The sequence below is a fragment of the Halomonas sp. 25-S5 genome (assembly GCF_029889845.1).
Classification (GTDB): domain Bacteria; phylum Pseudomonadota; class Gammaproteobacteria; order Pseudomonadales; family Halomonadaceae; genus Halomonas.
The window spans coordinates 57,495-113,604 of sequence record NZ_JARANV010000010.1 but is presented as its reverse complement, the minus strand read 5'-3'; the positions used below and the strand labels follow the sequence as shown (position 1 = coordinate 113,604).

Sequence of the window (56,110 nt, the reverse complement as noted above, 5' to 3'; positions counted from 1 at the left end):
GTGGTCTTCGAGGTGCCCCTCGAGCCGGGCCACCAGGGCCCGCTGGACATCACCCTGACCTTCCAGGGCTGTGCCGATGCCGGCCTCTGCTATCCACCGGAACGCGTCGAGCTGACCGCCCCCGAGGGCGAGGCACCGGCCACCTTCGCCGGCTGGACGCCGTCCGATGACGCGGGTGCCTCCGGCAACGACGCGCCCGGCAGCACGACGCCTGCCGCCGACGAGGCGTCCGGACGCGACGTCGCCCCGGCCATCGGTGGTGCCCCCCAGAGCGAGGATGGCCGCTTCCGCACCCTGATGGCCGAGGCCAGCCTGCCGCTGGTCCTCGGGCTCTTCTTCCTCGCCGGCCTGGGGCTGACCTTTACGCCCTGCGTGCTGCCCATGGTGCCGATCCTCTCCTCGATCATCGTCGGCCAGCACCCGACCCGATCCCGAGCCTTCGTCCTCTCGGCCAGCTACGTGGCCGGGATGGCGCTCACCTATGCCGCCGTGGGGATGCTGATGGGACTGTTCGGTGCCGGCCTCAACCTCCAGGCCCGCCTGCAGTCGGCCCCGGTACTGATCCCCTTCGCCGTGCTCTTCACGCTCTTCGCCCTGGCCATGTTCGGCGCCTTCGACCTGCGCCTCTCGCCCAGGCTGGCCGGCCGCATCGATGGCTGGCAGGCCCGCGCCCAGCGCAGCGGCCCCGCCGGCCTGGCCCTGGCCGGGGCACTGTCGGTGCTGGTGGTCTCGCCCTGCGTCTCGGCGCCGCTGGCCGGCGCCCTGGTGTTCATCTCCACCACCGGCGATGCGCTGATGGGCGGGGTGGCGCTGTTCGCGCTGGCGCTGGGCATGGGGGTACCGCTGCTCTTGGTGGGTACCTTCGGTACCACCCTGCTGCCCCGCGCCGGCGCCTGGATGAACGGCATCAAGGCCGCCTTCGGCATCCTGCTGCTGGGCGTCGCCATCTGGCTGGTGGAGCGCCTGGTGCCGGGCAGCATTGCCCTACTGCTGTGGGCCGGGCTGGCCATCGGTAGCGCCTTGGCCCTGGGGGCGTTGACCGTCAACCAGGCCCAGGGCTGGCCGCGGGTCCGTCAGGCCGCAGGCCTGATGCTGCTGGTCTGGGGTATCGCCCTGGTGATCGGCGCCTCGCGCGGCGGGGATGACCCGCTGCGGCCCCTGGCACCCACCCGCCCGGTGGCCGACACCGCGGCCGGGGAGGCGGCCAGCGTCGCCCAAGAGATCACCACCGTGGAGGACCTCGACGCCCTGCGGGCCTCGCTGGCCGAGAGCGACGAACCGGCCTTCGTCAACTTCACCGCCGACTGGTGCATCTCCTGCAAGGTGATGGAACGCGAGGTCTACCCGTCGCCCGAGGTGGCGGGCCCGCTGGCCAACTTCCGGCGCATCAACGTCGACGTCACCAACAGCGGCGCCACTAGCCGCGAGGTGCTGGACCACTACCAGCTGTTCGGTCCGCCCAGCCTGCTATTCTTCGACGATGGCGAGGAACTGCGCGATGCCCGCGTGCAGGGTGAGGTGAACGCCCTCCAGCTGGCCAGCCACCTGGAGGGCGTGCTGGACTGGCTCAAGAACCGGCAAGGCTGACCCCGCGCTGCGCCGGCAAACCCATCTCGAACGGTGTTCCTGTACGGCTGGACATCCTTGCCGATTTTCGGCAGACTCCGGCCTAATTGCTCTTTTATGGTCAATAGATGCCTCAAGACACGCCATCTTGCTGCGATCTATTGCAAGTTGGCCGGGGTTGACAGCACCCCGGATCATCCCCAACCCCACCGGTCGAGACAACGTCATGGATATCCGCAAGGTCAAGAAGCTGATCGAGCTGCTCGAAGAGTCCGACATCAGCGAGATCGAGATCCAGGAAGGGGAGGAATCGGTTCGCATCAGCCGCCACCCCAACGGCACGAACTGGCAGGCACCCACGCCCCAGCCCCATGAGACACAGGCAGCGTCAGCCTCCCAGGCGCTGCCCCCGGCTGCCGAGCCCGCCGCCGATGCCGCGCCGGCCTACCAAGGCCATAGCGTCAACTCGCCGATGGTCGGCACCTTCTACCGCTCGCCAGCACCGGGTTCTAAGGCCTTCGTCGAGGTCGGCTCGAGCGTCAAGAAGGGCGAGACCATCTGCATCGTCGAAGCGATGAAGATGATGAACCAGATCGAAGCCGATCGCGACGGCGTGATCGAGGCCTTCCTGATCGAGGACGGCGAACCGGTCGAGTTCGACCAGCCGATGTTCGTCATCGCCTGACGTTTCCTCCTGTCCTCATCATTCACCAACTGGCGGACTCCTCATGCTGGACAAGGTCCTCATCGCCAATCGCGGCGAGATTGCCCTGCGCATCCTGCGCGCCTGCAAGGAACTGGGCATCAAGACGGTGGCGGTCCACTCGACGGCCGATCGCGAGCTGATGCACGTGCGCCTGGCAGACGAGGCCGTGTGCATCGGGCCGGCCTCCTCGGCGAACTCCTACCTGAACATCCCGTCGCTGATCAGCGCCGCGGAAGTCACCGACTCCAGTGCCATCCACCCCGGCTACGGCTTTCTCTCCGAGAATGCCAACTTCGCCGAGCAGGTCGAACGCTCCGGCTTCATCTTCATCGGCCCCCGCGCCGAGACCATCCGCCTGATGGGCGACAAGGTCAGCGCCATCGAGTCGATGAAGAAGGCCGGCGTGCCCACGGTGCCCGGTTCCGACGGCCCCCTGGGTGACGACGAGGGGGATATCCTCGCCGTGGCTCGGCGCATCGGTTACCCGGTTATCATCAAGGCCGCCGCCGGGGGCGGCGGACGCGGCATGCGCGTGGTGCACACCGAGGCGCACCTGCTCTCGGCGGTCAACGTCACCCGCACCGAGGCCTATTCCTCCTTCGGCGACGGCACCGTCTACATGGAGAAGTTCCTCGAGAACCCGCGCCACGTGGAGGTGCAGGTGCTGGCCGATGGCCAGGGCAATGCCATCCATCTCTATGATCGCGACTGCTCGCTGCAGCGTCGTCACCAGAAGGTGATCGAGGAGGCCCCCGCCCCGGGGATCGATGAGGCCGCCCGCGCCGAGGTACTGGATGCATGCCGGGAGGCGTGCATCACCATCGGCTACCGTGGCGCCGGCACCTTCGAGTTCCTGTACGAGGACGGCCACTTCTTCTTCATCGAGATGAACACCCGGGTCCAGGTGGAGCACCCGGTCACCGAGATGGTCACTGGCGTGGACATCGTCCGCGAGCAGCTGCGCATCGCCTCAGGCCTGCCGCTGTCGGTCCGCCAGGAGGACGTCAAGATCAGCGGTCACTCCTTCGAGTGCCGCATCAACGCCGAGGATGCCCGGACCTTCATGCCCTCGCCCGGCAAGGTGTCCCTCTACCACCCGCCCGGCGGGCTCGGCGTGCGCATGGACTCCCATGTCTACACGGGCTACACCGTGCCGCCCCACTACGACTCCTTGATCGGCAAGCTGATCACCTGGGGCGTGGACCGGGAGACGGCACTGATCCGTATGCGCAACGCCTTGGACGAGCTGCTGGTGGAAGGCATCAAGACCAACACCGACCTGCACAAGGACCTGGTGCGCGACGGCTACTTCCAGCAGGGCGGCGTCAATATCCACTACCTGGAGAAGAAGCTGGGGCTGTAACTCTCCCGCTTCATACCCAAGTGATTCAGCCCCGTGCGCGGAAGTGCTCGGGGCTGATCCGTCGACAGGCCTTCGAGGGGGCGCTGTGAACCCGTCCTTGGGCGCTACCGATGCCATCCCTGGCATAGGACCCCCTCTTCGGCCTGTCCCCGGCGCCCCTCGCTGCCAGCCCAAGCGACGACATCAGCCCGGCACTGGTTTCAACTCTCCTAGCGACCACGGAACGTCCCATGCCCTGGATGCAACTCAAGGCCCGAATAGCCCCCGAGCACGCCGAGCTCCTCGAGGAGCTGCTGCTCGCCGAGGGCGCCACCGCCATCACCCTCCAGGACGCCTTCGATGACCCGGTCTTCGAGCCACAGCGGGGCACCACCCCGCTGTGGGACGAGACGGTGCTCACCGGCCTCTACGACGACCTCGAGGGCATTGATGCAATGCTCGACCGGGTGCGCCAGGCCTGGGCCGCCGAGTGCCCCGAGGAACCCTGCCCCGAGGTCGAGGTCGAGCTGCTGGCCGACCGCGACTGGGAGCGCGAGTGGATGGACGACTTCCACCCCCTGCGGATGGGCGAGAAGCTGTGGATCGTGCCCAGCTGGCACACTCCGCCGGAGCCCGACGCCGTCAACCTGCACCTGGACCCGGGGCTGGCCTTCGGCACCGGCACCCACCCCACCACGGCGCTGTGCCTGGCCTGGCTCGACGGCCTGGCGGTGGCCGGCGAACTGCAGGGCCTGGCGGTGCTCGACGTGGGCTGCGGCTCGGGCATCCTGGCCATCGCTGCCCTCAAGCTCGGGGCCCGGCGGGCCACCGGCACCGATATCGACCCCCAGGCGCTGCAGGCCAGCCGCGACAATGCCCAGCGCAACGGCGTAACCGAGGCCGACTTCCGGCTCTGCTATCCCGAGCAGCTCGAGCCGGGCGACGTCCCGCTGGTGGTCGCCAACATCCTCGCCGGGCCCCTGGTGGAGCTGGCTGACGAGATCGCCGGCCGCGTGGCACCGGGGGGGCGCCTGGCCCTCTCGGGCATCCTCGAGGGCCAGGCCGAGGCGGTCCTCGAGGCCTACCGCGGACAGGGCCTGGTCATGGACGAGCCGGAGGTCCGCGAGGGCTGGGTGCGACTCTCCGGGCGGCGATCCGCCGGGCGCCGCCCCTGACAGGCCTTCGCCTTGAGTAGCGGTTCACCAACGTCGACCGGGGGCGTATGATATGCAGCCCCTGACGCCAGCGACCCCGACCATGCCCGACTCTCGTCCCCTGCCCCGCATCGGCCACCACTCACTGCCAAACCGGGTGGTCCTGGCGCCCATGGCCGGGGTCACCGACCGCCCGTTCCGGACGCTGTGTCGCCGCCTCGGGGCCGGCCTGGTGGTGGGCGAAATGGTCACCTCGGACCCCGGCCTGTGGCATACCCGCAAGTCCCGGCTGCGCATGGACCACCGTGGCGAGCCGGGCCCGCGCAGCGTGCAGATCGCCGGCGGCGACGCCGAGATGCTCGCCGAGGCGGCGCGCCTCAATGCCGAGATGGGCGCCGAGATCATCGACATCAACATGGGCTGCCCGGCCAAGAAGGTCTGCAACAAGGCGGCCGGCTCCGCCCTGCTGCGCGACGAGGCCCTGGTGGCCGAGATTCTCGAGGCGGTGGTCGCCACGGTGGACGTGCCGGTGACCCTGAAGATCCGTACCGGCTGGTGCGCCGACAGCAACAACGGCGTGCAGGTCGCGCGCATCGCCGAGGACGCCGGCATCCAGGCCCTGGCCGTGCATGGCCGCCATCGCCAGCAGCGCTACGCCGGCGAGGCGGAGTATGACACCATCGCCGCCATCAAGGCCGCCGTGGGCCTCCCGGTGTTCGCCAACGGCGACATCGATTCTCCCGACAAGGCGCGCCGGATCCTCGACTATACTGGTGCGGATGCGGTGATGGTCGGTCGCGCGGCCCAGGGCAATCCCTGGATCTTCCGCGAGATCGACCACTACCTGCGCCATGGCCAGCGACTTGCCCCGCCGGGGGACGAGGAGCGCGCCGAGGTACTTCGCGACCACCTCGCGGCCCTGCATGACTTCTACGGCAGGCATCTGGGGGTGCGCATCGCGCGCAAGCATCTTGGCTGGTACCTGGCCGGAGATGAACGTTTCGACGACGCAGGGCGGCGTGCCCTGCGGGCCACCTTTAATGGCCTGGAGCGTCGCCAAGCCCAGCGTCGCTTCATCGATGAACTCTTTCGTCACGACCCCGCCGCGACGCCAGGTCGCGTTGCCCGGGCCGTGGCACCGGATGGAATCTGTGCCGCATGACCAGCAGCCACTCCTTTGACCAGAAAGTCGCGCTGCCCGAGCTGGATGCCCGGGCCTCCCGTGATGTCGCCATGCTGACTGAAGGCGTCCGCCCGGCCCCACAGGACGACCGGCCCCTGCGCGAGGCCGTGGAAGCCTCGCTGACCCGCTACTTCGACCACCTCGACGGCAGCAGCGTCACCGATCTCTACGCCATGGTGATGGCCGAGGTCGAGGCCCCGCTGCTGTCCTCGGTCCTCGACCATACCCAGGGCAACCAGACCCGCGCCGCCGAGATGCTCGGCCTCAACCGCGGGACCCTGCGCAAGAAGCTCAAGCACTATGGCCTGATCTGACCGGTCCACCGAGGGAGCCTGTGGGCTCCCTTCGCTTTTCCGCCGCCCCGTTCACCCCCACCGACAGAAGAGTGACTCCCATGGCCCAAGCCTCCTCCGCCGCGGTTCGCCGCGCCCTGATCAGCGTTTCCGACAAGACCGGCATCATCGACTTCGCCCGCGGCCTCGTCGAGCAGGGCGTCGCGTTGCTCTCCACCGGTGGCACCTTCCGCTTGCTCCAGGAGAATGGCATCGATGTGACCGAGGTCTCCGAGCACACCGGATTCCCCGAGATCATGGACGGCCGGGTCAAGACACTGCACCCGAAGATCCACGGCGGCATCCTGGGCCGCCGCGGCCAGGATGACGCGGTGATGGCGGAACACGGCATCGACCCCATCGACATGGTGGTGGTCAACCTCTACCCCTTCTCGGCCACCGTGGCGCGTCCGGACTGCACCCTCGAGGACGCCATCGAGAACATCGACATCGGTGGCCCGACCATGGTGCGTGCCTGTGCCAAGAACCATGCCCATACCACCATCGTGGTGGATGCCGGCGACTACGCCCGGGTGCTGGGCGAGATCGCCGCCGGGGATGGCGCGGTGAGTGATGCCACCCGCTTCGACCTGGCGGTCAAGGCCTTCGAGCATACCGCCGGCTACGATGCCGCCATCGCCGACTACCTGGGCCAGCGAGTGCCCGGCGGTGAGGACGGCTTCCCGCGCACCTACAACCTGCAGTTCGAGAAGAAGCAGGCCATGCGCTACGGCGAGAACCCTCACCAGAGTGCCGCCTTCTACGTGGAAGCCGACGCCAGCGAGGCCTGCGTGGCCACCGCCACCCAGCTGCAGGGCAAGGCGCTCTCCTTCAACAACGTCGCCGACACCGATGCTGCCTTCGAGTGCGTCAAGGCCTTCACCGACACCGCCTGCGTGATCGTCAAGCACGCCAACCCCTGCGGCGTGGCGGTGGGCGCGAGCCCGACAGAGGCCTATGAAAAGGCGTTTGCCACCGACCCGACCAGCGCCTTCGGCGGTATCATCGCCTTCAACGTGCCGCTTACCGCCGATACCGCCCGGGCCATCGTCGACCGCCAGTTCGTCGAGGTGATCATCGCCCCGGGGATCGAGGAGGCGGCACTCGCCATCGTCGCCGAGAAGAAGAACGTGCGCCTGCTCGATGTCGGCGCGACGTGGCCCGGCGAGCGCGAGCATGCCCATGACTTCAAGCGCGTCACCGGTGGCCTGCTGGTGCAGGACCGCGACCTGGGTATGGTCGGCCGCGACGAGCTGACCGTGGTCACCGAGCGGGTGCCCAGCGAGCAGGAGATGCGCGACCTGGCCTTCGCCTGGAAGGTGGCCAAGTACGTCAAGTCCAACGCCATCGTCTACGCCAAGGCCGGCCAGACCATCGGCGTGGGCGCCGGCCAGATGAGCCGGGTCTACTCGGCGAAGATCGCCGGCATCAAGGCCGCCGACGAGGGCCTCTCGGTCCCCGGCTCGGTGATGGCCAGTGACGCCTTCTTCCCCTTCCGCGACGGGATCGACGCCGCGGCCGCCGCCGGCATCGCCGCGGTGATCCAGCCCGGCGGCTCGATGCGCGACCAGGAAGTGATCGACGCCGCCAACGAGGCCGGCATCGCCATGGTCTTCACCGGCATGCGCCACTTCAGGCACTGACGCCTGCGGCTAGCTGGAAGCTGGAAGCTGGAAGCTGGAAGCTGGAAGCTGGAAGCTGGAAGACAGCTTGAATCAACTCAGATAGCAAACACCCCCCGCCGAGCGATCGGCGGGGGGTGTTCTTCTTCCAGCTTCCAGGCGCGAAGCGCCGCTCTTCAAGCTTCCAGCTCCGGGCGGAGCTCGGTCAGCCCAGGTCGATACAGAGGTACTTGGTCTCCAGGAACTCCTCCAGGCCCTGATGGCCGCCCTCGCGACCCAGGCCCGAGGCCTTGACCCCGCCGAAGGGGGCGGCGGCATTGGAGATCAGCCCGGTGTTGATGCCCACCATGCCGTACTCCAGGGCATCGGCGACGCGCCACACACGCCCCAGGTCCCGGGAATAGAAGTAGGAGGCCAGTCCGAACTCGGTATCGTTGGCCATGTGGACAGCATCTTCCTCGTCATCGAAGGGGAAGACCGCGGCCAGCGGACCGAACGTCTCCTCGTGGGCCACCTTCATCCGGGCATTGGCGAAGCTGATCAGCGTCGGTGAGAAGAAGTTGCCGCCCAGCGGGTGCGGATGCCCGCCCAGCAACAGCTCAGCGCCCTGGTCCACGGCATCATGGACATGCTCGCTGACCTTGGCCACCGCCTTGTCGTCGATCAGCGGGCCGATGTTGATGCCCTCCTGGGTGCCGTTACCGACCTTGAGTTCGCTGTTCATGGCGACCGCCAGCTTCTCGCAGAAGGCGTTGACCACGCTGGACTGGACCAGGAAGCGGTTGGTGCAGACGCAGGTCTGACCGGCGTTGCGGAACTTGGCGGCCATGGCCCCTTCCACCGCGGCGTCCAGGTCGGCATCCTCGAAGACGATGAAGGGCGCGTTACCGCCCAGCTCCAGGGAGATCTTCTGAATGTGCTGGGAGGCCTGGGCCATCAGCTGGCGACCCACCTCGGTGGAGCCGGTGAAGGTGATCTTGCGCACCAGCGGCGAGTCGGTCATCGCCGCGGCAATCTCGGAAGCGCGGCCCGGCACCACGTTGAACACCCCGCGCGGCACGCCGGCCCGCTCGGCGAGCTTGGCCAGGGCCGTGGCGGAGAACGGGGTCTGGCTGGCCGGCTTGACCACGATGGTGCAGCCGGCCGCCAGGGCCGCGCCCGCCTTGCGGGTGATCATCGCCGCGGGGAAGTTCCAGGGCGTGATGGCCCCCACCACGCCGATAGGCTGCTTGGTGACCACGATGCGCTGGTTGGGCTTGGCGGCGGGCACGGTCTCGCCGTAGATGCGCCGCGCCTCCTCGGCGAACCAGCGCAGGAAGCTCGCCGCATAGGCGATCTCGCCGGCGGCCTCCTTGAGCGGCTTGCCCTGCTCGAAGGTCATGATCATGGCCAGGTCGTCCTGATGCTCGAGCATCAGGTCGTGCCACTTCATCAGGATGTCGGCGCGCTCCTGAGCGGTCATCGCACGCCACGCCGGCAAGGCGGCATCGGCCGCGGCGATGGCCCGCTCGGTCTCGGCCCGCCCCAGGCGCGGCACGTCGCCAATGGTCTCCCCGGTGGCCGGATTGAGGACGTTGATCTGCTCGCCGCTGTCGGCGGCGACCCAACTGCCGTCGATGTAGGCGAAGGGACAGTAGAGCTGCGTTTCGTTGAGGGCTTGCATGATCATCTCCTGCCGCATGGGCGGCCTCTTGTCGGTTTGCCCCCATGCTAAGCGAAAGACCCCGGTGCACCAAGCACCAGGGCCCTTTATCGTCGACACGGGTCAACATCAGCGTGATCGGCGCGGCTCCCGGGAATCGGAGAGGGTAATGGAGACGGAATCGGCGAAGCGCAGCGCATGGGGCTTGTCGATCTCGACCTGGGCGGTCAGCACCTGATCGTGACTCATGATCAGGTCCAGCACCTCGCGGGTCATGCGCTCGAGCAGCAGGAAGCGATGGTCCTCCACCAGGACGATCACCTGCTTGGTGATGGTGCGGTAGTTCAGCGCCTGCTCGATATGATTGAACGCGACCGCCTTGTCGGCACGATAGCGGATCAACGCATTGATCACCACGTCCTGGCGGTTCTTGATCTCGTCTTCCTTGATGCCGATATGGGTGCGCAGCCGCAGGTTCTTGATGCGGATCGTGGCGAGATCATGGTCGAAGTGCTGGTCGTCCAGGGCATGCATCGGCATGGCGGGGCTCCTTGCGGGGGAATCAGCGGCCGTTGACCAGGGTGAGGAACTCCTGGCGCGTGCTCTGCTTCTCGCGGAAGGCGCCGAGCATCACCGAGGAGGTCATGCTGGAGTTCTGCTTCTCCACCCCGCGCATCATCATGCACAGGTGGCGCGCCTCGATCACCACCGCCACCCCGCGGGCCTCGGTGACCTGCAGCACCGCCTCGGCGATCTGGCGGGTCAGGTTCTCCTGGATCTGCATGCGCCGGGCGTACATGTCGACGATGCGCGCGAACTTGGAGAGCCCCAGCACCTTGCCGCTGGGCAGGTAGGCGATATGGCACTTGCCGATGAACGGCAGCAGGTGATGCTCGCACATGGAGTAAAGCTCGATGTCCTTGACCAGCACCATCTCGTCGGTCTCGGACTCGAACACCGCGCCGTTGACGATCTCTTCCAGTGACTGGGTATAGCCGCGGTTGAGGAACTGCATCGCCTTGGCGGCCCGCTTCGGGGTGTCGCGCAGCCCTTCACGGTCGGGGTCCTCCCCCAGCTCGTGGATGATCCGGCGATAGTGATTGGCGAGTTCTTCGGTCATGGTCAGGCCCCGTGGCAATGTCGGTGTCCGATGGGTCGTTGGTGGATGGCCTGGCCATCACATCATGTACAGAAAATATACAAGAATTTAATCTTGTACAAGATAAGTGTCTCGGGACACATTAGTTTAGCGCATGATGCTCGGCAACGCAGGCGGCGGTCGCCGCCGGACAGTGACATCGTGTCGCGTCTTTCGCCGCCCCGGGCCGGCTGCCGGTCCGCCCGCACTATGGTAAAGTAACGGCATGCTTCATGCTGTGCCCAAGCCACCCTCGAGAGCCCGACATGATCAAGACCCTTGCCTCTCTGCTGATGGCCGCCGTGCTGGCGATGCCGACCCTGGCCATGAGCGATACCCTCGAACTGCCGGCCGATGCGACCGTCGATGTCCAGGTCATCGACGTGCTGACGCTGTCCGCGCAGGCCCCGGAACGCAACGACCTGGTGATTCATCCGGTGGCCGATGGCGATGCCTCCCATGCGCTGCCGGAATACTGCGTGCTGATCGGCGACGCCCGCCTCAACGGTGAGCGCATCCGCCTGACCACCCAGTCGCTGACTTGCATCGAGACCGACGGCAGCGAGAGCGAGATCTACAGCGGAGAGATCTCCGCCGCCGCCTATGATACCGACGGCGACTTCGGACTCGCCGCGTGCCAGGACGGCAACTGCCGCCTGACCCCGGAACAGACCTTCCAGCTGCGCCTGGCCAGCGACCTGGCCATCGAGCAGCAGGACAACCCCGCCGCCAGGATCAACGAGCAGCGCCGCCAGGCCGAGGGAGCCGGGGTCGCCAACCCGATTCCCGCCGAGGCACCGGATCCCGACGACGACTGAACGTACCCCCGGTCACGACGCGACGCACCCCAAGGGGTGCGTCTTTTCATGCTGGTCATGCTGGCGGACAAGCCGTCGGCCGCCTCAGGCCAGCCAGCGAGGCCGGGCCTCCAGCGCCTGACGCTGCTGCTCCAGCATGCGCAGGTGTCCGTCCCAGTAGCCGGCATCGGCCAGCCAGGGAAACGCCAGAGGGAAGGCCGGATCCTCCCAGCGATCCACCAGCCAGGCGCTGTGGCGCAGCAGGCGCAGGGTGCGCAGCGGCTCCACCAGCGCAAGCTCGCGGCGGTCAAAGTCGCGGTGCTGCTCGTAGCCCTCGGCCACCTCGGAGAGCTGCATCTGGCGCTCCCCTTCCTCCTGCGCGGTGAACAGCATCCACAGGTCCTGGATCGCCGGGGCCATCAGACAGTCGTCGAAGTCGACCAGTGCAAAGTGCTCGTCACGCCCGAGGATGTTGCCGATATGGCAGTCGCCCTGCACGCGGATCGCCTGCTCCGTGCCCCAGGCATGGGGCGCCAGGCGGCGATGCAGGGTCGCGGTGATGCGCTCGTAAGCCTGACGCTGGCGACGATCCAGCCAGCGACTTGCCAGCACCTTGTCACGCGCCTCGAGCACCATGCCATCCAGGTCCAGCGGACGACGCTGCGCGAAGCGACCCCGTTCGCCCACCGCATGCACCGCGCCGATCAACTCGCCCAGGGCGAACAGGTGAGCCGGACTCTCCAGTTCAGGCGCCTGCCCCGGCAGGTGGGGGAAGAGCGTGAAGCGAAAACCCTCGGCGCGGTGCAGGCTCTCGCCCGCCTCGTCCCGCCAGGGGGCGGCCACGGCCACCTCGGCCGCGGCGAGTTCGGCCAGGAAATCATGCTCCTCGCGGATCTGGGCGTCCGTCCAGCGCTCGGGGCGGTAGAACTTCACCACCCAGCGACGGCGCTCCTCGTCGTGCACCAGGAAGACCCGATTCTCGTAGCTGTTGAGGGTAAAGGGCTCGCCGGGCAGCCAGAAGCCGAGCGACTCCACCGCCGCCACCACCCGGGCGGGCGAGAGCTGGGCAAAGGGATGAGGGGTGGTGTCCATGGGGGCTCCCGAGGCATCAAGGGCCTCATGTTAACAGGGAAGCGCCCCTCAGTGTCTCCCTGCCGGCGTCCGGGCCACCGCCCAGGCCTGCACCTCCTCGGCACCGGCCTGGCGACAGGCCACGGCCAGGGCGTCGAGGGTCGCGCCGGTGGTCATGACATCATCCACCAGCGCCACCCGCCCCGGCAGCCCTGACGGGAGGCGAAAGGCCCCGCGCAGGTTGCGACGCCGCTCGCCACGGTCCAGGCCGCGCTGGGTCCGGGTGTCGCGGGAGCGCTGCGCCAGCGCCAGGGGGCAGCCCAGCTGTCGCCCGAGACGAGCGGCCAGCCAGCGCGCCTGGTCGAAGCCCCGTTCACGGGCCCGCCGCGGATGCAGGGGAACCGGCACCAGCGCCTCGGGCCAGCCTCGAACCTCCGCTGGCAGCCCGGCCGCCATCAGCTCCAGCAGCACCCGGCCGGCGCGTGGCGAGGCATCGAACTTGAAGCGCTGCACCAGGCCGGCCACCTCGGCATCGTAGCGCAGCGGCACCCAGGCCCGGTCGAACCGCGGGGGGCGACGCAGGCAGTGGCCACAGCGACGTCCCCTCGCGGCGCCCGGCTGGGGCTCGGCACAGCCGGGACAGGCCGGCAGGTTCCAGGGCAACTCCGAGAAGCAGGCCTCGCACCAGGGGTGATCCCCCGGCAGGGGCGTCAGGCAGAAGACGCAGCGACCGGGCAGGGCCCGCGCCAGCCAGCCGTCAACCCTGGCTCGCCAGGAGGTTGACACGGTAACCGCAGGCGTTAGGCTATCCGTCAACCTGGACATGAACATCAAGTTGACCATAAGCGAGCCCACCATGATCTCTGCGTCCCACGAATCCCGCGCCGCTTCCCTGACCCTAGCCCCGCGGGGCGAGATCCGCCACGACTGGACGGTCGAGGAGATCGAGGCGCTCTTCGCCCTGCCCTTCAACGACCTGCTGTTTCACGCCCAGCAGGTCCACCGCGACCACTTCGACCCCAACGCCGTTCAGGTCTCCACCCTGCTCTCCATCAAGACCGGCGCCTGCCCCGAGGACTGCAAGTACTGCCCGCAGTCGGGGTACTACAACACCGGCCTGGGCAAGGAGAAACTGCTGGAGGTCGAGAAGGTGGTCGAGCAGGCCCGTGCCGCCCGCGAGGCCGGCGCCAGCCGCTTCTGCATGGGCGCAGCCTGGAAGAGCCCCCGTGAGAAGGACCTCGACGTGGTGCTGGAGATGGTTCGCCGGGTCAAGGCGCTGGGACTGGAGACCTGCATGACCTTAGGGATGGTCGACACCGACCAGGCCGGCCGCCTGGCCGAGGCGGGGCTCGACTACTACAACCATAACCTCGACACCTCGCCCGAGTACTACGGCGAGATCATCACCACCCGCACCTACGCCGACCGCCTGGAGACCCTGGGCCATGTGCGCCAGGCCGGCATGAAGGTCTGCGCCGGGGGCATCCTCGGCATGGGCGAGGCGCCCCGCGACCGCGCCGCCCTGCTCCAGCAGCTGGCTCGCCTGGAACCGCACCCGGAGTCGGTGCCGATCAACATGCTGGTCAAGGTGCCGGGCACGCCGCTCGAGAACGTGGACGATCTCGACCCCATCGAGTTCATCCGCGCCATCGCCGTGGCCCGCATCCTGATGCCGCAAAGCCATGTGCGCCTCTCCGCCGGTCGCGAGCAGATGAGCGAATCCACCCAGGTGCTGGCCTTCCTGGCCGGGGCCAACTCGATCTTCTACGGCGACCAGCTGCTGACCACGGGCAACCCCCAGGTGGATCAGGATCGCGCGCTGTTCGTCAAGCTGGGGCTGCATCCCGAGCAACGGGAATCTTGTGTCGATGACGCCCACCAGCAGGCCACTCTGGAGACCGCGCTGGTTCGCCAGTCGGCGACGGCGCTGGACACCGAGGCCAGCCGGCTCGCCTACGACGCCACCCGGGCCTGACCATGCAGGACACCTGGAGCACGTATCTCGCCGAGCGGGCCGCGAGCCAGCGCCACACCGGGCGCTGGCGGCGTCGCCGCACCTGGTTCGCGGGCGACGGGCACCGCGACTTCGCCGGCAACGACTACCTGGGCCTGGCCGGCGACCCACGCCTCGCCGAGGCCCAGGCCGAGGGTGCGAGGCGCCACGGCGCGGGTGCCCGAGCCTCGCACCTGGTCAGCGGCCACCTCGAGGTGCACGAAGCATTGGAGTGCCGGCTGGCCACCCTCACCGGCCGGCCCCGCGCGCTGCTCTTCTCCACCGGCTACATGGCCAACCTCGGCACCCTGCAGGCGCTCTGCGACCCCGACACCCGGGTGTTCCAGGACCGCCTGAACCACGCCTCGCTGCTCGATGGCGCCAGGCTCGCCGGTGCCCGCTCGCGGCGCTTCCACCATGGCGACCTCGGGGACCTCGAGCGGCTGCTCGCCCGCGACCCGAGCGACGGGCGCACACTGGTGGTCAGCGATGGGGTGTTCAGCATGGATGGCGACGTGGCCGATATCGCCGGGCTGGCCGCGACCAGCGCCCGCCATGAGGCCTGGCTGATGGTAGACGATGCCCACGGCCTGGGCGTGCTGGGCGAGACCGGTGACGGCTGCGTGGGTCGCGCCCATGGCATCGAACGGGTCCCGGTGCTGGTCGGCACGCTCGGCAAGGCGCTGGGCTCCGCCGGCGCCTTCGTGGCGGGAAGCGAGACGCTGATCGAGCACCTGATCCAGTTCGCCCGCCCCTATGTCTACACCACCGCCCAGCCGCCGGGGGTGGCTGCGGCCACCCTGAAAGCCCTGGAACTGCTCGAGGCCGAACCCGAACGTCGCACTCGCCTGGCCACCCTGATCGCGCGCTTTCGCCGCGAGGCCACCACCCTGGGGCTGCCGCTGGCTGCCTCCGCCACGCCGATCCAGCCCGTCGTCCTGGGGGACTGCCAGCGGGTGATGGAGTGGGCGGCGCGACTGGCCGAGCGCGGGATCCTGGTCGGCGCGATCCGCGAGCCCACGGTGCCCCGCGGCCAGGCGCGACTGCGCATCACCCTGAGTGCCGCTCATGGCGACGATGACCTTGACGCCCTGCTCGAGGCGCTGGCCGACTGCCGGGCCCGGGAGGCCCTGGCGGGCGGGGAGGCGAACCCATGACGCCCCTGGTACTGCTCTCCGGCTGGGGCTGCGACGCGCGCCTCTGGCAGCCGCTGGCCGAGCACTGGCCGAATGGCATGACGATCAGCGCCCCCGACTGGCCCGGCTACGGGGCCCGCCTACCGCTGGCGGACCCCGGCAGCCAGGCCGAGCTGGCCGAGGCCATGGGCGACGACCTGGCGCCGGACGCCATCTGGGTGGGCTGGTCACTGGGCGGTCTGCTCGCCACCGCCCTGCTCGATCACCTACCCGCGCCCCGCGCCCTGGTATTGCTCGGCATGGACGAGCGCTTCTGTCATGAAGCGGGCATCCCCCCGACAGAGCTGGCCGACTTCCGACGAGCCTTCGAACGTGACCCGGAGGCGACCCACCGGCATTTCCTGCGCTGGCAACTGGCCGGCGAGCCCGATCCACGCGCCGCCCACCGGCAACTGCGGGAGTTGCTGGGCGACGAGGGCGGTGCCGACCACGCCACCCTGACCGCGGGGCTCGACCAGCTCGCCGGGCTCGATAACGCTGGCCACCTGGCCCGCTCGCCCTGCCCGGTATGGCGCGTCGCGGGAGTACGCGACCCGCTGCTCGCGCCGGCGCTGCGCGAGAGCGCCGACCATCGCCTGATTGAGGCCGGCCACTGCCCGATGCTCAGCCAGCCGGCATCGCTGGCCGCCTGCCTCGCCGGCATCGCCGGGGGGATCGCGCCTTGAGCGCCCTGCCGCTCGCCATCCCCGCCGCCCGGAACGCACCCCGGGGAGATGACTGGCAGGCCCGTGTGGCCCGCGCCTTCTCCCGTGCCGCCCCCCACTATGCAGAGCGAGCCGTCGCCCAGCGGATCATGGCCGAGCCACTGCTTTCCCGCCTGCCCGCGCGAGCCGAGCGGGTGCTGGACCTGGGCTGCGGGCCGGGCGAGATGACCGCGAGCCTGGCCGGGCGCTTCGGTGCCGGCTGCACGGTCATCGGCCTGGACCTTGCCCCGGGCATGCTCGAGGTGGCACGGCATACCCACGGGGACGCAGCCCGCTGGCTGTGCGGCGATGCCGCCGCCCTGCCGCTGGGAGAGGCCAGCCAGGACCTGGTGGTCTCCAACCTGGCGATCCAGTGGTGCCCGGACCTCGACGCCGTGATGGCCGAGCTTCGCCGCGTCCTGCGTCCGGGGGGCCGGGTGCTGGTCAACACCCTGGGACCCGGGACCCTGGCCGAGGTCGGCCAGGCCTGGTCGCGCCCCGACCCGCCCGCCGGCCTGCTCGCCTTCCGCGACGCCGCCTGCCACCGGCGCGCCGCCCGAGCGGCGGGCTTTCATAGCCTCGACTGCCAAGAACGTGCGCTGCGCTTCCACTATCCCGACCTCGCCGCGGTGATGGCCTCCATCAAGGGCATCGGTGCCCAGACATCGCGGCCCGGCGGCCGGCTCACCCGCGCCGACCTGGCCCGGGCGGCGCGCCGCTACGAGATACAGCGCGAGCCCGAGGGGCTGCCCGTCACCTATCGCCTGCTGACCCTGGAGCTTTACGCCTGAGATGAGCGCCTACTTCGTCACCGGCACCGACACCGACGCCGGCAAGACCCTGGTCACCAGCGGCCTGCTCGCCCTGGCGCGCCGTCGCGGCCTGACCACCCTGGGCCTCAAGCCGGTGGCCTCGGGCTGCGCGGCCACGCCCCAGGGCCTGCGCAACGCCGATGCCCTGGTCCTGCAGGCCCAGACATGGCCGGCCCTCCCCTACGCGACCCTCAACCCCTTCGCCTTCGCCCCGGCCATCGCCCCGCATCTGGCCGCCCGCCGAGCCGGCGTGACGCTGGCCCTCGATGACCTGGTCGACCATGCCCGCCCGTTGCTTGCCGAGCAGCGCGACCTGACCCTGGTCGAGGGCGCCGGCGGCTGGCGGGTGCCCCTCAACGAGCGCGAGGACTTCTCGGGCTTGGCCGTCAGGCTCGAGCTGCCGGTGCTGCTGGTGGTGGGCCTGCGTCTGGGCTGCATCAGCCACGCGCGGCTGACCTGTGATGCGATCCGGGCAGACGGCCTGCACCTGGCGGGCTGGATCGGCAGTCTGGTGGAGCCCGGGCTCTCCTTCGATGCGGCCGGCGATGAGGCGCTCTACCGCGACAACCTGGCGACCCTTGCGGCCACGCTACCCGCCCCCTGCCTGGGCGTAGTGCCGCGGCTGGCGGCAGAGTCTCCCTCGGCCATGGCCGAGGCCGCCGCGGACCATCTGGAGCTGCCCGATGGCGATTGACTTGCGCGGGGGCGTCCGTAGAATATTGTCGCCTGCCTGCCCGTGCGGATGTGGTGGAATTGGTAGACACGCCAGGTTTAGGTCCTGGTGCCTTCGGGCGTGGGAGTTCAAGTCTCCCCATCCGCACCATCTGTCCTCCCCGATATCGATGCGATACTCCCGTCATCTTCTTCGACCCGTCATCTTCCTAGAGATGCGCGGCGCCTTCGCGTGCCTGGCATGAACCCTCACCGCTGCCATGGAGCCCTCTGATGCCCTCTCCCCCCTCTCTTTCTCCCTCTCCCGTCTGGCATCCCTATGCCCATCTCAAGACCCAGCGCCCGGCGCCCAGGGTGGTCGGCGGCGAGGGACCGCGCTTCACCCTGGCCGGCGGCGAGACGCTGCTCGACGCCACCTGCTCCTGGTGGTGCATGATCCACGGCTACGCCCACCCGCGGCTGGTGGCGGCGATCCGCGAGCAGGCCGGCGAACTCTGCCACGTGATGCTCGGCGGCCTGACCCACGAGCCCGCCGACCGCCTGTCCCGGGAACTGGTGCGCGTCACGCCCGAGGGGCTCAACCACGTCTTCTACTCCGACAGCGGCTCGGTGGGCATGGAAGTCGCCATGAAGATGGCCGTGCAGTACCACCAGCTGCGCGGCAGGCCGGGCAAGCATCGGCTGCTCTCGCTGATGAAGGCCTACCATGGCGACACCGCCGGCTGCATGGCGGTCTGCGACCCCGAGGAGGGCATGCACTCGCTGTTTGCCGGCTACCTGCCCCGCCACCCCTTCGCCCCGGCACCCACCGCGCCCTTCGATGCTCCGCCCGAGGCGGTGGCGGCGGACCTCGACGCGCTGCGCGCGGTGCTCGAGGCCCATCACCACGAGGTCGCCGCGCTGCTGATGGAGCCACTGCTGCAGGCCGCCGGCGGGCTCAACATGACCTCGCCCCACTATCTACAGGGAGCGCGACGGCTTTGCGACGAGTTCGACGTGCTGCTGGTGTTCGACGAGGTGGCCACCGGCTTCGGCCGCACCGGACGGATGTTCGCCGCCGACCATGCCGATGTCACGCCCGATATCATGGTGCTCTCCAAGGGGCTCACCGGGGGGTATCTCGGCCACGCGGCGACGCTCGCCACGGATCGGGTGCATGGCGCCTTCATGGGGGACTCCCCCGAGCACGCCTTCATGCACGGCCCCACCTTCATGGGCAACCCGCTGGCCTGCCGGGTGGCCCTGGAGAGCCTGGCGGTGTTCGAGGAGGAGGATTACCTGGGCAAGATCGCCGCGCTGAATCGGGTGCTGCGCCAGGCTCTGCTCGACGACCAGGCGCTAGCCGCCCACCCGGCGGTGGCGGACGTGCGGGTGCTGGGGGCCACTGCGGTGATCGAGGCCCATGAGGCGGCGGATCTTGCCGGTGTGGGTGACTGGGCCCGCGAGCAGGGCATCTGGCTGCGCCCCATCGGCCGCTGGCTCTACACCATGCCGGCCTACGTCACGGCAGAGGCCGACCTGCGGCGCATCACCGACGTCATGAAGGGCTGGTTCCTGGCACGCTGATCGCGGCCGCGGCTACACCAGCCGGCGCGGGATGGCGAGATCCCAGTTGCGGCTGTAGACACGCTGCTCACCCTCGTAGGCATCCAGGGTGGCATGCAGCCGGAACTCCCCTGACGTCGAGGTCAGCACGGTGCGGGTCACCGTGCGCACCTCCCAGTCATCCCGCTTCAAGGCGCGCTCCCAGAGGGTCGTGCCCTCCAGGGAGTCGAAGTCGTCGTCCCGGGAGCGATAGGTCTCCACCGCACGGGTCGCCACCTCGATGCCAGAGTCCTCCAGGCGGATCCGCCCGTTGTCGTTGATCACCTCCAGCGTCGAGAGATCCTCGGCGAGATCGCGATGGACATACCAATTGTGGTGCCCGGGCTCGAGGTGCGTAGTGGGGATGGACGGGGCGGCCTCGGCCTCGGCGAACGGGGCCAGGCGGTCATCCTCATCGCGCGGCGGCCGCACCGGCAGGTGCAGCGCGCTCTCCCTGTCGAAGACCGTCAGGCGCACGTGCTCGGGAGGCGCCCAGGCCAGCGGCCAGTAGGAGGTGGAGAGCGAGAGCCTCAGCCGGTGGCCGCGGGGAAACACCTGGGCCACGTCGTTGAGCTGCACGCGCACCCGGTAGCGGCGGCCTGGCTCCAGCGCGGATGGCGACTCATGGCTATTGCGGTGGGTCAGGTTGAGCAGGCCATAGGTCACCCGGGTGGCCTTGTCATCCGGCGCCACGTCGGAGAGGCGCACCGCCACCATGGCCACGGGGCGGTCGGCGGCCAGTTCCAGCTCCAGCTCCGGCGCCCCCATCATCTCCACGGTCTCCTCCAGCGGCGGCGTGTCGAAGGTCAGCGAGCCGCCATCCTCCTCGCGCTGGTCATGGGCCAGATCGGGGCCGGCGGCATAGGAACACCACTTGCCGGCGAACAGGCCGCAGGTCAGCGGTGATTGCACGGTGAGTGCGCTCTCCTCCTCGCTGCGCGCCCCGCCCAGGGCCAGACGCCCCGGCGCCAGCGGCAGTCGCCAGTGGCTGATATTGGGCGATGGCCAGCTGGGCTCCGCCACCCAGCGGCCCGGCCGGCAGCCGTAGCGAGTGGTCGGCGGCATGCTGTCCTGCATCCACACGCGGATCGCGGGATCCTGCTCCACGCCCCGGTCCACGCCCTTCAGCCACTGGTCCCACCAGCGCAGGCACTCCTGCAGGAAGCCGATGGCCGGGCCCGGTTCACCCAGGTGGGGGTACTTGTGGCTCCAGGGGCCGATCAGCCCCTTGCAGCGTTCGGGCAGGTTCGCCACCAGCCGCTTGACCGCGTTGGAGTAGCCGTCCGCCCAGCCGCTGGCGGCCAGCACCGGTACTTCGACCCGGGAGAAGTCATCGCAGATGGAGCCGTGCTGCCAATAGGCGTCCCGGTGCGGATGCGCAAGCCAGGTCGAGAGCCACAGGCCGCTACCCTCGAGCCGCTGGTGCCACATCTCGCGCCAGGCATCGCCGACGATAGTCGGGTCCGGCGGCAATGAGTTGTAGGCGAACATGGTGGAGGCCCAGGAGAGATTGTCACCCAGCAGGCAGCCGCCCATGTAGTGCACGTCGTCCGCGTAGCGGTCGTCCGTGGAGCAGACGCTGACCACCGCGCGCAGCTCGGGCGGGCGACGGAAGGCGAGCTGCAGGCCGTTGAAGCCGCCCCAGGAGATGCCGATCATGCCGACCTTGCCGTCGCACCAGGGCTGGGCGGCGATCCAGCGCAGGATCGCCTCGCCGTCCACCAGCTCCTGCTCCAGGTACTCGTCGGTCAGCACGCCGCCGGAATCACCGCTGCCACGGATATCGACCCGCAGCGAGGCATAGCCATGCCCGGCAAAGTAGTGGTGGTGCATGGCATCCCGCCGCGCGGAGCCGTCGCGCAGCCGGTAGGGGATGTACTCGAGGATCGCCGGTACCGGGGCCTGCTCGGCGCCCTGGGGCAGCCATAGGCGAGCGCACAGCTCGACCCCGTCGTCCATGGCAATCCAGACGGGATCATGGCACTCGACCGGGTGGGGAAAGTCGGTCACGACACGCATGACGGCCTCCTTCAGGGATGGTGATGGCTCAACCAGGCGACTGCGAGGCGAGCGGCTCGATCTCGAAGGGCAGCATCCGCCGGCACTGCTCGATCCGCTGCGTCAGCGCCTCGCGACTTTCCCCACCGATGAACAGCACGCCGAGCTCCCAGGAGAAGGAGTCCTGATGCTTGAGATCCGAGAGCCGCATGCCCTCGTGGACATTGAGATGCACCAGGGTGCCCGGGAATGTTTCCTCGACCTGACGAATCTCCTCGTCCGACGGCACCCGGCGCACCCAGCCATCCTCGAAGACCCGCAGCATCTGCTTGGCGGCGACGGGATAGCGGCCCTCGCGGTGCGGCATGCGCGGCGGGATGCCCAGCGCCACATCCACCATCACCTGGAAGTGCGGCGCCCCGTCGACCAGCTGGAAGATCGCCGCATGGGAACGCGAGATCCGGGCGTTGATCTCCAGCAGCCAGATGCGGTCGGTCTGCTCGTCCAGGTAGTACTCGATATTGAAGGGCGCGTCGTCGTAGCCGATCTGGATCAGGAAGCGCCGGGTGATCGCCAGCATCCTCTCCTGCACCGCATCGGGCAGCGAGGAGGGGTACTCATAGCGCAGCAGCACGGAGGGGTGCGTGGCGTCGCGCAGGCTGTCGACGAAACCCACCAGGTGGACCTCGCCGTTCTGGACGTAGCCCTCCAGGGTGCACTGGCGGCCGGAGGAGATAATCGCCTCGGCGATGCAGTGATGCCCGGTGACCGACGCCACCTCCGCGGGCAGCTCGGCCAAGGCGGTAATCTCGTCGAAGGGCCGGCCGAAGCGCCCGATCCCCTGCCGGATCACCGGCAACACCTCGCGCAGCTGGTCGGCGTCCTCGATGCGGAAGCCGAGATGTGAGGAGTGAGCCTTCACCGGCTTGATCCAGAACGGGTAGTCGATCTCGACCGCCTCCACGGCGCCCTCGTCGAAGGGGTCGAGCGCCTGGAAGGCCGGCACGCACTCCGGCACGGCTCGGGACTGCTCCAGGCGGCTCCAGTACTTGTGCTCACACTTGAGGAAGGCCGCAAGCGACGGGCCGGGCAATCCCCGTTCCCGGCGCAGGACCGGCAGCAGCCCGCTGGTGGGAAAATCCCAGTAACCGACGATGGCATCCACCGGGCCGGGGAAGCGCTCGAGCTGGGCGAGGGCATCATCCACCAGTCGCGCGAAGGGATACTCCTCGGCATGCACCACCTCGTCGAGCGACAGCAGCTCGTGGAAGGCATAGTCCTCGACGTGGCGCAGGTTCGGCAGCATCCGATTGCTCAGCGCATCGTGGCCGATGATGAAGACGTTCCAGCTCATGTTGCCTCCTCCGACAGGCACATCAAGACGGCGAGATCCTCCCGGCACCCTCCAGGAAATCGCCGACGTCCTTCCAGCATGGCAGCAATCTGTCAGCCTGCCTTGATATTGGTCAATGTGGTCCCGACGAACTTGCGCACCCAACACGACGAGCCCTGTCGGCGTACGGCAATGGTGCCGAGGATGGCGAAGCCGGTAGACTTCCCCGAAACAGGGCAAGGGATACGAAGATGAAGCGCCGGCTGGCCAAGGGCTACCATAAGCTCACCCGCTACACGAATCGCGAGCGGACCGAGGCGGACATCGCGCGACCCCGCGGCTCCCCTGCCCTCCGGCCTAGAGCGGACCCGAGACCAGGTCCACCACACCCTCTGCGACTGAGCGGGGCGACGACGTTCCGCGGCAGGCTGTCCGGCGCATGGCCTGTCCGAATGTGATTGACATCACACGGGATAGGACGGACCGTAGATCAATGAGCGAAGAGACTGACGAATCCGCCCATAACGACGACAACGGGGCGAGCGAGCGAGTGAAGCCGCTTGACGCCGCCATCGAACGGCTCGCCGCCGCCAACGCCATTGCCGAGGTGTCTCCCGTCTTCGAGGTCATCGAGGCAGCACGCCCTCTGATGTCCGATGACAGGGGACTGGAAGCCCTCTATGCGCGCGTGCCGGCAATCGAGGCCGCCGGGTTCTTCGGCGGCAGCGACTGGGACTATCCCCAGACACTGGTGCCGTCGCTCGCCGTGCGTACCGTGCGTCATGGCGACCCGGTCGCCACCCTGGTCGAGAGCCTGAGCCAGATTCGCCTGCTGGCCGTCGCCAAGGGCGACTATTCCCACCCGTCCCTCTCGGCGGAGCATGCACATCACTTTCTCGCCCAGGTGATGGCCATGAACCTCGACCTCGTGGTCGGCGACCTGCACGAGGGTGACAGGCTACGGCCGGACCGGCTCGGGTACGCCGTCCAGACCCTTTACCGCTACCTGTTGCGCCACCTGGGGTACGAGAATCTCCTGGAGCATCTGGTGGCCGAGGTCTGGCGTATCCTGGCGCAACGCCCGGTCCAGGTGGAGGGCGTGAAACAGATGGTGACCCAGATCGCCACCTGCCTGCCCAGACTGAATGATCGGCCGGAGGCCATGGCCGGCGAGGTCGGGGACGACGCCCTGCAACTGATCAACGCCGTGTTCAGCCCCACCGAGGGCTGCCGCGAAGACCCCGGCCTCGAGGCGTATGCCGAGCGGCTGGCGAGCATGGACGACGAGGCCCTGCTGCAGGAGGCCATTGCCTTCGCCCAGGCGATGCACGGCACCGGCCTGGTCTCGCCCTACATGCCGGGGTTCATCCGTTACCTGCGCAGCCGCTGGAACGCGCTGATCCCCACGGCACTGGGCCTGAGTCATACGGGAGCCGACGCCTTTCACTGCTACCCGGCGCTGATCCACGCCCTGATCGATGAGGCCCTGTTTGCCGAGACCAGCCAGGCCGCCTATGGCCTTGCCATGATGCTCGAGCGAGGCATCCTCTACTCGCCGCCGGTGGCTCCGTCGCTATGGCGGCAGCTGAGAATGACGTTGTGCGATGCCGCGGCAGAGAAGATCGTGGCGGTCTTTGGGCAGCGCCGCTCGCCGGAATGTTTTCTGCTCGCCGACGTTCTCAATGTGCTCGGCCGCCCGCTGGGCGTGGGTCAGGGGAACTACCCCACCTGCCAGTCGACACGCGCCCTGTCCATGTGGGCCTTCAATACACCGGCCGACCTGCTGCGGGTCGTCGCCTGGGCGGCGCGAGACGACGAGATCGTGATGCGCTTCGAGGGTCACAGCATCTCCTCCCGCGACCTCGGCGCGGGCCTGGCCAGCGAACCTCCCGTGGATGTGGATGCCGTCTCCCTGCTCACCGTGCCGCACCTCGATCGCATCTATTTCGAGATGGGACGCCGCAGCGCCGGGCGCGGCGAGGATCCCCACAAGTGGGTCAATGCCGAGTTCCATGGCGATCAGGTGGGCCATGGCTTCCGCATCGCGGTGGATGTGTTTACCGGCGGCCTGAAGGACTTCGAGGGGTTTATCCGTGACTTCTATGCCGCGTATCACCCCTTCTACAACGGCAACATTCCGGTGATCAATCCGCAGCCGGCAGGCATTGCCGTGACCGATAGCGCCACGCGCTTTCTCGGCTGGCACGCGATCACGATCCAGCGCCTTGCGCTCGATCCGAACCAGGTCATGCGGGTGTATTTCTTCAATCCCAACAACGACAGTGGACAAGCCTGGGGACAGGGAATCGTCACCTCGACCCAAGGCAATGGCGAACTCTACGGTGAGGCCTCGCTACCAGTTGCACAGTTCGCATCACGGCTATACGTCTTTCACTACGACCCGCTCGAAAAGGGCGAACCGACCGATGTTCCAACCGATGAAGTAGATCGGGCCATGCGTCTGGCCCAGGATAGCTGGGCGTCGGGGCGATAGTCCGCAGATGCTTAGCAGTTAAGTTCGACAAGACCGCTAGGAATCGAGCGTCAATTTCCTGCTCAACGCAGAAGGAGAGCACCATATGTCGACTGTATCAGAAACCCCGGCTGCCCAGGACGTTTCAAGCTGGACCGACCCGACACTGGATTCGGTCCGCGGAACTGAAACGCCCAAGGACCCCAACAAGGGCTACATCGCGCTGCTGGGCTGGAGCGTGAATGCCATCAAGGCCGCGCAAAAGTTCGACCGCCGCTACGTGGTGGTGGCACCCGATTGGGCCGCCGATTTCTGCGAAGCCAATAAGATCCCGTTCATTCAATGGGATTTCGTCCGCCTGAACGATCGCTCCATGGAGATTGCGGAGCGGCTCAAGGCGGAAGGCGTGGATGTGGCCATCCCGCTGTTCGAGGAAACCGTCGAATGGTCGGGCGCGATCAATTCGGTGCTCATGGACAGCCCCCGCATGTACGGGCAATCCATCCTGTTTCGCGACAAGGCGCTGATGAAGCGGCGCGCCCAGCTTGGCGGGATTCGCGTGGGGATCTTCGAGGAAGCCCACGAGAAGGATGACATCATCCGCTTCATGAAGCGTGTCAACCAGACGCTGCTCAAGCTCGACGGTGACCCCGATGACCCGATTCACGTCAAGGCCTTCGACAAGGCCGGTTGTCTCGGGCACCGCATGATCCGCAAGATCGACGAGGTCGACAGTATCCCGGCCGAAGAGTATCCGTTGCTGATGGAGAGTCACCTTGATGGCTGGGAGTTTGCCGTCGAGGCCTGGATCCATGATGGGGAGATCAAGTTCCTCAACATTTCCGAGTACGTGACCCTGGGCTATTCGGTGTTCGTTCCCGCCACCAGGGAGCTCGAGAGCTGGCGCGATGCCATCACCAAGCAGATCAAGAAGTTGATCAAGACGTTCGACATCCAGTTCGGCCTGATCCACCCCGAATACTTCGTGGCGGCGGACGGCGAAATGTACTTCGGCGAGGTCGCCTATCGCCCACCCGGCTTCAAGGCCTTCGAGCTCATCGAGCGGGCCTACGGCTTCAGTGCCTATCAGGCCTCGATGCTGGTCTTCGACCCCAAGAGCACCAAGGAGGAGGTCGAGGCATTCTTCCCCCGCGAAGTGGTCGACGCGAAGGGCTATGCGGGCTGCTTCGGCGTCTACCCGCGGCGCCGTGTCGTCAGCAAGCTGGAGATGCCCAAGGAAACCATCGAACACCCCTACTTCGAGTCCCACGAGCTGGTGGCGCCCACCGAAGAGACGGTACCGGACCGCTCGGCGTTCGGCACGCACTGGGGCCTGGTGTTCTTCTTCGGTGACGATCCGATCATCATGCGGGATCTACTCAAGGCCCAGGAGGATCTGGACTTTTACGTCTAGTGACGCCTTGAAGACCATCTCGCGTAGAGACGGAAGCTGACCAAGGGGGCAGGGCCAGAGCCCTGCCCTTTTTCTTGGTGCGCCATGGCGACCACGACGTGTCCGCGGACCCGTCCGGCCAGCAGCTCACCGAGGCCGCCAGGTGCCGGTCCCATACATGGCGCAAGTCTGGACGGAAGCGACGGGCCCCGCCACTCCGGCACGCCTGGCCCATGGCCCATGGCCCACGGCCCCGCATTGACAGTCGCCGCCGGCCACGCCTACTATCGATAATTATTCTCATCGAAAGGATATTGCCAGGTCGGCCAACATGAACCCCGCCATCCTGCTCTACGAGCCTCAGGCGGACGGCTCCCTGGTGCTGGTCGGCGTCGAGAACCTGGTTCCGCAAGGCCTGGGAGGCCTCGGGCCAGAGCGAGCCGCCGATCCTCGCGGGCCGCACCTGGGATTACATGGTCAACGACCCGGATACGCCTGCCGAGGAGGCCCACCACGTCGAGCCGCACTACGACCAGCACGTCTGGTTCCGCGACAACCCCAGCGGCAACCTCGAGCCCTTCAACCCGACGGTGACCTGCAAGTCCTGGAACACCTGAAAACGGCACTTTCTAGCCGATATGTACCTTGCCTTCGGCGTAGCGAAATCCCTTGATCTTGCGCTTGGCAATCAGGTAACCCAAGGAGATGGGGCCGACACGCCCCAGCAGCATGGTGAGGATGATGGCCAGCTGGCCAGGCACCGACAGCTCACCGGTGATGCCTCGAGAGAGCCCCACGGTGCCGAAGGCAGACACCGATTCGAAGGCCAGGTCGAGGAATGTCTGGCCTGACTCGGTAATGGTGAGGATCAGCAGGCAGGTGAAGATCAGCAGCATTCCGGCGAGCGCCACGGCAACCGCCTCCATCACCGTATTGTCCGGCAGCGAACGGCCGAAGGCCACGGGTCTGGCCTCGCCTCTCAGGAAAGCCCGCGCCACGAGCAGCAGGACCACCAGGGTGGTGACCTTGATACCGCTGGCGGTAGAGCCCGACCCCGCACCGATGAACATCCAGAACATCGTGAGCAGCGCGGTGGGGTCGGACATCGCGCCGGTATCCAGGGTATTGAAGCCGGCAGTGCGGGGTGTCACGGCCTGAAACCAGGCGGCCTGAAACCGCGCGCCCAGACCATCCAGCCCGCCCAGTGTCGCGGGGTTTTGCCACTCGAGGACCAGCACCGCCAGCATGGCAACCACCACCAGCCAGAATGTGGCATGCAGTACGATGCGGGTATGCAGTGACACCCTTGCCGCGGGACGCCAGTTCACCAGCTCGGCGATAACCAGGAAGCCGAGCCCGCCGGTGATGAACAGCAGGCTGATCACGGCATTGACAAGGGGATCGGCCACCTCGTGGGTCAGACTGCCGGACCAGGTGGAGAAACCGGCATTGTTGAAGGCCGAGATCGCGTGGAAGGCGCTGACCCAAAGCCCCTCGGCCAGCCCGTAGTCCGGAACCCAGGCGAAGGCCAGCAGCAGGGTGCCGCTCAGCTCGGCGATCAGGGAGAAGATCATGACCAACCGCACCATCTGGATCAGAGAGGGAAAGGAGGTATGGTCGAGACTCTCGCTAATCAGCTTCTTCTGATTCATGGGCAGGCGGACGCCCAGCATCACCATCATCATGGCCGCACAGGTCATGAACCCGAGGCCGCCAACCTGTATCAGTACCAAGACCACTCCCTGGCCGAACCATGTCAGGGAGGAGGTATCCACCACTCCGAGCCCCGTTACCGTCACCGCCGACGTGGCCGTAAACAGGGCTTGATGCCACGTCAGAGGGTGGTAGGCGGCGATGGACAGTGATAACAGCAAGGTTCCCACGGCACTCAGCGCGAGAAAGCCCAGTAGCAGGAGTTCCGGCAGGGAGAGGGTGATTACACGGCCGTGTGGTGCGCGGCGTACCGGTCGCCTAAGACGCTCACGCATTCCCATCTGGACCTCCTGTCAGCGTGCGGATCTGGGCCGAGAGTCGACTCAGAGATGATTGCCGAGGTCTCTGAGCTCGTCTAGCTCTCCCAACAGCACCAGGCTGTCTTTCTTTTCCAGCACCATATCCCGGGATGGGGCCTTGATGAGCTCGCTCCCTCGCTTGATGGCAATGACCGAGAGGCTCGGACGATCCTTGCACAGGTGGCCTACCGAGGGGAAAGAGCCATCGAGCGCTTCCGTGGCCTGCAGTTCCACCACGAAGTGACCATTACCGAGATCAATGAAGTCAACCAGGGCATGATAGTGAAGGCTTTCACCGACCCGCACACCGATGTCAAACTCGGGGAAGACCACGTGATCTGCCCCGAGACGCTTGAGAATACGGTAGTGCATATCGGAGTGTGCCTTGACCCACACTTCCTTGGCTTTCTGCTCCCGGACAAGCAGCGTGCATATCATGCTGGCCTCCAGGTTGTCGTCGGTATCGATGACGACCGCATCATATTCACCGAGGCCAAGCTGGGAGATGATCTTCTCGTCGGTGATATCCCCGACAATCGCATGACTGAGAAGGTCCGCGTAGCTGTCCACACGAGATTCGTCGATGTCGACACCCAGCACTTCGTCATGCTGGCGACGCAGCTCCTGGGCAACCGTAATGCCAAAATAGCCCAATCCCAGTATGGCAAATTGCCGTGACATCGTTTCACTCCTTTCCAGGACTCATGCGTTGCCGAGTGACCCATGAATCATCGATTTTCACGACCGGCTCATGGCTTTCGCCCGTGCGTTTCCAAACCCATCGTCATTTACCGATTTCACTGTTTCGCCTTTCATCGGGAAACCCGGTGATTGCCTCGAACTCAAGCTGCTCGACCGGGATCGGCTTGTCGTAGGGAGGCAGCGTGGCAACATCCTGGTAGATGGGCGCGCAGGGTGATCCCCATCCGCTGGGCAAGCTCCGGTCCGCCGATGGGGCCTGTGTGGTGACGCAACACACGGATCAGGTCTTGCAAGCGGGTTGTTCGTGACATGGGCGGTTCCTCGTGCGCGTAGCCGTCGCTCGCCGCCTCGGGGAGCGTCAAGGCGCATATCATGCCTTCGAGTTGGGATCGGTGCCAGCCAATTGGCCGAGAAACTGCAGACGCCATCCCTGGCTTCGAGCCTTCTCTAAGGACTGGCACCGGAGCCCCTGGAAGCACAATCCAGAGTCCGAGTCCGGCTCAAAGCCCTTGGGCACCTCGGCGAAGCCAGTCGTGCATGAAGACAAGCTTGCGGCGAACCTTTTCGGAAAGCACGAAGGGATAGAGATCCGGCAATCCCATCGCGCGATTGATGTGGTTGACGGCCATGACCTGGTGCGTCGCAATGTAAATCAGGTTCTCGGCATCTGACTCCATGTACGGGTCCCAGCCGAGATGCGGCAGGTCAGAGGAGGACAAGCCAGCGGCAACGAAGCTATCGGCGATATCCGTGAGATGCAGCAGGTGAGACGCGGTTTCGGCCCAATCCTCGTGAGGGTGTGCCGCGGCATAGGTGCTGACGAAGTGCGAGCGCCAGTCGGGCGGTGGTCCATTGTGGTAATAGCGTTCGAGTGCGGCGGGATAGTCCTCCCGCTCATCACCGAACATGGCCCGGAAGGCATCGAGGAAATCTTCCCTCAGGCTGAGGCGCCACCAGAGCATGTGCGCGATCTCATGACGCATATGACCGATCATGGTGCGGTAGGGCTCCTCCAGGGCCTCGCGACGGGTAGTGCTCAGGACCGGGTCTGCCTCCGCCACACTGATCGTCACCACGCCCCCGACATGCCCCATGGGTACAGGAGTGTGGCCCTCGGCCAGCATGTGAAACACGGGACGAGCCCCGGGGTCCTCGGGACGGAACCAGTTCCAGCGCCCCAGGTTGTCGAGCACCCAGCGCTTGGCAGCTTCGGTCTGGGCCCAATGCGGAACAGCGTTGGGTATGGAGGTGTCCGGAGCCAGCTCGGTCATGGCGCAGGCGCGACAGAAACCGTCCTGCTTGGGGGCGATCCAATTGCAGCCGATCACGTCGCGATTGGCACAGAACGGCGGCATTGTGATGAAGGCCCTGGCCTGAGGGTCATAGGCCACGGGCGTGCCGGAGGCGGTGGCGAGGTTGTCGAACCAGAGGGATCCGGCACCGACCGGATTGGCAAAGACACGCATGAGACAGTATCTCCAACAAAAAAAGAACGGCAGAACAGATAGCCGACGCATTGCATTGCATCCTGCTCTTTCCCGGTCCGCCAATCAAACCGTCAGTAGCACTCCAAGAAGGACGGCAAACTGCTGCCGATTCTTCAGATCTCGAAGCCCAGGCCGAAGTCCTCGGCGCTGATCGCCATGAGCGGCTCGGCACCGGCTTCCAGGGCCGCCTTGTGGGCGCGGGTGCGCGGCAGCAGGCGTTGGTAGAAGAAGCGCGCGGTATCGAGCTTGGCGCGGTAGAAGGCGGCCTCCTCGGTGCCCTTGGAAAGCGCCACCCGGGCCTGCTTCGCCGCACGGGCAAAGAGGTAGGCCAGGGTCACGTAGCCGGCATACATCAGGTAATCGACGCTGGCTGCGCCCACCTCCTCGCGGTCGTTCATGGCCTTCATGCCGATGGCCAGGGTCATCTCGCCCCACTCGGCGTTGAGCTTGGCCAGCGGGCGCACGAACTCGGCGAGTTCGCTGTTGCCCTCCTCGTCCCGGCAGAACCTGTGGATCTCCTTGGTAAAGACCTTCAAGGTCTCGCCCTGGCTCATCAGCACCTTGCGGCCCAGCAGGTCAAGGGCCTGGATGCCGGTGGTGCCCTCGTAGAGGCGGGTGATGCGCGCATCGCGCACCAGCTGCTCCATGCCCCACTCCTGGATAAAGCCGTGGCCGCCGAACACCTGCACGCCCTCGTTGGTCGCCTCGAAGCCCACCTCGGTAAGGAACGCCTTGACGATAGGGGTCAGTAGGCCCAGCAGGGTCTCGGCACGCTCGCACTCAGCGGCGTCAGAGCCGTGCTCGACAAGGTCGATCATCTGGGCAGTGTAGAGCGTAAGCATTCGGCCACCCTCGGCGAAGGCCTTCTGGGTCAGCAGCATGCGGCGCACGTCTGGGTGGACGATGATCGGGTCGGCGGGCTTCTCGGGGGCCTTGGCCCCGGAGAGCGCTCGCATCTGCAGGCGGTCGCGGGCGTAGGCTAAGGCATTCTGGAAGCTCGCCTCAATGAGGCCCAGGCCCTGGATGCCGACGCCGATGCGCGCGGCGTTCATCATCGTGAACATGCAGGCCAGCCCCGTGTTGGGCGCGCCCACCAGGAAACCTTGTGCCGCGTCGAAGTTCATCACGCAGGTGGCGTTGCCGTGGATGCCCATCTTGTGCTCCAGCGAGCCGCACACCACGCCGTTGCGCTCGCCGGGCTCGCCTGCTTCGTTTGGCAGATATTTCGGCACCACAAAGAGCGAGATACCCCTGGAGCCCTCCGGGGCATCGGGCAGCTTGGCCAGCACCAGGTGGACGATGTTCTCGGCCAGGTCGTGCTCGCCGGCGGAGATGAAGATCTTGGTCCCCGTTATCGCATAGCTGCCGTCGTCATCAGGCACCGCGCGGGTCTTGATCAGGCCGAGGTCGGTGCCGCAATGAGGCTCAGTGAGGCACATGGTACCGGTCCAGGTGCCCTTGACCAGCTTGCTCAGGTAGGTGGCCTGCTGCGCCTCGGTGCCGTGGTGGCGCAGCGCGTCGGCGGCGCCGTGGGAGAGCCCCGGGTACATGCCCCAGGCCAGGTTGGTGGCGCAGATCATCTCGTTGAGCACCATGGCCAGAGAGTGCGGCAGGCCCTGGCCGCCGTGGGCGGGGTCGGCGGCGAGGCTCGGCCAGCCGCCCTCCACGTACTGGGCGTAGGCCTCCTTGAAGCCCTTCGGCGCCTTCACCTCGCCGCCCTCCAGCAGGCAGTCCTCGCGATCGCCGCTCTGGTTCAGCGGCAGCAGCACCTCGCGAGCGAAGCGCGCGCCCTCCTCCAGGATAGCGGCGACCACGTCGGGGCTCGCCTCTTCGCCGCCGGGCAGGCGCGCGTAGTGGGCCGGGTAGTCCAGCATCTCGTCCATGACGAAGCGGATATCGCGCAGAGGGGCCTGATAGTCGGGCATCTCGATCTCTCCAGTTCCACGGCCAGGCCGCAAGCGGTCGCCGATACATCGGGTCGCGAAGGCGGCGAGGGCCGCTTTCAAACATATGTTTGAAATTACGTGCGAGAGAATGAGGAGTCAAGCGTTCGTTTAAAAGCTGGAAGCTGGAAGCTGGAAGCTGGAAGCTGGAAGCTGGAAGCTGGAAGGCAGCATGAAACCTCCACCGCTTGGGTCAAGATTTTTCTTCCAGCTTCAAGCTTAAGGCTTACCGCTCCGGGCGCAGCCCGGTTGGGTTTTCTTCCAGCTTCCAGCCGCGAAGCGGCGCTCTTCAAGCTTCGAGCTTGTGCCGGGCGAAGCCCGGCTACTGCATGCGAATCCCGCCGTCCAGGCGGATCACCTCGCCGTTAAGCATGGCGTTAATGATGATCTGCTCCGCCAGGCGGGCGTACTCGTCGGGCTTGCCGAGCCGCTTGGGAAAGGGCACGGCGGCGGCCAGGGCCTGGGCGGCCTCGTCGGGGATCTCGCTCATCATCGGCGTCTCGAACACGCCGGGGGCGATGGCCATCACCCGCACGCCATGGCGCGAGAGCTCCCGGGCCGCCGGCAGGCTCATGCCCACCACCCCGGCCTTGGAGGCGCTGTAGGCGCACTGCCCCACCTGGCCATCGAAGGCGGCGATGGAGGCGGTGTTGATGATCACCCCGCGCTCGCCGTCCTCGCCCGGTGCGTTCTTGGCCATGGCGGCGGCGGCCAGGCGCATCACGTTGAAGGTGCCCACCAGGTTGATCTGGATGGTGCGATTGTAGGCCTCGAGGTCGGCGGGATTGCCCTCGCGGTCGACCAGCTTGGCCACGCTGACCACGCCGGCGCAGTGCACCACACCCGCCAGGCCGCGGCCATCGCTGAGCTCCACCGCCACATCGACGGCGGTCTGGATGTCCTCGCCGGAGGTGACGTCGCCGCGTACCGCCCGGGCGGCACCGCCCAGGCGCTCGGCGTGGGCATCGACGGCGTCGCTGAGGTCGCAGAGCACCACCCGGCCGCCGGCGGCGACCAGGCGTTCGGCAGTGGCCGCCCCCAGCCCGGAGGCGGCACCGGTGATCAGAAAGGTATTGTCCTTGACGTGCATATCAGGTTCCTGGAGTTGAAAGGCAGCGGTAGAAAGCGCTCGAGGCTGTTCCGTCACCAGGGCTGCGAGGGGGCGCTGTGAACCCCTCCCTGGGCGCTACCGATGCCATCCCTGGCATAGGACCCCCTCTTCGCCCTGGCCCCCCGGCGCCTCTCGCTTCAGAGGCTTGCGGCTGTCATTACGCAGCACCTGTCTCGGCCTTGTCCACGGCATCGGCGCGCAGCTTGAAGCGCTGGATCTTGCCGCTCGGGGTCTTGGGCAGTTCCTCGACGAACTCGATCACCCGCGGGAAGGCGTGGGTCGAGAGCCGCTCGCGCACCTGCTTGCGGATCTCGTCGGCCAGTTCATCGCTGGGCTCGAAGCCCTCGCGCAGCACCACGTAGGACTTGATGATCTCGCCGCGAATCTCGTCGGGCTGGCCCACGGCGGCGGACTCGGCCACCGCCGGGTGAGTCATCACGCTGTTCTCCACGTCGGTGGGCCCCACACGATAGCCGGCGGTGGTGATGATGTCATCGTCGCGGCCGGCGAACTGGAAAGTGCCGTCCTCGTTCCTGATCACCACGTCACCGGTCAGGTAATAGCCTTCGGCGAAGGGGTGCTTCTCCTGCCAGGTGTAGCCGGCGAAGAAGTGCGCCGGGGAGTTCTCGATGTCCACCGCCAGCACGCCGGGCTCGCCCGGCGGCAGCTCCTTGTACTCGGCATCGAGGATCGCCAGGCGGTAGCCGGGCATCGGCACGCCCATCGCGCCGACATGCTTGGGGTGGTCCAGGCCATGGTGGTTGTTGCAGGTCATACCGGTCTCGGTCTGGCCGTAGTGGTCCATGACCGGGCAACCCAGGGAGCGCTCGACCCAGGTCACCACCTCGGTGTTGAGCGGCTCGCCGGCGGAGCTCGCCGCGCGCAGCTCGAGGGTCTGGTGGGCGTCATCGAACAGGCCGGAGGCCTTCATCAGGCGGTAGGCGGTGGGCGCGGCGGCGAAGTTGGTGATGCGGTGGCGCTTCATGAAGGCCAGCGCCCCCTCGGCAGAAAAACCCGCCTCGCAGAAGTGGGTCGTCACGCCCAGCAGCAGCGGTCCAACGATGGCGTAGTAGAGGCCATAGGCCCAGCCCGGGTCGGCCATGTTCCAGAAGCGGTCGGTCTCGCGCAGATCGACGGCCAGCTCCATGTAGAGGGCGAAGGCCGGCATGGCGGCCAGCGGCACGGCCACTCCCTTGGGCTTACCCACGGTGCCGGAGGTGAACATCTGCAGGAAGGGCTCGTCCCGGGAGAGGCGCGGCGGCGTGGTCTCGATCGGCGCATGCGCCAGGGCATCATTCCAGTCCAGGTCGTCGGCGTGCTTGCCATCGGGGCCGCCCACGGCGAGCACCGGCGGGCACTGGGTCAGGCCATCGAACTTGAAGCGGTTGGCATGATCGGTGATCACCAGCTTGGTGTCGGCACGCCCCAGGCGGTAGTCCACGGCGTCCGGACCGAAGGCGGTGAACAGCGGCTGGTAGACGGCACCGATGCGCCAGGTGGCCAGCACCACCATCAGCAGCTGCGGCGAACGCGGCAGCATGCAGGCGATGCGGTCGCCCACGCCCAGGCCGCGCTCGGCGAACCAGCCGGCGAGCCTGGCGCTCTCGGCATCGAGTTCGGCGTAGGTCAGGGTGTGGATCTGGCCCTGGGTATCCTCCTGCACCAGGGCCGGGACGTCGCCCCGGCCGGCACGCAGGTGGCGTCCGCAGCAGGACTCGAAGGCGTTGGCCTTGCCGTCGCGGTGGTCATCGAGGCGCGCGATGACGTCATCGACGGTGAAGGTCTCGAGGTAGCTCTGGTAATCGGGAAGGGTGCTCATGTACTGCCCTCTCGCGGTTTGTGCTTGTTGTGGCGGCAAACAAGATTGGTGGCGATCAATGCTGACGACGAAGGAAACGGCAAGCGCCGACGCTGGCGTGCACGCCCAACTTGTGATTATATGCAGTTAACGTAAGCGTCAACCTAGCAAGCGCTAGGTACAAGTTAGAGGCTCCCGGAGAACGGGGCAACCCCTGAACGGCAGGATGGGACTAGACGATGGTCGAGCGTGGCGGTCCGGCGGCGCCCAGGATGTCAGGCTCGATGGGTGATCATGGCGACCAGCTCGTGGGCCAGGTCATCGGGGGAGCGCGAGCCGGCGGGATCGTACCAGCGCACCGTCCAGTTGAGCGCCCCCATCACGAAGCGGGCCACCAGGAAGCGGTCGCCATGGATCAGCCTCTCGGCCAGGGCCGCGTCGATCACCGCTTCCCAGAGCGCCTCGTAGGCATCGCGCAGGTGGCTCAGGTGGTCCCGGGCCTCGGGGTCGAGACGGCGCCACTCGTAGAGGGCCACCACATGGGCATTGCGGTCAGTGAGCAGGGTCTCGAGGTGTGCGCGCGCCATGGCCTGCAACCGTGCCTCGGCAGAGTTGTCGCACTGTTCGAGGGCCGCCTTCGCGATGACCAGAGCGTTCTGGGTGCCCTCTTCGATCACCGCCGCCAGGATCTCCTGCTTGTCGCGGAAGTGATGGAATAGGCTGCCGGACTTGATGCCCATCTCCTGGGCCAGCATGCGCACCGTGGTCCGGTCGAAGCCCTCCTGGACGAACAGCTGGGCGGCCTGGCGGGTCAACTCCTTGCGACGCGGTGAGTCATTCATTACATTCATCGACATTTACACTAGCGCTTGCTTGGTTGACCCTGAGAAAACCACAGCCTCTCGGACGGGTCAACGCGGCGCCGTCCGAGATCACGGCCACAATGACAATGCGGTCCCGCCCGGGACCGTTACGCCACACCGGGAGAGCCCACCATGAGCCAGTCCAACGATATCGTCTTCCTCTCTGCCGCACGCACGCCCATGGGTGGCATGCTGGGCAGCCTCGCCAGCCTCACCGCCCCGCAGCTGGGGGCCACGGCGATCCAGGCCGCCATCGAGTGCGCCGGCATCAGTGCCGACAGCATCGACGAGGGCATCATGGGCTGCGTGCTGCCCGCCGGCGTCAAGCAGGGCCCGGCCCGCCAGGCGATGCGCCAGGCCGGTATTCCCGATGCCATAGGCGCCACCACCATCAACAAGCTGTGTGGCTCTGGCATGAAGGCCACCATGCTGGCCCACGACCTGATCCGCGCCGGCAGCGGCGAGGTGATGCTGGCCGGCGGCATGGAGTCCATGTCCAATGCGCCTCATGTGCTAACCAAGGCACGTACCGGCTATCGCCTGGGCCACGGCGAGCTCAAGGACCACATGTTCCTGGACGGCCTGGAGGACGCCGAGACCGGCAAGCTGATGGGTGTCTTCGCCCAGGACGTCGCCAGCGAGCGCGGCTATGGCCGCGAGCGCCTGGACGACTTCGCCATCGCCTCGCTGGAGCGCGCCATGGAGGCCACCAACGCCGGCCACCTGAAGGCCGAGATGGCGCCGGTCACCGTCACCAGCCGCCAGGGGGAAAGCGTGGTGGACCACGACGAGCAGCCCTTCCAGGCCAAGCTCGACAAGATCCGCTCGCTGCGCCCCGCCTTCGCCAAGGACGGCACCATCACCGCCGCCAACTCCAGTTCCATCTCCGATGGTGCCTCGGCGCTGATCCTGGCCAGCCAGGCGGCGGCCGACCGCCTGGGCGCCAGGCCGATCGCGCGGATGCTGGGCCACAGCACCCACTCGCGTCACCCGAGCGAGTTCACCATTGCCCCGGTGGGCGCCATCGACACGCTGATGAAGAAACTCGACTGGGGCGTGAATGATGTCGACCTCTTCGAGATCAACGAGGCCTTCGCCGTGGTGACCCTGATGGCCATGGACGACCTTGGCCTGCCCCACGACAAGGTCAATGTCTTCGGCGGCGCCTGCGCCCAGGGCCACCCCATCGGCTCCACCGGCTCGCGGATCATCGCCACCCTGATCCATGCCCTGCGCACCCGGGGCGGCAAGCGTGGCATCGCCAGCCTGTGCATCGGCGGCGGCGAGGCCACCGCCGTGGCGGTCGAACTGATCGACTGACCCGGCAAGTGCCCGCCAGCGACGCCCGCTGCCTCCGGAGGGGCAGCGGGCGTCATCGTTATCCACGGGGCGCTGCCAGACGGTCGAGGCGCAGTCGCTCGCGGCCATCGAACAGCCGGCGACTGCCCGCGGCCACTGCCGCCAGGGTGCCGAAGCCGGTCCCCAGGGTAATGGTGAACATCACGAGTATCTGGTACTTCACCGCCAGGGCCGGCGGACTGCCGGCGAGTATCTGGCCGGTCATCATGCCCGGCAGGCTGACCACCCCGGCGGCCGCCATGGCATTGATCATCGGCATCAGGCCGCTGCGCATCGCCTCGCGGCGGATGTCACCGACCGCCTCCTGCCAGCGCTGGCCGAGCATCAGGCGATTCTCGATCACCGCTCGCTGGCGCCAGGCGGTGTCGGTCAGCCGATCCAGCGCCAGGGCCACCCCGGTCATGGTGTTGCCGAGCATCATGCCCAGCAGCGGAATGGCGTACTGCGGCCGATACCAGGGCTCGGGGCCAATGATCACGGTAAGCGTCAGCACCGTCACCGTGAACGAGGAGAGAAACATCGCCAGGGTACCGATACCGAAGGCCCAGCCGCCCAGCAGGCGGCGCTTCTGGCGCGCCATCACCTCGCGCCCGGCGATCAGCAGCATGCCCAGCGCCATCAGCGCCACCCACACCAGCCGCTCGGCCGCAAAAAGCGCTTCCAGCACCAGCCCCACCAGGGTGAGCTGGATCACCGTGCGCGCCGCGGCGATCAGCAGGCTCCTGCCCATGCCCAGTCGTGCCATGGCCGTGCAGGCGGCCAGCGCCACCACCATCAGCGCCGCCAGGGCAAGCTGCCACCAGGTCAGCGCGATCACGTCCATGACGCCGCCTCCACGAGTTCGCTTCCCTCGATTCGCCAGTGGCGCTCTGCCACCCGCTGGATCTGGGCGGGGTCGTGGGCGACCCAGATCACCGGCCAGCCCCGCTCGCTGACCCGTGCCTTGAGCCAGTCCTCGACCCGGCGGGTGGTGACCTCATCCAGGTTGGCAGTGGGCTCGTCGAGCAGCAGTGCCGAGGGCTGACGGCTGATCGCCCGCAGCAGGGCCAGGCGCTGCTTCTCCCCCGACGAGAGGCGCGAGACCTGCCAGCCCAGAACCTCGGGGGTGAAGCCCAGCATCGCGAGATCCGCGGGAGCGACCTGCGGCATATGCTCGCCCACGCTGTCCGCCCACCACTGGCTCTCGGCCGGCACCAGCATCACCCGCGCTCGCCACGCATGGGCCGGCAGCGCCGCCTGGGCGATATCGCCCAGCCACACTTGTCCATGGTGGGGCTCCAGGTCGGCTACGGCGCGCAGCAGGCGGCTCTTTCCGGACCCACTGGGGCCGGAAAGGCAATGAACTTCGCAGGGGGCGATGGTTAGGCTCACCTCGGCAAGCTCGCCGACAGCGAGCCGCTCCAGGCTCAGGGCATCGGTGGCGATCAAGGGCTATCTCCAGCGCTGGGACGCTCGGCGTGGCGACGATCATAGCAGTTCATGAAACGGCGCCCGGCAAAGCGATTGAATACATATGGAATTTCATATATATTCGACACTCCCCCACGGTGAGAGGATGCCATCATGACGACTCACCACACCGCTACTGATGCTCCCAGCTCCGCGGAGGGCATGGGACGCTTCGAGCGCTTCCTCTCGGTCTGGGTAGCCCTGGCCATCATCGCCGGCGTGCTGCTCGGCCAGTTCGCCCCGGCGATCCCCGAGACCCTCTCGCGCTTCGAGGTTGCCCAGGTGTCGATCCCGGTGGCGGTGCTGATCTGGGCGATGATCTTCCCCATGATGGCGCAGATCGACTTCACTGCCATCCTTGGCGTGCGCCGCCAGCCCAGGGGACTGATCATCACCACTACCGTGAACTGGCTGATCAAGCCCTTCACCATGTTCGCCATCGCCTGGTTCTTCCTGACGGTGGTGTTCGCCCCCTTGATTCCCGCCGAGCGCGCCAGCCAGTACCTGGCCGGGGCCATCCTGCTGGGCGCCGCCCCCTGCACGGCCATGGTCTTCGTGTGGAGCTACCTGACCCGGGGCGATGCCGCCTACACCCTGGTGCAGGTGGCCCTCAACGACCTGATCATGCTGTTCGCCTTCGCCCCTATCGTGGTCTTCCTGCTCGGGGTCTCCAACATCCCGATACCCTGGGATACCGTGGCGCTGTCCGTGGTGCTCTACATCGTCATCCCGCTGGCCGCCGGCTACCTGACCCGGCGCACCCTGATCGCCCGCCGCGGCATCGAGTGGTACGACAACGTCTTCCTGAAGAAGGTGGGGCCGATCACCCCCATCGGACTGATCATCACCCTGGTGCTGCTGTTCGCCTTCCAGGGCGAGGTGATCCTCGAGGCGCCGCTGCATATCGTGCTGATCGCCATCCCGCTGAGCCTCCAGACCTTCCTGATCTTCTTCATCGCCTATGGCTGGGCCAAGGCGTGGAAGGTGCCCCATAGCGTGGCGGCCCCCGGGGCAATGATCGGCGCCAGCAACTTCTTCGAACTCGCCGTGGCCGCCGCCATCTCGCTCTTCGGCCTGCAGTCCGGCGCGGCGCTGGCCACGGTGGTGGGTGTGCTGGTGGAGGTGCCGCTGATGCTGGCGCTGGTGCGCATCGCCAACAACACCCGGCACCACTTCCCCGAGGCCGAGGCGCAGGCGCCCGCAGAGACAAGGGGGTGAGGCGCACCCCGGCACTCGGGGTCGATGGTGAGGTGATCATCGAGGGCAAGGTGGCCGGCGCCGAGGAGATCCAGCGCCTGCTCAAGGCCTGATCCGGCCAGGCCCTGGATCAGCAGAGGGCGGCGCGACGCTCCGGACGGTTGCCCATGCCCGAGAGTCGCTCGCGCCGCTGCGCGAGCCGGGGGGCGCACCCTTTCGCCGCGGCCTCCAGGGTGGTCATCACCCAGGCGGGTAGGCTCGACTCGAGTCCGTAATAGACCCACTGGCCCTCACGCCGATCGTTGAGCAACCCGCACCGACGCAGCTGCGCCAGGTGTCGCGAGACCTTGGGCTGGGACTCCTCAAGGGCGTGGGTCATCTCGCAGACGCAGAGCTCCTGCTCACGCAGCACGAGCAGCATCAGCATCAGGCGCGTCTCGTCGCCCAGGCACTTGAAGAGGCGAACCGGGTCCAGCGACATCGGAGATTTCCTCGGGTTGGGATCAACACGATTCTACGTGATGCAGCCGCACAGGCGAAGCAACAGCCGGCCAGGCCGACACCGGACTTGCCTTGCCCCTGGGGCGAGGGCGACCATGGCGGTATGACGACCTTCCTGCACCGCCACCCCCTGGCGATCATCGTCCTTGCCCAGCTCTGCGGCACCTCGCTGTGGTTCAGCGTGAATGGCGTGGGATTGTCCCTGTCCCGCGACCTGGGGCTCACCGAGGCCGACCTCGGCCGGCTGACCCTCACCGTTCAGGCCGGCTTCATCCTCGGCACCCTGAGCATCGCCGCCAGCGGCCTTGCCGACCGGTTCCGCGCCAGCCGCATCTTTGCCGTCTCCTGCCTGCTCGGCGCCCTGGTCAACGCGGCCTTCGTGCTGGCCTCGGAGTCCTTCGCCGCAAGCCTGGCGTTGCGCTTCGCCACCGGCCTGTGCCTGGCCGGCATCTACCCGCTGGGCATGAAGCTGGTGATCGGCTGGACACCGACCCACAAGGGCGCGGCCCTGGCGTGGCTGGTCGGCATGCTGACCCTGGGGACCGCCCTGCCCCACCTGCTTCGTGGCACCACCCTGGGCATGCCCTGGGAATGGCCGCTGATCGGTGCCTCGCTGCTCGCGCTGGCCGGCGGGGCCCTTATCCACCTGCTCGGGGATGGCCCCCACCTGCCACCGCCCGCCGGTCCCGCTCGACTGCAAGAGGGCCTCGCCGGCCTGCGCGAGCCGCGCTTCCGGGCCGTGGCCGGGGGTTACTTCGGCCATTGTTGGGAGCTCTATGCCTTGTGGATGCTGACGCCCTTCCTGGTAGCCCGGGAGCTCCAGCGCCTGGGCGCCACCGAGGACCTGGTGCCCTGGCTATCGTTCGGCGTCATTGCCCTGGGGCTTGTGGGCTGCGTGGGTGGCGGCGTCTTGAGCCGGCGCCTCGGCAGCCTGTGGGTGGCACGGCGTGCCCTGGCCACCTCCGGGCTGATCTGTCTGGCCTATCCGCTGCTGCCCTGGCTGCCACCCGGCCTGCTGCTCGTCCTGCTCGGCGCCTGGGGACTCACGGTCATCGCCGACTCGCCGCAGTTCTCGGCGCTGGCTGCCGCTACCGCCCCCCTGGCCCGAGTCGGCTCCACGCTGGCGGTGATGAATGCCGTGGGATTCGCGCTGACCATCCCGGCGATCTCGCTGACCAGCAGCCTGTGGGCGGCCCAGGGCCCCTGGGTGCTGTGGTGGCTGCTTCCAGGACCTGTGCTGGGCCTCTGGGCACTGCGCGGACTCGCCGAGCGGGAGCCTCAAGCGGCGCCTCCGGCATCCTCCTGAGACCGGCATGTCATCAGGCCTTGGCCTCCCGCGGCAGCGCCAAGGCCATCAGCGCACTGGCCGCCACCAGGGCCGAAGAGATCCACAGGCAGGCGGTAAGGCCGTAGACCTGGTAGACCCAGCCGGAGAGCAGGGTCCCCAGCAGGCGCCCCATGGCGTTGGCCATGTAGTAGAAGCCCACGTCCATGGAGACGCCGTCGGCGCGGGCGTAGTGGACGATCAGGTAGCTGTGCCAGCTGGAGTTGACGGCGAACAGCACGCCGAAGGCCAGCAAGCCCGCCACCAGCCACCCCACCTCGGCCAGCGGCAGCAGCGCCAGCAGTGCCGGCAGGCCGGCCAGCGCCATGGCCCAGAAAGCCGTCACGCCTCGCGCCCCGCCCTTTACCAGGCCGGTGAGGCGCGGCGCCTGGGTCTGTACACCGCCATAGCCGATCACCCAGATGGCCAGCAGGCCGCCTACCGTCCAGTGGCTCCAGCCATGCTGGTCATAGAGGAACACCGGCAGCGCCACCACGAACCAGACGTCCCGGGAGGCGAAGAGGCACAGCCGCGCCGCCGAGAGCACGTTGATGGCCCGCGACTTGGAGAACACCTCGCTGAACCTGGGCTTGCGCTTCTGGCGGCCCAGGTCGGCCTTGAGACGGGCAAGCGACAGGGCCAGCACCGCGACCAGCATCAGCGCCATGGCGATCACGGCGCCACGAAAGCCGATCAGGGTCAGCAGCAGCCCGCCGATGAAGAAGCCGGCGCCCTTCAGCGCATTCTTGGACCCGGTGAGGATCGCCACCCAGCGGTAGAGGGCGCTGCCGGCGCTGGGGCTGTCCCTGGGCACCAGCACCTTGACCGCGCTCTTGGCGCTCATCTTGTTGAGGTCCTTGGCAATGCCCGAGAGGGCCTGGGCGGCCATCACCCAGGGCACGGTGAGGGCCGTAGCGGGCACCATCAGCATGGACAGCGCCACGACCTGCAGCGCGAGCCCAACGTTCATGGTGCGGTTGAGCCCCAGGCGGGCGCCCAGCCACCCCCCTACCAGGTTGGTGACCACGCCGAAGGCCTCATAGAAGAGGAACAGCAGCGCCACTTCGAGCGGCGTGTAGCCCAACTGGTGAAAATGCAGTACCACCAGCATGCGCAGGGCGCCGTCTGTCAGGGTGAAGGCCCAGTAGTTGCCGGTAATCAGCAGGTACTGGCGTACCTCGAAGGGCAAGGCTCGCAGGCGAGCGGCGAGAGAGCTTCTGTCAACCACGCCCCACCTTCAAGGCCAGCTCGGCGGTGCGATTGGCGTAGCCCCACTCGTTGTCGTACCAGGCGTAGAGCTTGAGCTGGGTACCGTTGACCACCATGGTGGAGAGCGCATCGATGATCGAACTGCGGGGGTCGGTGCGGTAGTCGATGGAGACCAGCGGACGCTCCTCATAGCCGAGGATGCCGGCAAGCGGGCCCTCGGCGGCCGCCTCTAGCGCCGCATTGACCTCCCCCACCGTCACCTCGCGCTCGAGTTCGAAGACCATGTCGGTGAGCGAGGCGTTGGCCAGCGGCACTCGGATGGCATGCCCGTTCAATTTGCCCTCGAGTTCCGGGAAGATGGCGGTGATCGCCTTGGCCGAGCCGGTGGTGGTGGGGATCAGGCTCATGCCGCAGGCGCGTGAACGGCGCAGGTCCGGCTTCTGTGGAGAACTCGGGGCGTCGAGGATGACCTGGGTGTTGGTGATGTCGTGCACCGTGGTCATCGAGCCGTGGCGGATCCCGAACATCTCGTGGATCACCTTGACCACCGGCGCCAGGCAGTTGGTGGTGCAGCTCGCCGCGGTGACGATGCGATGGACGTCGGGGTCGTACCTGTCATCATTGACGCCCACCACCACGTTCAGCACGCCCGCCTCCTTCACCGGCGCGCTGACCACCACTCGCTCGACGCCCTGGTCGAGATAGGCCTGAAGCGCCTCCGTGGTCTTCATCTTGCCGGAGCACTCGATGGCGACCTGGCAGCCGGACCAGTCGCCCTCGTCCACCGCCTTGTGCGTGCTGAAGGCGATGCGGTGGCCGTCAATCAGGATGGCATCACCATCGCCGTGGATCCCCTGCCCCGGGCTCCAATGTCCGTGTACCGAGTCGAACTCCAGCAGGTGGGCGAAGGTCGCGGCATCGCCACCCGGGTCATTGATGCGCGAAAGTTCGACCTCGCCCGCCGTAACGCGGGGCCAGAGGCTACGCAGGACCAGGCGACCGATACGGCCGAAGCCGTTGATGCCGATACGTAGGGGCATGGTGTTCTCCTGATGAAGAATGAACGCCGGGAGACACCCTCAGAGATCGTCGTCCCGGGCCTTAATCTGAAGCCACAGCGAGAGGCGATGACGAATCTCGTTGAGGGCCTGCTCGTAGGCGTCGGAACGACCGATCAGGCGCGGGTCGCGAATGTCCCAGTAGAGGTGCTCGTCGCTTTCGCCCTGCCAGTCTCGGCACGCCTGCTGGGCCTTGTCGCAGAGCACGATAACGGCATTGAAATGTTCGCCGGCGAAATCATCCAGCGACTTGCTGGCCAGCCCTTCGGTGGAAATACCCTGCTTCTTCAATGCCGCCAGGGTCATCGCAGCGGGTTCATTCGGCTCGCTGCCCGCGCTGTAGGCCTCGAACGTATCGCCTGCCAGGTGGCGCAACAGCGCCTCCCCCATTAGCGAGCGGGCGGAATTGGCATTGCACAGGAAGAGCACACGCTGTTTCGCCATGGGAATGGCCCCTTGAGATATATGGAATATCATATATAACGCACCGGGATGTCAATCATATGACAGCGTCAACGACGACGGGGAGGCTTTGGCCTCCCCGTCGTCCTTGCCGCGAGTATTCGCTTCAGCCGTAGCGGCCGGTGATGTAGTCCTCGGCCTTCTTGGTGGCCGGGTTGGCGAACATCGTACGGGTGTCGTTGTACTCGATGATCTCGCCGAGGTGGAAGAAGGCCGTGTAGTCTGCCACCCGCGCCGCCTGCTGCATGTTGTGGGTCACGGTGATGATGGTGAACTGCTGCTTGAGCTTGTCCATCAGGTCCTCGATGGTCGCCGTGGAGATCGGGTCCAGCGCCGAGGTGGGCTCGTCCATCAGGATCACGTCGGGCTGCACCGCGATGGCGCGGGCGATGCACAGGCGCTGCTGCTGGCCACCGGAGAGCGAGGTACCCGGCTGGTGCAGCTTGTCCTTGACCTCCTCCCACAAGCCGGCGTCGCGCAGCGCCTTCTCTACCAGTTCATCCTGGTCGGCCTTGCGGCTCACCAGGTCGTGCATGCGCGGCGCGTAGACGACATTGTCGTAGATCGACTTGGGAAAGGGATTGGGCTTCTGGAAGACCATGCCCACCCGGCGGCGCAGCGCCACCTCGTCCATCTTGGCGGCGTTGACATCGCGGCCATCCATCTCCACCAGCCCTTCGAGACGCACGCTGGGGATCAGGTCGTTCATGCGATTCAGGCAGCGCAGGAAGGTGGACTTGCCACAGCCCGAGGGCCCGATCAGGGCCGTGATGTTCTTCTGGTAGACATCGATGTTGAGGTTCTTCAGCGCCTGACTCTGGCCGTACCAGAGATTGAGGTCGCGAACGCGGATGCTCAGCTCATGATGGGCGTCATTATTGCGGGTCACCGGCTGACCGGGTTCGGGACGGGAGTTTTCCTGACGTGACCTTTCGTGACCTGACATGGGCGCGGTACTCCGCTCGGCAACGTGAATGTTCATCTATGGATATCCTGTAACGTAGCGTGGCCTACCAGCGGCGTTCGAACTTCTTGCGCAGGACGACGGCAGTGGCGTTAAGGAAGATCAGGATCGCCAGCAGCACAAGAATCCCCCCGGCGGTCTTCTCGACGAAGGCCTGATCCGGCTCGCCCGCCCAGGTGAAGATCTGCGCCGGCAGTACGGTGGCGGCCTGGGTGAAAGAGCTCCCCGCGTCGGGAATGAAGGCCACCATGCCGACGATGATCAGCGGTGCGGTCTCGCCCATGGCCTGGGCCAGGCCGATGATGGAACCGGTCATGATGCCCGGCATGGCCAGCGGCAGCACGTGGTCGCGCACCACCTGCCAGCGCGAGCAGCCCACCCCGAAGGCGGCGTGGCGGATCGTGTCCGGTACACTGCGCAGTGCCGTGCGGGTGGCGATGATGATTACCGGCAGGGTCATCAGCGCCAGGGTCATGCCGCCGACCAGCGGCGTGGAACGCGGCACGCCGAAGAAGTTGATGAAGATGGCCAGGCCCAGCAGGCCAAACAGGATCGAAGGAATCGCCGCCAGGTTGTTGATGTTGATCTCGATGATCTGGGTCAGGCGGTTGTCGGGGGCGAACTCCTCCAGGTAGACCGCCGTCATCACCCCGATGGGGAAGGCGATGGCCAGCGTCACCAGCAAGGTCATCACTGTGCCCACGGCAGCGGAGAGAATGCCCGACGCTTCCGGCATCTTGGAATCGCCGCTGGTGAAGAAGGTGGTGTTGAACTTGAGCTCCGCCCGGCCCTGTTCCACCAGGGCATCGACGGTGGTCTTCTGGGACTCACTGAGTTTGTTGCGGTTGCCCTTGAGGTATTGATCCACTTCGCTGTCGGCCAGCACCCAGCGGGTCTCGGTGGTGCCCATCAGCGACGGATTGTCGCGCATGCGGACCGGGATCAGGCGCTCGAAGGTACGGCTCACCAGGCGCGACACCTCGGGGTCCAGGGCGGCACGCCCCATGCGCTGGGCATCCTCGTTGTAGTCGACCTCCACCTGGATCTGCGCCTGCTGGAAGGCCGGCAGCCCTTTGGACAGCATGTCGGCGAAGAACAGCACCAGGAACAGGCCGGCGAGACCCAGGGCGCCCATGGAGAACCACTTCAGTCGTGCCGATTTGCGGTGGCGCTTGCGCAGCTGGGCGCTGATGTCGTCGAAGGATTGACTCATCTCGGCGATTCCTCGGCGTTACAGGTTGTTGACGCGATACTTCTCGCGGAAGCGGCGGATCATGAGCACCGATACCAGGTTCAGGCTCAGGGTGACGGCAAACAGCACCAGACCCAGGGCGAAGGCAGAGAGCGTCTCGGCACTCTCGAACTCCAGGTCACCGGTCAGCGCCGCCACGATACGCACCGTCACCGTGGTCATGTCCTCCAGCGGGTTGGCAGTGAGGTTGGGCCGCATGCCCGCCGCCATCACCACGATCATGGTCTCGCCCAGCGCCCGCGAGACCGCCAGCAGCGAGGCGGAGATGATCCCCGGCAGCGCCGCGGGAATGACCACGTCGCGGATAGTCTCACCCTTGGTCATGCCCAGTGCCAGTGAGCCCTGCCGCATGCTGTCCGGTACCGCGCTGATCACGTCGTCGGAAAGCGAGGAGATGAAGGGGATGATCATGATGCCCATCACCACCCCGGGCGCCACGGCATTGTTGAAAGAGGCATCCAGGCCGAAGAAGCCGGCCACGTCGACGATGATCGGCGCCACCGTGATGGCGGCGAAGAAGCCATAGACCACGGTGGGAATGCCGGCCAGCACCTCGAGGGTCGGCTTGGCCAGGGTGCGCACCCGCGACGGGGCGAACTCTGCCATGTAGACGGCCGAGAGCAGGCCCACGGGAATCGCTACCAGCATGGCGATGGCCGTGATCATGAAGGTGCCGGCGAACAGCGGCACCGAACCGAACTGGGCGGCGCTGCCGCCCTCGTCGCCGCGCCCCGCGGCGGCCAGGAAGCTGGCGCCGGGGTTCCAGACGGTGCCGGTGATGAAGTCCCAGAAGCTGTGCATCTGGAAGAATCGCAGCGCCTCGAAGACGATCGAGAAGAGGATGCCAAAGGTGGTGAAGATAGAGATCATGGCCGCCGCGACCAGGATCCGGCGAATCACCCACTCGATGGCCTGGCGGGCATGGAAGTCGGGCTTTACTTGGCTCACCCCCACCATCAGGCCGATAGCGGCGATCACTAGGCTGCCGGCCAGTAAATAGAAGGTGGGGATATCGGCGCCCAACAGCAGCATCAGGAAGGCCCCGATGGCGCCCACGGTGATCGCCGGCCCGGCGGTGGCGAGCACGGCGAACCAGGCGTACTGGTCGGGTTGAGCATACATGGCCGTGCCGCTGGCGCGCACTCGCGCGGCCTTGGCACGACCCAGGAAGAAGGCTATCAGACCCAGCAGCAGCAGGACGCCGCTGAACATGGCGAGGAGTTGGTTGGTCTGCATAGGTCTCTCTCGGTGGATAACGACGGCAGCGTGCCTGCCGGAACGTGAGACGGCCGGCAGCCGTGGGCTGCCGGCCGGATCAGGCATCCCTGCCCAACGGGTTGTTACTTGAGGTCGTCGACCTCGAGTTGGGCCCGGTTGGCAACCTTCTCGCGGGTCTGCTCACGCTCGGCTTCCGTCAGCGGGATCAGGCCCAGGTCACTCAGGTAGCCACCCTTGCCGATCATGGCCTCGGATACAAACATGTCGACATAGTCGTACAGCGGCGGCACGGCATCGGCGTGCTGGTTCTTGACGTAGAACCACAGCGAGCGGGCGATCGGGTAGTCCCCGGCGCTGATCGCCTCGGGTTCCGGCGCCACGCCCTCGATGGCGGTGCCGATCAGGGCGTTGGGATTCTCTTCGAGGAAAGAGTAGCCGAAGATGCCGAAGGCATCGGTGTCTTCACTCAGACGCTGGACGATCAGGTTATCGTTCTCCCCGGCATCGATGTAAGCGCCGTCGGAACGTACCTCAGTGTAGGCCTCGCCGCCGTAGGCCTCCATCTCCTCTGACGGGACTTCCATGGCGAGCTCTTCGAAGGCATCGCGGGTACCGGAAGTGCTGGGCGGGCCGTAGATGGAAATCTCGCGATCCGGCAGCGAGGCGTCGATGTCACTCCAGTTGGTGTAGGGGTTGTCGACCAGCTCGCCATCGACCGGCACCTTGGCGGCCACGGCCAGGAACAGCTGTTCGAGGGTCAGCTCGATGGCCTCATTGGTGCTGGACTGGGCGAAGACGATGCCGTCGGAACCGATCTTCACCTCGGTGACGTCGGTCACGCCGTTCTCGATGCAACGCTCGAGCTCAGAGAGCTTGATGCGGCGAGACGCATTGGTGATGTCCGGAGTGCCCTCGCCCACACCGTTGCAGAACAGGCGCAGTCCACCGCCGGAACCGGTGGACTCGATGACCGGCGTCGGGTTGCTGGTCACGGCACCGAACTCCTCGGTCACATAGCTGGCGAACGGGTAGACGGTGCTGGATCCGACGATGTGGATCTGATCACGGGCGTGGGCCACAGTGGCCACACTCATGACGGCGGCGGCGATGGCCGTGGTCTTGACAGCGCGGCTTTTGAGGATGCGATTCATGGAGCGATCTCCTGATGGGGACAGTGTGCAACCTTCGCGAGTCACACCTTGCCCCACTCAGATGACAGCTTCATGACATTTGACCGCCGCCGGCGAATCCGACCCTCACTCTAGCTCGGGACGCCCGGCCAGTACGCGAATGCCGAAATTGGCCAGCAGCGAGGCGCCGAGCATGGTGCCCACCATCGGCCAGGCGCTGTCCACCTCGAAGGCGCCCACCAGCACCCCGGCCAGGGCGCCGCTGGAGAACTGTAGGCTGCCCTGCAGGGCGGCCGCGGTGGCGCTCATGTGATGGAAGCGGTCGAGCAGCGAGGTGATGGCGTTGGGGGCGATCAGGCCGATGGTGCCGGCGAACAGCATGATCAGCGGCACCATGGTGGCAAGCGACTCCCGCCCGGTGACCACCACCAGCGCAAGTCCGAGGCCGGCGGCCAGCTGGATACCCAGCCCCAGGCGCAAGTTCTGCAGGGGCGTGCGCCATCTCAGCAAGCGGATATTGAGGCGATTGGAGGCCACCATGGCCACCACGTTGACGCCGAACACCAGCGGATAGAGTGACGGCGTCAGGTCGAAGTGCTCGAGATAGAGAAACGGCGAGGCGGTGACGAAGGCGAACAGCCCAGCGAACGACATCGAGGCGGCAGCGATGAAGCCCATGGCCCGACGATCGCCAAGCACGCTGGCATAGTTGACCAGCACCTTGGCCGGCGTTGCCGCAGACCGGCCGGACGGTCGCGTCTCGGGTAGCCGGGTGCCCAGCAGCCACATCAAGAAACCGGCGTAGGCGGCAAGGAACACGAAGATCAGCCACCAGTCGGCGAGATACAGCAGCCCGCTGCCCACCACCGGCGCCACCAGCGGCGCCATCAGCATGATGATGGCCATGGTCGACATCACCTTGGCGGCTTCACGGCCCTTGAAACAGTCGCGCACGATGGCCGCCGAGTTGACGACGGTCGCGCCACCGCCCAGCGCCTGGACGAAGCGCCAGGTCAAGAGCTCACCCAGAGAGCCCACCGTAGCGATCACCAGGCTGGCCAGCAGGAAGACCACCAGGCCACCCAGCAGCACCGGCTTGCGCCCCACCCGATCGGACACCGGGCCGAACACCAGCTGGCCCAGGGCGAAGCCGGCCAGGAAGGTGGAGAGCGACAGCTCCGTGTGATGGATGCTGGCGCCGATATGCCCGGCGATCGCCGACATGGCCGGCAGGTAGGCATCGATGGCGAAGGGCGCCAGGGCCGTATTGGCGGCCACCAGCAGCGCCACGCGTCGAGGATTCAGGGTCAAGGCGCCTCCGAGGCAGCAACCGGACAAACAGATAGTAAGCTAATGATACCTGAAACCGTAGCCCCTGCCTCGATCGTCTATATTCGGCCACCTCGCCTTGCTAGAGTGGCCCCCACGACAACCGGAGGGATCCCGCCATGGCAGATGACCTGCTTTCACAACTCAAGACCATGACCACCGTGGTCGCCGACACCGGTGATCTCGAGGCGATTCGCCGCTTCTCGCCCACCGATGCCACCACCAACCCGTCACTGATCCTCCAGGCGGCCCAGCAGGAGGCACGCCGCGCACGGCTGGCCGAAATCGCCCGCCATGCGACCGACATCGACGATGCCCTGGACGCGGTGGCCGTGGAGATCGGCAGCGAGGTCAGTGCCCTGATACCGGGCCATGTCTCCACCGAGGTCAGCGCCCGCCTCTCCTTCGACAGCGACGCCACCCTGGCGCGGGCCCGCTCGCTGATCGAGCGTTACGGGCGTCACGGCGTCGGTCCCGAGCGCATCCTGATCAAGGTCGCCGCCACCTGGGAAGGCATCCGTGCCGCCCGGACTCTCGAGCGCGAAGGCATCCACACCAACCTCACCCTGCTGTTCAGCTTCGCCCAGGCCCGGGCCTGCGCGGATGCCGGCGTCACCCTGGTCTCGCCCTTCGTCGGCCGGATACTGGACTGGCACAAGGCGCAGGAGCCCGATGCCGACTTCAGTGGCGACCGCGACCCGGGCGTGCAGTCCGTCAGGCGCATCTACGAACACTTCAAGGGGCATGGCTACGACACCATCGTGATGGGCGCGAGCTTCCGCAACGCCGGCGAGATCATCGCCCTGGCCGGCTGTGACCGCCTGACCCTCTCGCCCAAGCTGCTGGAAGAGCTGGCCGACACCACCGGTAACCTGGAGCGTCGGCTTATGCCGCTGGACGCCGAGACTCGCGCCCCCGAGCCCCAGGACGAGGCCGAGTTCCGCTGGGAGATGAACGAGGATGCCATGGCCACCGATAAGCTGGCGGAAGGCATCCGCAAGTTCATGGCCGACCAGCGCAAGCTGGAGGCGCTGCTGGGTGAGCTGAGGAAGGGCTGACCGACCGGGGCCGCCGAGGGCCCGGTCAATGGCCGTGCGAGGCGGCCTCCTGGGCCTCGAGCATCTCGACGAGGGGCTGAAACTCCTCGCGGTTATGCTCGTTCAGGCGCATCAGGATACGGTGGGCCTCGAGGACCCGCTGGCGGGTTTCCTCGACGTCGGTGGGAATCTCGGGGAGATCGCAAAGCTCACAGGTCTCGGTGATCGGCGTCTCCACCAGGGTGAAGATGCGCGAGAACCCCATGACGTCAAGCATCCGCCGGACATCCGGGTTGTCGGCGATGATGGTCGCTCGCTCGGTGACACGGCCCTGCACTGCCATCGCTACCTTGGCGAGGAAGCCCAAGGCAGTGGAATCCACGTTGGTGGTGTCGCGCAGGTCGATGATCAGCGTCTCGAGGCCCGGGGTCTCGGCCAGCTGCTGGGCCTGACGGTCCAGGGTGGCGCAGAGCGTCAGGCGCACGTCTCCGCACAGCTTGAGGACGAAGACCCCGGAATCGAACGCCGCCTTGATGCGGCCTTCATTGTTTATCATTGCCAAATCCGCTCAACGTCATGATCGTCAGGTCGTCTGGCAGTTCCTCGTGTCCCGGGGCGCTCTGGGCGACGCCTTCATCATCGTCCGCCAATGCCCCCAGTGCAAGGCTGCCACGTAGGTCCTCCAGCGTCTCGCTGGCCAGGACCCGCCGCTCGAGCTCCCTGAGCCGCAGATCGAGGGTGTCGCCCGGCAGACACTCCAGTATCCCATCCGAACACAGCCACAGCCGGAAGTTCTCCGGCAGCTCGCAGCCCAGCATCGGGTAGTCGATCCCCGGGAAGAGGCCGACCGGCATGCCCTCGCCGGGCAACGGCGTCACCTTGCCATCGGACACCAGCAGGGGCATGGGCAGCTGCGCGCCCAGCGAATAGTGGAGATAACGACGTTGATGGTCAATGACCCCGACGAGCAGGGTCGCATGCTTGCCGATGCCGGCATCCAGCAGTTCGCGATTGAGCGCCGCCAGCCAGCGCGGCGCCAGGGCCTCGGGATGCTCGCCGTCCCACTCGTGCTGCCAGTGATTGGAGAGATACTTCAGCAGCACGGTGACAAAGGCCGAAGAGGCCCCGTGCCCGGAGACATCGGCAAAATAGAACAGGCTGTAGCGCTCGTCGAAAGCCTGGAAATCGAGGAAATCCCCGGACAGGTAGAGCGAGGGCGCCAGCCAGTAGTCGAAGGTCACGTCATTGAGGGTCTGTGGCCGCGGGGGCAGCAGCTTACGCTGGATCTGTCCGCCGGCCTGTTGATCAAGGCGCAGCATCGCCAGATGCGTCTCGAGGCTCTCGTTGAGTTCTTCCAGGTCCTCATTGAGCTGGGCCAGGCGGGCACGATCATGCTCACGCTCCGCGGCCAGGCGATGCACCTCGATGGCCTTACCGATCATGCGCCGCAGCAGGGACCCATGGCGCAGCGGGTCGACGATGTAGTCCACCAGGCCGACATCGACCGCGCGCAGCAGGTCGGCATCCTGGCGCTCGTCGCTGACCACCAGGGTCGGCAGGCATTCAGCGAGATGTGTCCAGTCCCCGCTGGGCACCGCCCGGGAATGGGCCACGATGAGGGCGGTTTCCGGCGGGAGTCCCTCGATGCTGTCGGCGGCATATACCGCCAGGCCGTCACGGGCGATGGTCTCGGCCAGGGCATCACGCTCCGACCCCGGCACGTCGATCACCCCGATCAGTTGCTTGGCTGGTGGCATGCAGTCATGGCCTCAATCGGCGAAGGCATCATCGAAGTCCGCCTCATCGAAGTTGAACTCCTCGTTGACGAAGGGATCTTCGCCCTGCTCGCCATCGCTGACTTCGAAGCGGCGCTGCTGCAGCCAGGTATCACGAATGAAACTGTAGCGATCGCCCCGGATCAGCGCCTCCTGGTCGAGCAGGCCGGCCCGGGCATCGATCACCCTCAGGGCGGTAAGGCCGATGCGCACCTCGTCATCCTCCACGTAGGTGGTCGGATAGGTAACCATGTCCACCGGCAGCCCGGCGGTATCGCGCAGCGTGCTCGGACCGAGCAGCGGCAGCACCAGGTAGGCTCCCTCGCCCAGGCCCCAGACAGCGAGCGTCTGGCCGAAGTCCTCCTCGCGGCCGGTGACCTCCATTCGCGAGGCGACGTCGAACAGGCCACCGATGCCGACGGTGCTGTTGATCAGGAAGCGACCGGTGGCCACGCTGGCGTTGGTGCCCTTGCCCTGCAACAGGCTGTTGAGCGCGGTGCGAATCTCCCCCAAGTTGGAGAAGAAGTTGCCGACACCGGTCTCCACCGGGTCCGGCGTGACGAAGCGGTAGCCCCGGGCAGCGGGCTTGAGCGCGTATCGGTCGACCACATCATTGAAGGCGAACACCTTGCGGTTGAAGCCCTCCAAAGGGTCGTCGGGATTTCGCTCCCGCACTTCCCCGCTGGTGGCGCACCCCGCGCTGGCCACCAGCAAAAACGCCAGTGCTCCCCGCCCGACCCATCTCGTCAGCCCTTGTCTCATTGGCATTCTCGCCTCCCAGCGGTTCCCTGTCATGACGCTCATTGGCGACGCACCACCACGCTGCCGGCACTGTATCCCGCGCCGAAGGAACAGACCACCCCGAGCGCGCCGCGTGGCAGGTCGCCCCGGTGCAGGTGGAAGGCGATGATCGAACCCGCCGAGCTGGTGTTGGCGTAGCGATCGAGGATGATCGGCGCCTGTTCGGGGCTCGGGTCATGGCCCAGCACGCGCCGGGCAATGAGGTCGTTCATGTGGCGGTTGGCCTGGTGCAGCCAGAGCCGCGACAGGTCGCCGCCCGTAAGCTCGAGGCTCGCCAGGTGATCGGTGATCAGCGCTGCCACCAGCGGACAGACCTCCTTGAAGACCCGCCGGCCCTCCTGGACGAAGAGCTTGTCGATGGCCTGCGGATCGCTGTCGGTGACCCGGTTGAGGAAGCCGGCGTTGTTGCGGATGGCGTTGGAGAAGCGCGTGACCAGGCGGGCGCCGAGGATCTCGAAGCGCTCCTCGGCGGTGGCGACCTGCTCGCTCTCCAGCACGATGGCGGTGCAGGCATCACCGAAGATGAAGTGGCTGTCGCGGTCCCGGAAGTTGAGGTGCGCCGAGCAGATCTCGGGGTCGACCACCAGCGCCCGCTTGACGCTGCCGGCGCGGATGGCATTGGCGGCGGTCTCGATGGCGAAGGTCGCCGAGCTGCAGGCGACGTTCATGTCGAAGGCATAGCCGCCCGCGCCGAGCGTATCCTGGAGTTCCACCGCGACGGCCGGGTAGGGCCGCTCCAGGTTGGAGCAGGCGACGATGACCAGCTCGATATCCGCGGCCTCGACCCCCGCCGCGTCCAGGGCCTCGCGCGCCGCGGCCAGGCCCATCTCGCACTGGAGGGAGGGCGCGTCATTGCCGCGTTCCGGCAGCCGGGGACGCATCCGCGCGGGGTCGAGGATGCCCTCGGCGTCGAGCACGTAACGGCTGTGGATGCCCGAGGCCTTGACGATGAACTCGGTGCTGGAGTGTGGCAGCGGTTCACGCTCGCCGGCGGCGATGGCAGCGGCATGGCGCGCGTTCTCGGCGTCCACCCAGGCGTTGAACGAGTCCACCAGGGCCGCGTTGTCGATGGCGTGTGGTGGGGTGAAGAGGCCCGTCCCGGTAATCACCACTTGGCTCATGCTTTTCTCCCTGTGAGTTCTGCCCAGCGCTTCTCGAGGCGCTTGGTGGAGACCGGGAACCTCGTGCCCAACTGCTGGGCGAAGAGCGAGACCCGCAGCTCCTCGATCCACCAGCCGAACTCCACCAGTACCGGGTCCTCCACCCCGCCGCGTCGCTCGCTCTCGCGGCGGGCCACCAGCCGCGCCTCGAAGTCCTGGACCTCCTGCATGTGCATCTGGTCGCGCATGCGCTCCCGCGGCGCCTTCTCCAGGCGGATCAGCGCCGCGTCCATGTAGCGGGGGTACTCCTCGAGCCACTCCCCCGCCTCGCTGACGAAA

At 66.9% G+C, this 56,110-nt stretch carries 52 protein-coding genes and 1 tRNA gene (2 of these 53 only partly in view); 23 read left to right on the top strand and 30 right to left on the bottom strand.

What is annotated here, in order from left to right; all coding sequences use genetic code 11:
* The 7 genes from dsbD to purH all read left to right on the top strand — a co-directional run.
* Positions 1-1,587, top strand: partial view of a protein-disulfide reductase DsbD gene (dsbD, locus tag OP498_RS09410; RefSeq protein ID WP_280553330.1) — the 3' portion only. The gene continues 309 nt to the left of window position 1, outside the view; only the last 1,587 of its 1,896 coding nucleotides appear in the window; the start codon falls outside the window, past its left edge; the stop codon is at positions 1,585-1,587.
* A 205-nt stretch (positions 1,588-1,792) separates the two neighbouring features.
* Complete coding sequence (gene accB, locus OP498_RS09405) at positions 1,793-2,251, top strand: acetyl-CoA carboxylase biotin carboxyl carrier protein (RefSeq protein ID WP_280553329.1); 459 nt, start codon at positions 1,793-1,795, stop codon at positions 2,249-2,251.
* Between the two features lie 43 nt (positions 2,252-2,294).
* Positions 2,295-3,635, top strand: a complete 1,341-nt coding sequence (accC, locus tag OP498_RS09400; protein WP_280553328.1) for an acetyl-CoA carboxylase biotin carboxylase subunit — start codon at positions 2,295-2,297, stop codon at positions 3,633-3,635.
* A 230-nt stretch (positions 3,636-3,865) separates the two neighbouring features.
* On the top strand, positions 3,866-4,789 hold the full coding sequence (gene prmA / locus OP498_RS09395) for a 50S ribosomal protein L11 methyltransferase (protein ID WP_280548646.1): 924 nt from the start codon (positions 3,866-3,868) through the stop codon (positions 4,787-4,789).
* 82 nt (positions 4,790-4,871) lie between these two features.
* On the top strand, positions 4,872-5,930 hold the full coding sequence (gene dusB, locus OP498_RS09390; RefSeq protein ID WP_280548648.1) for a tRNA dihydrouridine synthase DusB: 1,059 nt from the start codon (positions 4,872-4,874) through the stop codon (positions 5,928-5,930).
* Entirely contained in the window at positions 5,927-6,265 is a 339-nt protein-coding gene (gene fis / locus OP498_RS09385) for a DNA-binding transcriptional regulator Fis (protein WP_280548650.1), read from the top strand. Before dusB ends, fis begins: the two co-directional genes overlap by 4 nt.
* A gap of 80 nt (positions 6,266-6,345) precedes the next feature.
* Complete coding sequence (gene purH, locus OP498_RS09380; protein ID WP_280548652.1) at positions 6,346-7,926, top strand: bifunctional phosphoribosylaminoimidazolecarboxamide formyltransferase/IMP cyclohydrolase; 1,581 nt, start codon at positions 6,346-6,348, stop codon at positions 7,924-7,926.
* A gap of 184 nt (positions 7,927-8,110) precedes the next feature.
* Here the strand turns inward: purH and OP498_RS09375 are convergent, their stop codons facing one another.
* From OP498_RS09375 to folE, 3 genes are all read right to left on the bottom strand, one after another.
* Positions 8,111-9,568 (bottom strand): NAD-dependent succinate-semialdehyde dehydrogenase, encoded by a 1,458-nt coding sequence (locus OP498_RS09375; protein WP_280553327.1) that lies wholly within the window; start codon positions 9,566-9,568, stop codon positions 8,111-8,113.
* A 108-nt stretch (positions 9,569-9,676) separates the two neighbouring features.
* Positions 9,677-10,087 carry a dihydroneopterin triphosphate 2'-epimerase gene (folX, locus tag OP498_RS09370; RefSeq protein ID WP_280553326.1) on the bottom strand — a complete coding sequence of 137 codons (411 nt, stop codon included), beginning with the start codon at positions 10,085-10,087 and terminating at the stop codon, positions 9,677-9,679.
* 22 nt (positions 10,088-10,109) lie between these two features.
* Positions 10,110-10,667: a GTP cyclohydrolase I FolE gene (gene folE / locus OP498_RS09365; RefSeq protein WP_106230364.1), complete on the bottom strand. Its 558-nt coding sequence runs from the start codon at positions 10,665-10,667 to the stop codon at positions 10,110-10,112.
* A 284-nt stretch (positions 10,668-10,951) separates the two neighbouring features.
* Between folE and OP498_RS09360 the strand changes: the two genes are divergently transcribed.
* The gene (locus OP498_RS09360) at positions 10,952-11,503 is read left to right on the top strand and encodes a hypothetical protein (RefSeq protein WP_280553325.1); all 552 of its coding nucleotides are present in this window, start codon (positions 10,952-10,954) and stop codon (positions 11,501-11,503) included.
* A gap of 84 nt (positions 11,504-11,587) precedes the next feature.
* Here the strand turns inward: OP498_RS09360 and OP498_RS09355 are convergent, their stop codons facing one another.
* Positions 11,588-12,574: a serine/threonine protein kinase gene (locus OP498_RS09355; RefSeq protein WP_280553323.1), complete on the bottom strand. Its 987-nt coding sequence runs from the start codon at positions 12,572-12,574 to the stop codon at positions 11,588-11,590.
* Between the two features lie 48 nt (positions 12,575-12,622).
* Entirely contained in the window at positions 12,623-13,339 is a 717-nt protein-coding gene (locus OP498_RS09350) for a ComF family protein (RefSeq protein ID WP_280553322.1), read from the bottom strand.
* A gap of 70 nt (positions 13,340-13,409) precedes the next feature.
* Here OP498_RS09350 and bioB point away from each other — a divergent pair, with 70 nt between their 5' ends.
* From bioB to bioA, 7 genes are all read left to right on the top strand, one after another.
* Complete coding sequence (gene bioB / locus OP498_RS09345) at positions 13,410-14,528, top strand: biotin synthase BioB (RefSeq protein ID WP_280553321.1); 1,119 nt, start codon at positions 13,410-13,412, stop codon at positions 14,526-14,528.
* A gap of 2 nt (positions 14,529-14,530) precedes the next feature.
* Positions 14,531-15,703, top strand: a complete 1,173-nt coding sequence (bioF, locus tag OP498_RS09340; protein ID WP_280553320.1) for an 8-amino-7-oxononanoate synthase — start codon at positions 14,531-14,533, stop codon at positions 15,701-15,703.
* Positions 15,700-16,407 (top strand): alpha/beta fold hydrolase, encoded by a 708-nt coding sequence (locus tag OP498_RS09335; protein ID WP_280553319.1) that lies wholly within the window; start codon positions 15,700-15,702, stop codon positions 16,405-16,407. The genes bioF and OP498_RS09335 overlap by 4 nt, the downstream gene beginning before the upstream one ends.
* Positions 16,404-17,216, top strand: coding sequence for a methyltransferase domain-containing protein (locus tag OP498_RS09330; protein ID WP_280553317.1), 813 nt, complete (start codon positions 16,404-16,406; stop codon positions 17,214-17,216). The genes OP498_RS09335 and OP498_RS09330 overlap by 4 nt, the downstream gene beginning before the upstream one ends.
* 1 nt (position 17,217) lies before the next feature.
* Positions 17,218-17,931 (top strand): dethiobiotin synthase, encoded by a 714-nt coding sequence (gene bioD, locus OP498_RS09325; protein ID WP_280553316.1) that lies wholly within the window; start codon positions 17,218-17,220, stop codon positions 17,929-17,931.
* Between the two features lie 44 nt (positions 17,932-17,975).
* A tRNA-Leu gene (locus OP498_RS09320) sits at positions 17,976-18,060 on the top strand.
* Between the two features lie 122 nt (positions 18,061-18,182).
* Positions 18,183-19,475 (top strand): adenosylmethionine--8-amino-7-oxononanoate transaminase, encoded by a 1,293-nt coding sequence (bioA, locus tag OP498_RS09315; RefSeq protein ID WP_280553315.1) that lies wholly within the window; start codon positions 18,183-18,185, stop codon positions 19,473-19,475.
* 12 nt (positions 19,476-19,487) lie between these two features.
* Here the strand turns inward: bioA and OP498_RS09310 are convergent, their stop codons facing one another.
* Together OP498_RS09310 and OP498_RS09305 are read right to left on the bottom strand one after the other, a co-directional pair.
* On the bottom strand, positions 19,488-21,512 hold the full coding sequence (locus tag OP498_RS09310) for a CocE/NonD family hydrolase (RefSeq protein ID WP_280553314.1): 2,025 nt from the start codon (positions 21,510-21,512) through the stop codon (positions 19,488-19,490).
* A 28-nt stretch (positions 21,513-21,540) separates the two neighbouring features.
* Positions 21,541-22,845, bottom strand: coding sequence for a hypothetical protein (locus OP498_RS09305; RefSeq protein ID WP_280553313.1), 1,305 nt, complete (start codon positions 22,843-22,845; stop codon positions 21,541-21,543).
* A 472-nt stretch (positions 22,846-23,317) separates the two neighbouring features.
* Here OP498_RS09305 and OP498_RS09300 point away from each other — a divergent pair, with 472 nt between their 5' ends.
* The 3 genes from OP498_RS09300 (at position 23,318) to OP498_RS09290 (ending at position 27,307) form a co-directional block, all read left to right on the top strand.
* Positions 23,318-25,318, top strand: a complete 2,001-nt coding sequence (locus OP498_RS09300) for a hypothetical protein (protein ID WP_280553312.1) — start codon at positions 23,318-23,320, stop codon at positions 25,316-25,318.
* A gap of 85 nt (positions 25,319-25,403) precedes the next feature.
* Positions 25,404-26,711 (top strand): carboxylate--amine ligase, encoded by a 1,308-nt coding sequence (locus OP498_RS09295; RefSeq protein WP_280549566.1) that lies wholly within the window; start codon positions 25,404-25,406, stop codon positions 26,709-26,711.
* Between the two features lie 452 nt (positions 26,712-27,163).
* Positions 27,164-27,307 (top strand): hypothetical protein, encoded by a 144-nt coding sequence (locus tag OP498_RS09290; protein WP_280549568.1) that lies wholly within the window; start codon positions 27,164-27,166, stop codon positions 27,305-27,307.
* 12 nt (positions 27,308-27,319) lie between these two features.
* On the opposite strand, the gene OP498_RS09285 is transcribed toward OP498_RS09290, so the two are convergent.
* The 7 genes from OP498_RS09285 to OP498_RS09255 form a co-directional block, all read right to left on the bottom strand.
* On the bottom strand, positions 27,320-28,678 hold the full coding sequence (locus OP498_RS09285) for a TrkH family potassium uptake protein (protein ID WP_280553311.1): 1,359 nt from the start codon (positions 28,676-28,678) through the stop codon (positions 27,320-27,322).
* A 48-nt stretch (positions 28,679-28,726) separates the two neighbouring features.
* A complete protein-coding gene (locus OP498_RS09280) occupies positions 28,727-29,383 on the bottom strand; it encodes a TrkA family potassium uptake protein (RefSeq protein ID WP_280549572.1) in 657 nt (218 codons plus the stop codon).
* A gap of 521 nt (positions 29,384-29,904) precedes the next feature.
* Complete coding sequence (locus OP498_RS09275; protein ID WP_280549574.1) at positions 29,905-30,870, bottom strand: putative zinc-binding metallopeptidase; 966 nt, start codon at positions 30,868-30,870, stop codon at positions 29,905-29,907.
* 134 nt (positions 30,871-31,004) lie between these two features.
* Positions 31,005-32,816: an acyl-CoA dehydrogenase C-terminal domain-containing protein gene (locus OP498_RS09270; protein ID WP_280553310.1), complete on the bottom strand. Its 1,812-nt coding sequence runs from the start codon at positions 32,814-32,816 to the stop codon at positions 31,005-31,007.
* Between the two features lie 340 nt (positions 32,817-33,156).
* Positions 33,157-33,924, bottom strand: a complete 768-nt coding sequence (locus OP498_RS09265) for an SDR family NAD(P)-dependent oxidoreductase (protein ID WP_280549578.1) — start codon at positions 33,922-33,924, stop codon at positions 33,157-33,159.
* Between the two features lie 178 nt (positions 33,925-34,102).
* Positions 34,103-35,764, bottom strand: a complete 1,662-nt coding sequence (locus OP498_RS09260) for an AMP-binding protein (protein WP_280549579.1) — start codon at positions 35,762-35,764, stop codon at positions 34,103-34,105.
* 254 nt (positions 35,765-36,018) lie between these two features.
* Positions 36,019-36,585: a TetR/AcrR family transcriptional regulator gene (locus tag OP498_RS09255; protein ID WP_280549581.1), complete on the bottom strand. Its 567-nt coding sequence runs from the start codon at positions 36,583-36,585 to the stop codon at positions 36,019-36,021.
* Between the two features lie 153 nt (positions 36,586-36,738).
* On the opposite strand from OP498_RS09255, the gene OP498_RS09250 reads away from it, so the two are divergent.
* Positions 36,739-37,926, top strand: a complete 1,188-nt coding sequence (locus OP498_RS09250; protein ID WP_280549583.1) for an acetyl-CoA C-acyltransferase — start codon at positions 36,739-36,741, stop codon at positions 37,924-37,926.
* A 58-nt stretch (positions 37,927-37,984) separates the two neighbouring features.
* Here the strand turns inward: OP498_RS09250 and fetB are convergent, their stop codons facing one another.
* Positions 37,985-38,788 carry an iron export ABC transporter permease subunit FetB gene (gene fetB / locus OP498_RS09245; RefSeq protein WP_280553309.1) on the bottom strand — a complete coding sequence of 268 codons (804 nt, stop codon included), beginning with the start codon at positions 38,786-38,788 and terminating at the stop codon, positions 37,985-37,987.
* A complete protein-coding gene (locus tag OP498_RS09240) occupies positions 38,779-39,393 on the bottom strand; it encodes an ATP-binding cassette domain-containing protein (RefSeq protein ID WP_280553308.1) in 615 nt (204 codons plus the stop codon). The genes fetB and OP498_RS09240 overlap by 10 nt, the downstream gene beginning before the upstream one ends.
* A 135-nt stretch (positions 39,394-39,528) precedes the next feature.
* Between OP498_RS09240 and arsB the strand changes: the two genes are divergently transcribed.
* The gene (gene arsB / locus OP498_RS09235; protein ID WP_280553307.1) at positions 39,529-40,632 is read left to right on the top strand and encodes an ACR3 family arsenite efflux transporter; all 1,104 of its coding nucleotides are present in this window, start codon (positions 39,529-39,531) and stop codon (positions 40,630-40,632) included.
* On the top strand, positions 40,629-40,724 hold the full coding sequence (locus tag OP498_RS18590) for a hypothetical protein (protein WP_348533123.1): 96 nt from the start codon (positions 40,629-40,631) through the stop codon (positions 40,722-40,724). Before arsB ends, OP498_RS18590 begins: the two co-directional genes overlap by 4 nt.
* Before the next feature lie 17 nt (positions 40,725-40,741).
* Here OP498_RS18590 and OP498_RS09230 read toward each other — a convergent pair whose 3' ends face one another.
* Positions 40,742-41,092 (bottom strand): metalloregulator ArsR/SmtB family transcription factor, encoded by a 351-nt coding sequence (locus OP498_RS09230; protein WP_280549592.1) that lies wholly within the window; start codon positions 41,090-41,092, stop codon positions 40,742-40,744.
* Between the two features lie 123 nt (positions 41,093-41,215).
* Between OP498_RS09230 and OP498_RS09225 the strand changes: the two genes are divergently transcribed.
* Positions 41,216-42,418, top strand: a complete 1,203-nt coding sequence (locus tag OP498_RS09225; protein WP_280549594.1) for an MFS transporter — start codon at positions 41,216-41,218, stop codon at positions 42,416-42,418.
* 13 nt (positions 42,419-42,431) lie between these two features.
* Here OP498_RS09225 and arsJ read toward each other — a convergent pair whose 3' ends face one another.
* The 8 genes from arsJ to OP498_RS09185 form a co-directional block, all read right to left on the bottom strand.
* Positions 42,432-43,664, bottom strand: a complete 1,233-nt coding sequence (gene arsJ / locus OP498_RS09220) for an organoarsenical effux MFS transporter ArsJ (protein ID WP_280553306.1) — start codon at positions 43,662-43,664, stop codon at positions 42,432-42,434.
* Positions 43,657-44,685 (bottom strand): ArsJ-associated glyceraldehyde-3-phosphate dehydrogenase, encoded by a 1,029-nt coding sequence (locus tag OP498_RS09215; protein WP_280553305.1) that lies wholly within the window; start codon positions 44,683-44,685, stop codon positions 43,657-43,659. The genes arsJ and OP498_RS09215 overlap by 8 nt, the downstream gene beginning before the upstream one ends.
* A gap of 39 nt (positions 44,686-44,724) precedes the next feature.
* Entirely contained in the window at positions 44,725-45,147 is a 423-nt protein-coding gene (locus OP498_RS09210; RefSeq protein WP_280553304.1) for an arsenate reductase ArsC, read from the bottom strand.
* 124 nt (positions 45,148-45,271) lie between these two features.
* Complete coding sequence (gene pstB, locus OP498_RS09205) at positions 45,272-46,054, bottom strand: phosphate ABC transporter ATP-binding protein PstB (RefSeq protein ID WP_280549633.1); 783 nt, start codon at positions 46,052-46,054, stop codon at positions 45,272-45,274.
* Between the two features lie 121 nt (positions 46,055-46,175).
* On the bottom strand, positions 46,176-47,342 hold the full coding sequence (pstA, locus tag OP498_RS09200) for a phosphate ABC transporter permease PstA (RefSeq protein WP_280553303.1): 1,167 nt from the start codon (positions 47,340-47,342) through the stop codon (positions 46,176-46,178).
* Between the two features lie 18 nt (positions 47,343-47,360).
* Entirely contained in the window at positions 47,361-48,617 is a 1,257-nt protein-coding gene (gene pstC / locus OP498_RS09195) for a phosphate ABC transporter permease subunit PstC (protein ID WP_280549604.1), read from the bottom strand.
* 104 nt (positions 48,618-48,721) lie between these two features.
* Positions 48,722-49,750, bottom strand: coding sequence for a substrate-binding domain-containing protein (locus OP498_RS09190; protein ID WP_280553302.1), 1,029 nt, complete (start codon positions 49,748-49,750; stop codon positions 48,722-48,724).
* Between the two features lie 105 nt (positions 49,751-49,855).
* Positions 49,856-51,040 (bottom strand): Bcr/CflA family multidrug efflux MFS transporter, encoded by a 1,185-nt coding sequence (locus OP498_RS09185; protein WP_280549608.1) that lies wholly within the window; start codon positions 51,038-51,040, stop codon positions 49,856-49,858.
* Positions 51,041-51,177: 137 nt separating this feature from the next.
* On the opposite strand from OP498_RS09185, the gene tal reads away from it, so the two are divergent.
* Positions 51,178-52,116 carry a transaldolase gene (gene tal, locus OP498_RS09180; protein WP_280553301.1) on the top strand — a complete coding sequence of 313 codons (939 nt, stop codon included), beginning with the start codon at positions 51,178-51,180 and terminating at the stop codon, positions 52,114-52,116.
* 25 nt (positions 52,117-52,141) lie between these two features.
* Here tal and OP498_RS09175 read toward each other — a convergent pair whose 3' ends face one another.
* The 5 genes in view from OP498_RS09175 to hrpA are tightly spaced (at most 32 nt apart) and all read right to left on the bottom strand, a layout consistent with a single transcriptional unit that may run on beyond the window.
* A complete protein-coding gene (locus OP498_RS09175) occupies positions 52,142-52,651 on the bottom strand; it encodes an STAS domain-containing protein (protein ID WP_280549613.1) in 510 nt (169 codons plus the stop codon).
* The gene (locus OP498_RS09170) at positions 52,638-53,852 is read right to left on the bottom strand and encodes a fused response regulator/phosphatase (protein ID WP_280549615.1); all 1,215 of its coding nucleotides are present in this window, start codon (positions 53,850-53,852) and stop codon (positions 52,638-52,640) included. Before OP498_RS09170 ends, OP498_RS09175 begins: the two co-directional genes overlap by 14 nt.
* 12 nt (positions 53,853-53,864) lie before the next feature.
* The gene (locus OP498_RS09165; protein ID WP_280549617.1) at positions 53,865-54,638 is read right to left on the bottom strand and encodes a VacJ family lipoprotein; all 774 of its coding nucleotides are present in this window, start codon (positions 54,636-54,638) and stop codon (positions 53,865-53,867) included.
* A 32-nt stretch (positions 54,639-54,670) separates the two neighbouring features.
* A complete protein-coding gene (locus OP498_RS09160) occupies positions 54,671-55,792 on the bottom strand; it encodes a beta-ketoacyl-ACP synthase III (protein ID WP_280549619.1) in 1,122 nt (373 codons plus the stop codon).
* A protein-coding gene (gene hrpA / locus OP498_RS09155; protein WP_280553300.1) for an ATP-dependent RNA helicase HrpA crosses the window boundary here: on the bottom strand, positions 55,789-56,110 show its 3' portion. 3,719 nt of this gene lie beyond the right edge of the window; the window shows 322 of its 4,041 coding nt (coding positions 3,720-4,041); its start codon lies beyond the right edge, outside the window; its stop codon occupies positions 55,789-55,791. Before hrpA ends, OP498_RS09160 begins: the two co-directional genes overlap by 4 nt.

Excerpts from the sequence above, each read along its gene's own strand:
- accB (WP_280553329.1), top strand. The coding sequence starts at position 1,793 with ATGGATATCCGCAAGGTCAAGAAGCTGATCGAGCTGCTCGAAGAGTCC.
- accC (WP_280553328.1), top strand. The coding sequence starts at position 2,295 with ATGCTGGACAAGGTCCTCATCGCCAATCGCGGCGAGATTGCCCTGCGC.
- prmA (WP_280548646.1), top strand. The coding sequence starts at position 3,866 with ATGCCCTGGATGCAACTCAAGGCCCGAATAGCCCCCGAGCACGCCGAG.
- dusB (WP_280548648.1), top strand. The coding sequence starts at position 4,872 with ATGCCCGACTCTCGTCCCCTGCCCCGCATCGGCCACCACTCACTGCCA.
- fis (WP_280548650.1), top strand. The coding sequence starts at position 5,927 with ATGACCAGCAGCCACTCCTTTGACCAGAAAGTCGCGCTGCCCGAGCTG.
- purH (WP_280548652.1), top strand. The coding sequence starts at position 6,346 with ATGGCCCAAGCCTCCTCCGCCGCGGTTCGCCGCGCCCTGATCAGCGTT.
- OP498_RS09375 (WP_280553327.1), bottom strand. The coding sequence starts at position 9,568 with ATGCAAGCCCTCAACGAAACGCAGCTCTACTGTCCCTTCGCCTACATC.
- folX (WP_280553326.1), bottom strand. The coding sequence starts at position 10,087 with ATGCCGATGCATGCCCTGGACGACCAGCACTTCGACCATGATCTCGCC.
- folE (WP_106230364.1), bottom strand. The coding sequence starts at position 10,667 with ATGACCGAAGAACTCGCCAATCACTATCGCCGGATCATCCACGAGCTG.
- OP498_RS09360 (WP_280553325.1), top strand. The coding sequence starts at position 10,952 with ATGATCAAGACCCTTGCCTCTCTGCTGATGGCCGCCGTGCTGGCGATG.
- OP498_RS09355 (WP_280553323.1), bottom strand. The coding sequence starts at position 12,574 with ATGGACACCACCCCTCATCCCTTTGCCCAGCTCTCGCCCGCCCGGGTG.
- bioB (WP_280553321.1), top strand. The coding sequence starts at position 13,410 with ATGATCTCTGCGTCCCACGAATCCCGCGCCGCTTCCCTGACCCTAGCC.
- bioF (WP_280553320.1), top strand. The coding sequence starts at position 14,531 with ATGCAGGACACCTGGAGCACGTATCTCGCCGAGCGGGCCGCGAGCCAG.
- OP498_RS09335 (WP_280553319.1), top strand. The coding sequence starts at position 15,700 with ATGACGCCCCTGGTACTGCTCTCCGGCTGGGGCTGCGACGCGCGCCTC.
- bioD (WP_280553316.1), top strand. The coding sequence starts at position 17,218 with ATGAGCGCCTACTTCGTCACCGGCACCGACACCGACGCCGGCAAGACC.
- bioA (WP_280553315.1), top strand. The coding sequence starts at position 18,183 with ATGCCCTCTCCCCCCTCTCTTTCTCCCTCTCCCGTCTGGCATCCCTAT.
- OP498_RS09310 (WP_280553314.1), bottom strand. The coding sequence starts at position 21,512 with ATGCGTGTCGTGACCGACTTTCCCCACCCGGTCGAGTGCCATGATCCC.
- OP498_RS09305 (WP_280553313.1), bottom strand. The coding sequence starts at position 22,845 with ATGAGCTGGAACGTCTTCATCATCGGCCACGATGCGCTGAGCAATCGG.
- OP498_RS09300 (WP_280553312.1), top strand. The coding sequence starts at position 23,318 with ATGAGCGAAGAGACTGACGAATCCGCCCATAACGACGACAACGGGGCG.
- OP498_RS09295 (WP_280549566.1), top strand. The coding sequence starts at position 25,404 with ATGTCGACTGTATCAGAAACCCCGGCTGCCCAGGACGTTTCAAGCTGG.
- OP498_RS09290 (WP_280549568.1), top strand. The coding sequence starts at position 27,164 with ATGGTCAACGACCCGGATACGCCTGCCGAGGAGGCCCACCACGTCGAG.
- OP498_RS09285 (WP_280553311.1), bottom strand. The coding sequence starts at position 28,678 with ATGCGTGAGCGTCTTAGGCGACCGGTACGCCGCGCACCACACGGCCGT.
- OP498_RS09280 (WP_280549572.1), bottom strand. The coding sequence starts at position 29,383 with ATGTCACGGCAATTTGCCATACTGGGATTGGGCTATTTTGGCATTACG.
- OP498_RS09275 (WP_280549574.1), bottom strand. The coding sequence starts at position 30,870 with ATGCGTGTCTTTGCCAATCCGGTCGGTGCCGGATCCCTCTGGTTCGAC.
- OP498_RS09270 (WP_280553310.1), bottom strand. The coding sequence starts at position 32,816 with ATGCCCGACTATCAGGCCCCTCTGCGCGATATCCGCTTCGTCATGGAC.
- OP498_RS09265 (WP_280549578.1), bottom strand. The coding sequence starts at position 33,924 with ATGCACGTCAAGGACAATACCTTTCTGATCACCGGTGCCGCCTCCGGG.
- OP498_RS09260 (WP_280549579.1), bottom strand. The coding sequence starts at position 35,764 with ATGAGCACCCTTCCCGATTACCAGAGCTACCTCGAGACCTTCACCGTC.
- OP498_RS09255 (WP_280549581.1), bottom strand. The coding sequence starts at position 36,585 with ATGAATGACTCACCGCGTCGCAAGGAGTTGACCCGCCAGGCCGCCCAG.
- OP498_RS09250 (WP_280549583.1), top strand. The coding sequence starts at position 36,739 with ATGAGCCAGTCCAACGATATCGTCTTCCTCTCTGCCGCACGCACGCCC.
- fetB (WP_280553309.1), bottom strand. The coding sequence starts at position 38,788 with ATGGACGTGATCGCGCTGACCTGGTGGCAGCTTGCCCTGGCGGCGCTG.
- arsB (WP_280553307.1), top strand. The coding sequence starts at position 39,529 with ATGACGACTCACCACACCGCTACTGATGCTCCCAGCTCCGCGGAGGGC.
- OP498_RS09230 (WP_280549592.1), bottom strand. The coding sequence starts at position 41,092 with ATGTCGCTGGACCCGGTTCGCCTCTTCAAGTGCCTGGGCGACGAGACG.
- OP498_RS09225 (WP_280549594.1), top strand. The coding sequence starts at position 41,216 with ATGACGACCTTCCTGCACCGCCACCCCCTGGCGATCATCGTCCTTGCC.
- OP498_RS09215 (WP_280553305.1), bottom strand. The coding sequence starts at position 44,685 with ATGCCCCTACGTATCGGCATCAACGGCTTCGGCCGTATCGGTCGCCTG.
- OP498_RS09210 (WP_280553304.1), bottom strand. The coding sequence starts at position 45,147 with ATGGCGAAACAGCGTGTGCTCTTCCTGTGCAATGCCAATTCCGCCCGC.
- pstA (WP_280553303.1), bottom strand. The coding sequence starts at position 47,342 with ATGAGTCAATCCTTCGACGACATCAGCGCCCAGCTGCGCAAGCGCCAC.
- pstC (WP_280549604.1), bottom strand. The coding sequence starts at position 48,617 with ATGCAGACCAACCAACTCCTCGCCATGTTCAGCGGCGTCCTGCTGCTG.
- OP498_RS09190 (WP_280553302.1), bottom strand. The coding sequence starts at position 49,750 with ATGAATCGCATCCTCAAAAGCCGCGCTGTCAAGACCACGGCCATCGCC.
- tal (WP_280553301.1), top strand. The coding sequence starts at position 51,178 with ATGGCAGATGACCTGCTTTCACAACTCAAGACCATGACCACCGTGGTC.
- OP498_RS09175 (WP_280549613.1), bottom strand. The coding sequence starts at position 52,651 with ATGATAAACAATGAAGGCCGCATCAAGGCGGCGTTCGATTCCGGGGTC.
- OP498_RS09170 (WP_280549615.1), bottom strand. The coding sequence starts at position 53,852 with ATGCCACCAGCCAAGCAACTGATCGGGGTGATCGACGTGCCGGGGTCG.
- OP498_RS09165 (WP_280549617.1), bottom strand. The coding sequence starts at position 54,638 with ATGCCAATGAGACAAGGGCTGACGAGATGGGTCGGGCGGGGAGCACTG.
- OP498_RS09160 (WP_280549619.1), bottom strand. The coding sequence starts at position 55,792 with ATGAGCCAAGTGGTGATTACCGGGACGGGCCTCTTCACCCCACCACAC.